General features: G+C 37.7%; 54 protein-coding genes and 1 other RNA gene (2 of these 55 cut by a window edge). 22 read left to right on the top strand and 33 right to left on the bottom strand.

Annotated elements, in window-relative coordinates; all coding sequences use genetic code 11:
• The 5 genes from ACPDHL_RS03200 to ACPDHL_RS03180 form a co-directional block, all read left to right on the top strand.
• Positions 1–4,541: the final stretch of a beta strand repeat-containing protein gene (locus tag ACPDHL_RS03200; RefSeq protein WP_430531365.1), read on the top strand. It extends 5,785 nt beyond the left edge of the window; the window shows 4,541 of its 10,326 coding nt (coding positions 5,786–10,326); its start codon lies beyond the left edge, outside the window; it ends in the stop codon at positions 4,539–4,541.
• Between the two features lie 96 nt (positions 4,542–4,637).
• Complete coding sequence (locus tag ACPDHL_RS03195; RefSeq protein WP_430531364.1) at positions 4,638–6,203, top strand: hypothetical protein; 1,566 nt, start codon at positions 4,638–4,640, stop codon at positions 6,201–6,203.
• Positions 6,204–6,323: 120 nt separating this feature from the next.
• On the top strand, positions 6,324–6,533 hold the full coding sequence (locus ACPDHL_RS03190; protein WP_430531363.1) for a hypothetical protein: 210 nt from the start codon (positions 6,324–6,326) through the stop codon (positions 6,531–6,533).
• A gap of 33 nt (positions 6,534–6,566) precedes the next feature.
• Positions 6,567–6,716 carry a hypothetical protein gene (locus tag ACPDHL_RS03185; RefSeq protein ID WP_430531362.1) on the top strand — a complete coding sequence of 50 codons (150 nt, stop codon included), beginning with the start codon at positions 6,567–6,569 and terminating at the stop codon, positions 6,714–6,716.
• A 6-nt stretch (positions 6,717–6,722) separates the two neighbouring features.
• Complete coding sequence (locus tag ACPDHL_RS03180) at positions 6,723–7,130, top strand: hypothetical protein (RefSeq protein WP_430531361.1); 408 nt, start codon at positions 6,723–6,725, stop codon at positions 7,128–7,130.
• Between the two features lie 133 nt (positions 7,131–7,263).
• On the opposite strand, the gene ACPDHL_RS03175 is transcribed toward ACPDHL_RS03180, so the two are convergent.
• From ACPDHL_RS03175 to ACPDHL_RS03165, 3 genes are read right to left on the bottom strand one after another with little or no spacing between them, the layout of a single operon-like run.
• Positions 7,264–7,479, bottom strand: coding sequence for a hypothetical protein (locus tag ACPDHL_RS03175; protein WP_430531360.1), 216 nt, complete (start codon positions 7,477–7,479; stop codon positions 7,264–7,266).
• 4 nt (positions 7,480–7,483) lie between these two features.
• On the bottom strand, positions 7,484–8,053 hold the full coding sequence (locus tag ACPDHL_RS03170) for an RNA polymerase sigma factor (RefSeq protein WP_430531359.1): 570 nt from the start codon (positions 8,051–8,053) through the stop codon (positions 7,484–7,486).
• Positions 8,046–8,459, bottom strand: a complete 414-nt coding sequence (locus ACPDHL_RS03165; RefSeq protein ID WP_430531358.1) for a hypothetical protein — start codon at positions 8,457–8,459, stop codon at positions 8,046–8,048. The genes ACPDHL_RS03170 and ACPDHL_RS03165 overlap by 8 nt, the downstream gene beginning before the upstream one ends.
• 367 nt (positions 8,460–8,826) lie before the next feature.
• On the opposite strand from ACPDHL_RS03165, the gene ACPDHL_RS03160 reads away from it, so the two are divergent.
• The 4 genes from ACPDHL_RS03160 to ACPDHL_RS03145 all read left to right on the top strand — a co-directional run bounded on the left by ACPDHL_RS03160 (position 8,827) and on the right by ACPDHL_RS03145 (position 11,329).
• Positions 8,827–9,693, top strand: coding sequence for a DUF6892 domain-containing protein (locus tag ACPDHL_RS03160; RefSeq protein ID WP_430531357.1), 867 nt, complete (start codon positions 8,827–8,829; stop codon positions 9,691–9,693).
• A gap of 5 nt (positions 9,694–9,698) precedes the next feature.
• Positions 9,699–10,118, top strand: a complete 420-nt coding sequence (locus ACPDHL_RS03155; protein WP_430531356.1) for an SMI1/KNR4 family protein — start codon at positions 9,699–9,701, stop codon at positions 10,116–10,118.
• Complete coding sequence (locus ACPDHL_RS03150; RefSeq protein ID WP_430531355.1) at positions 10,115–10,804, top strand: hypothetical protein; 690 nt, start codon at positions 10,115–10,117, stop codon at positions 10,802–10,804. Before ACPDHL_RS03155 ends, ACPDHL_RS03150 begins: the two co-directional genes overlap by 4 nt.
• Before the next feature lie 273 nt (positions 10,805–11,077).
• Positions 11,078–11,329 carry a hypothetical protein gene (locus ACPDHL_RS03145; RefSeq protein ID WP_430531354.1) on the top strand — a complete coding sequence of 84 codons (252 nt, stop codon included), beginning with the start codon at positions 11,078–11,080 and terminating at the stop codon, positions 11,327–11,329.
• A gap of 160 nt (positions 11,330–11,489) precedes the next feature.
• Here ACPDHL_RS03145 and chrA read toward each other — a convergent pair whose 3' ends face one another.
• Positions 11,490–12,614, bottom strand: a complete 1,125-nt coding sequence (gene chrA / locus ACPDHL_RS03140; protein ID WP_430531353.1) for a chromate efflux transporter — start codon at positions 12,612–12,614, stop codon at positions 11,490–11,492.
• 368 nt (positions 12,615–12,982) lie between these two features.
• A complete protein-coding gene (locus ACPDHL_RS03135; RefSeq protein ID WP_430531352.1) occupies positions 12,983–14,398 on the bottom strand; it encodes a DUF1254 domain-containing protein in 1,416 nt (471 codons plus the stop codon).
• A gap of 446 nt (positions 14,399–14,844) precedes the next feature.
• Between ACPDHL_RS03135 and ACPDHL_RS03130 the strand changes: the two genes are divergently transcribed.
• Both ACPDHL_RS03130 and ACPDHL_RS03125 read left to right on the top strand, forming a co-directional pair.
• A complete protein-coding gene (locus ACPDHL_RS03130; protein ID WP_430531351.1) occupies positions 14,845–16,185 on the top strand; it encodes a LuxR C-terminal-related transcriptional regulator in 1,341 nt (446 codons plus the stop codon).
• A gap of 109 nt (positions 16,186–16,294) precedes the next feature.
• Positions 16,295–16,456: a hypothetical protein gene (locus tag ACPDHL_RS03125; RefSeq protein ID WP_430531350.1), complete on the top strand. Its 162-nt coding sequence runs from the start codon at positions 16,295–16,297 to the stop codon at positions 16,454–16,456.
• Between the two features lie 226 nt (positions 16,457–16,682).
• Here the strand turns inward: ACPDHL_RS03125 and ssrA are convergent.
• Positions 16,683–17,079: a transfer-messenger RNA gene (gene ssrA / locus ACPDHL_RS03120) on the bottom strand.
• A gap of 161 nt (positions 17,080–17,240) precedes the next feature.
• On the opposite strand from ssrA, the gene ACPDHL_RS03115 reads away from it, so the two are divergent.
• From ACPDHL_RS03115 to ACPDHL_RS03100, 4 genes are all read left to right on the top strand, one after another.
• On the top strand, positions 17,241–18,446 hold the full coding sequence (locus ACPDHL_RS03115) for an NAD(P)-dependent oxidoreductase (RefSeq protein WP_430531349.1): 1,206 nt from the start codon (positions 17,241–17,243) through the stop codon (positions 18,444–18,446).
• A 329-nt stretch (positions 18,447–18,775) separates the two neighbouring features.
• Entirely contained in the window at positions 18,776–19,204 is a 429-nt protein-coding gene (locus tag ACPDHL_RS03110; RefSeq protein WP_430531348.1) for an acyl-CoA thioesterase, read from the top strand.
• A gap of 253 nt (positions 19,205–19,457) precedes the next feature.
• Positions 19,458–21,428: an oleate hydratase gene (locus tag ACPDHL_RS03105; protein ID WP_430531347.1), complete on the top strand. Its 1,971-nt coding sequence runs from the start codon at positions 19,458–19,460 to the stop codon at positions 21,426–21,428.
• A 52-nt stretch (positions 21,429–21,480) separates the two neighbouring features.
• Entirely contained in the window at positions 21,481–22,377 is an 897-nt protein-coding gene (locus ACPDHL_RS03100; RefSeq protein WP_430531346.1) for a 3-hydroxyacyl-CoA dehydrogenase, read from the top strand.
• A 116-nt stretch (positions 22,378–22,493) separates the two neighbouring features.
• Here the strand turns inward: ACPDHL_RS03100 and prmC are convergent, their stop codons facing one another.
• Entirely contained in the window at positions 22,494–23,333 is an 840-nt protein-coding gene (prmC, locus tag ACPDHL_RS03095) for a peptide chain release factor N(5)-glutamine methyltransferase (protein WP_430531345.1), read from the bottom strand.
• Positions 23,334–23,380: 47 nt separating this feature from the next.
• Here prmC and ribD point away from each other — a divergent pair, with 47 nt between their 5' ends.
• Both ribD and ACPDHL_RS03085 read left to right on the top strand, forming a co-directional pair.
• Complete coding sequence (gene ribD, locus ACPDHL_RS03090; protein WP_430531344.1) at positions 23,381–24,451, top strand: bifunctional diaminohydroxyphosphoribosylaminopyrimidine deaminase/5-amino-6-(5-phosphoribosylamino)uracil reductase RibD; 1,071 nt, start codon at positions 23,381–23,383, stop codon at positions 24,449–24,451.
• A complete protein-coding gene (locus ACPDHL_RS03085) occupies positions 24,451–25,077 on the top strand; it encodes an IMPACT family protein (protein WP_430531343.1) in 627 nt (208 codons plus the stop codon). Before ribD ends, ACPDHL_RS03085 begins: the two co-directional genes overlap by 1 nt.
• 185 nt (positions 25,078–25,262) lie before the next feature.
• Here the strand turns inward: ACPDHL_RS03085 and ACPDHL_RS03080 are convergent, their stop codons facing one another.
• The 19 genes from ACPDHL_RS03080 to ACPDHL_RS02990 all read right to left on the bottom strand — a co-directional run bounded on the left by ACPDHL_RS03080 (position 25,263) and on the right by ACPDHL_RS02990 (position 47,329).
• Positions 25,263–26,126 (bottom strand): EamA/RhaT family transporter, encoded by an 864-nt coding sequence (locus ACPDHL_RS03080; protein ID WP_430531342.1) that lies wholly within the window; start codon positions 26,124–26,126, stop codon positions 25,263–25,265.
• A 178-nt stretch (positions 26,127–26,304) separates the two neighbouring features.
• Entirely contained in the window at positions 26,305–26,868 is a 564-nt protein-coding gene (locus ACPDHL_RS03075) for a hypothetical protein (protein ID WP_430531341.1), read from the bottom strand.
• A 52-nt stretch (positions 26,869–26,920) separates the two neighbouring features.
• A complete protein-coding gene (locus ACPDHL_RS03070) occupies positions 26,921–27,487 on the bottom strand; it encodes a hypothetical protein (protein WP_430531340.1) in 567 nt (188 codons plus the stop codon).
• Between the two features lie 57 nt (positions 27,488–27,544).
• Positions 27,545–28,558, bottom strand: a complete 1,014-nt coding sequence (locus tag ACPDHL_RS03065; RefSeq protein ID WP_430531339.1) for a cytochrome-c peroxidase — start codon at positions 28,556–28,558, stop codon at positions 27,545–27,547.
• Positions 28,559–28,623: 65 nt separating this feature from the next.
• Positions 28,624–29,493, bottom strand: a complete 870-nt coding sequence (locus ACPDHL_RS03060; protein ID WP_430531338.1) for an MbnP family protein — start codon at positions 29,491–29,493, stop codon at positions 28,624–28,626.
• Between the two features lie 13 nt (positions 29,494–29,506).
• Positions 29,507–31,492: a TonB-dependent receptor domain-containing protein gene (locus tag ACPDHL_RS03055; protein WP_430531337.1), complete on the bottom strand. Its 1,986-nt coding sequence runs from the start codon at positions 31,490–31,492 to the stop codon at positions 29,507–29,509.
• A 4-nt stretch (positions 31,493–31,496) separates the two neighbouring features.
• The gene (locus ACPDHL_RS03050) at positions 31,497–32,399 is read right to left on the bottom strand and encodes a hypothetical protein (RefSeq protein ID WP_430531336.1); all 903 of its coding nucleotides are present in this window, start codon (positions 32,397–32,399) and stop codon (positions 31,497–31,499) included.
• Positions 32,400–32,677: 278 nt separating this feature from the next.
• On the bottom strand, positions 32,678–33,007 hold the full coding sequence (locus ACPDHL_RS03045; protein WP_430531335.1) for a hypothetical protein: 330 nt from the start codon (positions 33,005–33,007) through the stop codon (positions 32,678–32,680).
• A 233-nt stretch (positions 33,008–33,240) separates the two neighbouring features.
• Positions 33,241–34,500 carry a tetratricopeptide repeat protein gene (locus tag ACPDHL_RS03040; RefSeq protein ID WP_430531334.1) on the bottom strand — a complete coding sequence of 420 codons (1,260 nt, stop codon included), beginning with the start codon at positions 34,498–34,500 and terminating at the stop codon, positions 33,241–33,243.
• 21 nt (positions 34,501–34,521) lie between these two features.
• Positions 34,522–37,068: a DNA gyrase subunit A gene (gene gyrA / locus ACPDHL_RS03035; protein ID WP_430531333.1), complete on the bottom strand. Its 2,547-nt coding sequence runs from the start codon at positions 37,066–37,068 to the stop codon at positions 34,522–34,524.
• Between the two features lie 278 nt (positions 37,069–37,346).
• Positions 37,347–38,144 carry an ABC transporter substrate-binding protein gene (locus ACPDHL_RS03030; RefSeq protein ID WP_430531332.1) on the bottom strand — a complete coding sequence of 266 codons (798 nt, stop codon included), beginning with the start codon at positions 38,142–38,144 and terminating at the stop codon, positions 37,347–37,349.
• 3 nt (positions 38,145–38,147) lie between these two features.
• Positions 38,148–38,969 (bottom strand): orotidine-5'-phosphate decarboxylase, encoded by an 822-nt coding sequence (gene pyrF, locus ACPDHL_RS03025; RefSeq protein WP_430531331.1) that lies wholly within the window; start codon positions 38,967–38,969, stop codon positions 38,148–38,150.
• A gap of 60 nt (positions 38,970–39,029) precedes the next feature.
• Positions 39,030–40,103 carry a peptide chain release factor 1 gene (gene prfA, locus ACPDHL_RS03020; protein ID WP_430531330.1) on the bottom strand — a complete coding sequence of 358 codons (1,074 nt, stop codon included), beginning with the start codon at positions 40,101–40,103 and terminating at the stop codon, positions 39,030–39,032.
• A 93-nt stretch (positions 40,104–40,196) separates the two neighbouring features.
• The gene (locus ACPDHL_RS03015; RefSeq protein ID WP_430531329.1) at positions 40,197–40,802 is read right to left on the bottom strand and encodes a YceI family protein; all 606 of its coding nucleotides are present in this window, start codon (positions 40,800–40,802) and stop codon (positions 40,197–40,199) included.
• A 687-nt stretch (positions 40,803–41,489) separates the two neighbouring features.
• Complete coding sequence (locus tag ACPDHL_RS03010) at positions 41,490–42,962, bottom strand: aminoacyl-histidine dipeptidase (RefSeq protein ID WP_430531328.1); 1,473 nt, start codon at positions 42,960–42,962, stop codon at positions 41,490–41,492.
• Positions 42,963–43,104: 142 nt separating this feature from the next.
• A complete protein-coding gene (locus ACPDHL_RS03005; RefSeq protein ID WP_430531327.1) occupies positions 43,105–43,947 on the bottom strand; it encodes an EamA family transporter in 843 nt (280 codons plus the stop codon).
• Between the two features lie 132 nt (positions 43,948–44,079).
• Positions 44,080–45,096 carry a hypothetical protein gene (locus tag ACPDHL_RS03000; RefSeq protein ID WP_430531326.1) on the bottom strand — a complete coding sequence of 339 codons (1,017 nt, stop codon included), beginning with the start codon at positions 45,094–45,096 and terminating at the stop codon, positions 44,080–44,082.
• Positions 45,083–45,679, bottom strand: coding sequence for a nicotinamide riboside transporter PnuC (pnuC, locus tag ACPDHL_RS02995; RefSeq protein WP_430531325.1), 597 nt, complete (start codon positions 45,677–45,679; stop codon positions 45,083–45,085). Before pnuC ends, ACPDHL_RS03000 begins: the two co-directional genes overlap by 14 nt.
• A gap of 234 nt (positions 45,680–45,913) precedes the next feature.
• Complete coding sequence (locus tag ACPDHL_RS02990; protein ID WP_430531324.1) at positions 45,914–47,329, bottom strand: PLP-dependent aminotransferase family protein; 1,416 nt, start codon at positions 47,327–47,329, stop codon at positions 45,914–45,916.
• A gap of 86 nt (positions 47,330–47,415) precedes the next feature.
• On the opposite strand from ACPDHL_RS02990, the gene ACPDHL_RS02985 reads away from it, so the two are divergent.
• On the top strand, positions 47,416–48,291 hold the full coding sequence (locus ACPDHL_RS02985) for a DMT family transporter (protein WP_430531323.1): 876 nt from the start codon (positions 47,416–47,418) through the stop codon (positions 48,289–48,291).
• Between the two features lie 34 nt (positions 48,292–48,325).
• Here ACPDHL_RS02985 and ACPDHL_RS02980 read toward each other — a convergent pair whose 3' ends face one another.
• Positions 48,326–48,904: a lipocalin family protein gene (locus tag ACPDHL_RS02980; RefSeq protein ID WP_430531322.1), complete on the bottom strand. Its 579-nt coding sequence runs from the start codon at positions 48,902–48,904 to the stop codon at positions 48,326–48,328.
• Positions 48,905–49,170: 266 nt separating this feature from the next.
• On the bottom strand, positions 49,171–49,770 hold the full coding sequence (locus ACPDHL_RS02975) for a rhomboid family intramembrane serine protease (RefSeq protein WP_430531321.1): 600 nt from the start codon (positions 49,768–49,770) through the stop codon (positions 49,171–49,173).
• Positions 49,771–50,049: 279 nt separating this feature from the next.
• On the opposite strand from ACPDHL_RS02975, the gene ACPDHL_RS02970 reads away from it, so the two are divergent.
• From ACPDHL_RS02970 to ACPDHL_RS02955, 4 genes are read left to right on the top strand one after another with little or no spacing between them, the layout of a single operon-like run.
• Positions 50,050–50,682 (top strand): TetR/AcrR family transcriptional regulator, encoded by a 633-nt coding sequence (locus ACPDHL_RS02970; protein WP_430531320.1) that lies wholly within the window; start codon positions 50,050–50,052, stop codon positions 50,680–50,682.
• Positions 50,669–52,006: a TolC family protein gene (locus tag ACPDHL_RS02965; protein ID WP_430531319.1), complete on the top strand. Its 1,338-nt coding sequence runs from the start codon at positions 50,669–50,671 to the stop codon at positions 52,004–52,006. The genes ACPDHL_RS02970 and ACPDHL_RS02965 overlap by 14 nt, the downstream gene beginning before the upstream one ends.
• Positions 51,993–53,138 carry an HlyD family secretion protein gene (locus ACPDHL_RS02960; protein WP_430531318.1) on the top strand — a complete coding sequence of 382 codons (1,146 nt, stop codon included), beginning with the start codon at positions 51,993–51,995 and terminating at the stop codon, positions 53,136–53,138. Before ACPDHL_RS02965 ends, ACPDHL_RS02960 begins: the two co-directional genes overlap by 14 nt.
• Positions 53,139–53,150: 12 nt before the next feature.
• Positions 53,151–54,725, top strand: coding sequence for a DHA2 family efflux MFS transporter permease subunit (locus ACPDHL_RS02955; protein WP_430531317.1), 1,575 nt, complete (start codon positions 53,151–53,153; stop codon positions 54,723–54,725).
• A 93-nt stretch (positions 54,726–54,818) separates the two neighbouring features.
• Here ACPDHL_RS02955 and ACPDHL_RS02950 read toward each other — a convergent pair whose 3' ends face one another.
• From ACPDHL_RS02950 to ACPDHL_RS02930, 5 genes are all read right to left on the bottom strand, one after another.
• Positions 54,819–55,244: a VOC family protein gene (locus tag ACPDHL_RS02950; RefSeq protein ID WP_430531316.1), complete on the bottom strand. Its 426-nt coding sequence runs from the start codon at positions 55,242–55,244 to the stop codon at positions 54,819–54,821.
• A 27-nt stretch (positions 55,245–55,271) separates the two neighbouring features.
• Positions 55,272–55,727, bottom strand: a complete 456-nt coding sequence (locus ACPDHL_RS02945; RefSeq protein WP_430531315.1) for a DUF1801 domain-containing protein — start codon at positions 55,725–55,727, stop codon at positions 55,272–55,274.
• Between the two features lie 260 nt (positions 55,728–55,987).
• Complete coding sequence (locus ACPDHL_RS02940) at positions 55,988–56,470, bottom strand: hypothetical protein (protein WP_430531314.1); 483 nt, start codon at positions 56,468–56,470, stop codon at positions 55,988–55,990.
• Between the two features lie 115 nt (positions 56,471–56,585).
• Positions 56,586–57,173 carry a hypothetical protein gene (locus ACPDHL_RS02935; protein WP_430531313.1) on the bottom strand — a complete coding sequence of 196 codons (588 nt, stop codon included), beginning with the start codon at positions 57,171–57,173 and terminating at the stop codon, positions 56,586–56,588.
• 174 nt (positions 57,174–57,347) lie between these two features.
• Positions 57,348–57,671 carry the end of a hypothetical protein gene (locus ACPDHL_RS02930; RefSeq protein WP_430531312.1) on the bottom strand. The gene runs 483 nt beyond the window's last position, so the window shows 324 of its 807 coding nt (coding positions 484–807); its start codon lies beyond the right edge, outside the window — the gene reads right to left on this strand; its stop codon occupies positions 57,348–57,350.

The following is a 57,671-nucleotide window of genomic DNA, read 5'->3' as shown; positions in this document are numbered from 1 at the left end:
AATTAGCCGCTAATGCTGTTACTTCAGACAAATTAAAGAATGGAGCTGTCACGGCGGCCAAAATAAGTGGGGATGCTCCAAGTCAAATCTTGGGAACAGATGGTACAGGCGCTGTAAAATGGATGAGTTCAAATGATCCTATTTTACAAATGATCGTTAGTGCAAATGAAAAATCAACACAACTCGTTGATCACCAGGACGGAACATTTACCTACTATAACGAAGATCAAATAGAAGCCAATGGCGCATTAAAACCCAATGCAACAGGAGTAACGTTCAATGCCAATACGCTAAGTATTGACACCTCCGAAGCAGGGATTTTCATTTTCAAGGACAAAGCAAGTGATATAGCTTTAGCTACAGTAAATACCCGTGCAAAAGCTATTATTTTTGAGGATAATTCGGTCGTGGGGTATACTAATGTGGAAGAAGCGATTACGCAAATTAACCAAAAAATAGAAGCTTTAGAACAGTTGGAGATTGCTAAAGCGCCATTATCTGGAAATGGAATCCTAGTCAATGGCAATGCAAATGTGGCAGATGCCGTTTTCACTGCCGTAGAATTGAGCATTGCAGAGGAAGCGGTGTCTCCTGTTCAAATGAAAGGAGGAAACCCAAAACAACTCTTGATTACCAATGGTTTAGGCAAGGCGGAATGGGTGGATGCCACGCATGAAATTATTGAAGAGATTGTTCAAACACAGGAAAAAGTAACCCTTGTACAAAATAACCATAACGGTACATTTACCTATTTTAATGAAAATGACGTCAACAACACTGGAGAAATCATAGGGACTGGCGTAACCTTTGATGCCAATACCTTGCGCATTGATACAACGGATGCAGGTACGTTTGTCTTTTATGATCAAGCTACGGATACTCCCCTTGCCACTATTGATGTAGCAGGCAGTGTGATTGAAAATATCACCGAAATTCTGAATGAATCAACCGTTCAAAATGATATTTATACCACTGTAGCAGCACAGGGGAAAAAAGTAGAAGGAGATAGTGCTATCGCAGTCACTGGTGGTGAAACTGCCGCCTTAACTGAAATGGGAATTGCATTAAGAGATCAAGGTGTAACAACTACTAAGATTAAAAACTTAGCAGTTACCGCTGATAAATTATATGCTGGAGAAAATAAAGCGAATCATGTTCCTGTAGCTCAGGCTGATGGAAGCATTGTCTACCAACCGATGGCTGCCGTTGTAAATGGAAAAGCACTAACGGTGGATACTTCGTTGGCTATTATTGGTGATGCATCAAAAGCAGTATTACAGCCTTTTAGTTTACAGGTGAATGAAAATGGGATTGAAACCACTCACATTCAGAACCAAGCCGTTACTGTAGAAAAAATAAACGCAGTTGGTATTGATAAAGGAGCAGTGTTAACGGCTGATGGATCTGGTAATGCTGTATTTTCGACTGCTGAAGAAGCAGTTACATCAGCCATGCAAGGTGATTTAGTTGGCGCTGAGGGATTAATTGTCGAAGGCGGTGAAAATGTGCTATTCGGCAATGAAGAGACCAAAGCCATCGTTAAAATCAACAATGGAGGGATACAAGGTAAACATATTGGCGCAGCCACAATTGCAAATAATCACTTGGTTGATCATACAATTGAAGCAGCTAAATTAAATGCAGGTACAGGCGCAGACAATAGAATTGCGGTGGCTAATGCCACAGGACAAGTGGCTTATCAAGTACTATCAACAGAGCTATTCACTGAAAAAGGAGATATTACAACAGATGGTACGATTACGGTTTCTGAAAATGGGGTAGGTAAAGTATTAGCTGATGTTGAATTGGGTATCAAAGACAGTTCCATTCAAGCAACTAAGTTAAACGCCAACAATGCACCTGCTGGAGCGGTAGCAACGGTAGGAGCTAATGGGGTGTCTGTTTCTTTTGAACCTTTATCTGCGGGACAACTAGCCAATAAAGGAAATATTACAACGGATGAAGCCCTTACTGTCACAGAAGATGGAATTGGAAAAGTGCTATCCCATGTGACCTTAGGTGTAAAGAATAAAGGAATTACCACAGCAAAATTAGCAGATGGAGCCGTAACAAATACCCAACTAGGTGAACAAGTGATTACCGCAAATAAACTTTCTTCTGAAGGAATTAGTGCACAAAGTGTGCTGTTAAGTGGTGAAAATGGAACAGTTGTTTGGGGAGAATTGGGTGAAATTGTCGATTTAACAGCAGGTAATTTAACCACAGATAACATCATTCAAATGTCCGGTGATGGGGAGCGAACCCTGTTAAAAGACGTGAACTTGAGTATTGCCAATAACAGTATTACCAAAGACAAGTTAAACAGTGCGACAATAGCACGTGATTATATTCTTGTTACAGATGGTACTGGAGGGTTTGATTATGTCCTAAAAAGTGCGGTACAAGCAGGAGGAGAAGATTTAACCTTAGGTAGCGGCCTTGCGTTTACGGGTGATACGGATGGATTAAATGCCGTTTTAGCGCCTACAACAATTGATATTAAAGAAGGAGGAGTAGGAACGGATAAGCTTGAAAATGCAGCAGTAACTGTTGAAAAAATGAATGCTGGTCAAGCAGTAGCCAATGCGGTATTGACGGCCCAAGGGGATGGAACGGTGTCGTATAAACTATTGAGTAATACAGTATTTGATGGGCAAGGAGTTGATTTAGTAGCGGATGAATCTATAGTCGTGACAGCTGACAATAAAGCGTTACTTCAAGAGGCAACAATTGCAGTAGCTTCATCGGGAATTGATAACAAACACCTTAAAGCACTGGCTGTAACAGCAGATAAGATAAGTTCTGTTGTAGCAGAAACGAATACACCCAATGGAAGTATTTTAGCATCCGATGGACAAGGGAACACACAATTTCAATCGTTAGGCGTTTTGGCAACTACGGCAGGAAAATCCTTAACTTCTACAGATGGTTCACTACATATTCCAACAAATAAAGCAACCCTGCAAGATGTGACGATCAACATTGCCGAAAATGGTGTTAAGACCAAACACCTAATGGATCGAAATATCACGGAAGCCAAAATAGGCACTTCAAACAAAGAAAGCGGGTTAGTATTAACTACTGATGGACAAGGAGGGGCTTCCTTCCAAAATGTAAATGATGCAGTTGTAGCCAATGGTAAAGCCTTACAAGGTGGAACGGGCATTACGGTATCCGGTACTGGAGCCAATCAAGCGTTATTACAAGATGCAACCGTAGCCATTAGCAATGGAGGCGTAGGATCAACTCAATTGGCAACAAATTCCGTAATCACAGCTAAGATTGCAGACAAGAATGTGACAACTAGTAAAATTAGTTCGAAAGTAGGAAGTACAAATGCGGCACCAGGTTTAGCTTTAACAGCCGACGGCAGTGGAGGAGTGGTCTTTAGTCCAGTAACGAGTTCTTTAGGCGACTTAAGTGGATCTGCTTCGATTGCTGTGACTAATGGAATTGGAGCTGTTTTGCAAGATGTAACAGTCACAGTGAAAGACAACGGAATTAAAACCGCTCAACTAGATGATAACGCAGTGACTACAGACAAGATCATAGCAGGTGCCGTTACAAGAGAAAAAATTGAAAATGACGCCATTAACAATGATAAAGTTCAAAACGCATCCCTTTCGGGTTCTAAATTAAGAGAGAATACGATTACCGCAAGTAAACTACAAGCGGAGTCTGTCACGGACGTGAAGATCAAAGATGGAGCAGTGACCACAACTAAGATCAATAATTTAGCTGTAACCAATATTAAGATTGCCAATAATACCATTACAGGTGGTAAGCTTGAAAATGGAACGATTCAAACAGGTAAATTAGCAGATGGTGCGGTTACCACGGAGAAAATCTCTGCTGGTAATGCACAAAGAGGCCATGTGTTAACGGTTGAGTCAAATGGAAATGTTGCCTTTAAAGCCCCAACAGGACAAAGTATCACCAAAAAAGAATTAAAAGGGAGTGACGTAATCAAAGTAACGAATGGACGTGATGCTGTTTTAGAAGAGGTAACCTTGGATATTAACTCCGGGTCTATTAAGGGCAACCATTTAGATTACGGTGCTGTAGATTCAGCCGAATTAGCAGATAATGCAGTTGGAAACGAACACATACAAAATGAGTCAGTGACGTCAGATAAGATTAGTTCTGTAGATGAGGAGGAAGTGAATACACCCGAAGGCTATGTACTGACGTCTGATGGAAGTGGTGGTGCTGCATTCAGGCCTGCCAAAGGGGGCGGTGGAGCGTCTTTCTTTTATTCCCCTTCTTTTGTTGTAGATATCATACCAGGAAGTAGAGGAGAAGAAAATGTGTATATGATTTACAAAAATCAATTCACGAATGCCATTAGCTCCAGATCTTCTGCTTCTTTAGATATTTATGACGCTGATGAATTGGATTATTTCATTGTGTATTACGATGATGATGTATTTGAAGACGTGAGTATTAATGAATCGGGAGTCTTAACCTATAAAGTGCAGCGCTATGCTCAAGTGACCGCCCGTAGTTATTTTAATGTAGTGATGAAACTTAGAGAAGACTAATACAGTGAACCTGCCTTATCCAATAAGGTAGGTTATTTTACCTAGTTTAAATTGTTGCAGGCAACAGTAGATGAGTCTAAACGAATCGTGTTAATTATGATAAAAAATAGAATACAATATACGCTTAGTATGGTTCTTTTGTGCGCCACAATAGCTATGGCGCAAACCCAAGATAGACCTTTTCCTTACTATTTACCCTTGACTGGTACGACTGCTCCCAGTGAAATCGGCGAGTATATCTCAGATGTTGCCCCTACGGGTAGTGATCGTTATACCTCTCAAGGTCTTGTATTAACGCAGGATGAAGATGAATTTTCCTTCAGTGGATTTTACCTCAAGGATGTTGAATTTCCAGCCAATTATGGATTAATTGTGGAGTTTGAATACGCCATGGCAGACGGAAAAGAATATGACAATAAATATGGAGATGGAATCAGCATGTTTTTGTTTGATGGAACTAAAAATTTTGAGATTGGTGCCCCAGGTGCGAGTTTGGGTTACGCCAATAAAAATTCATATGCAGGAAATCAACCGGGATTAAATGGAGCGTATTTAGGATTTGGATTGGATGTTTTTGGAAGTTATAAATTAAGAGGAATCAATTCGGGTGAGCGCCGTGAAGGAATCTCAGGCATTGATTTTATCAGGGTTAAAGATCATATTACGGTAAGAGGAGGGCAATACAAAAATGATCGTTATAAAGGATATCCTGTGGTATTTACTGAACAAGTGGCCTATTCTAGTATGGGATCGAATGGAGTTGCTAGTGCTCAACTCGATTATGATACAGGAGATTATGCTACAGATTCTTACAGCCAATCAGTTGGAATAAACGAATTGAGGACGGGAGTCTATTATGATGATATATATTATTTTAATCGCGTAGTAACAACGCTGATTCCCATTGATAATGGAAATGGGGGCATGAAGATATCTCTAATCATGTATGATAGACTAAATTTCTACAAATCACCCCTTCGCGAATTTATATACCCTAATTCCTTTAAAACCCGTGATGAAAATGGAAATTTATATACGTTTGAAACTAAGATTCCCGATGTCTTTCACCTGGGGTTTGCTGCTGGAACAGGAGGAGCCACTCAAATTCAAATTATTAAAAACGTAAAGGTAGATTTACCTTTTGCACCGGAAACAACAGATAAAGAAATGCTTTTGTGTTTGACGGATAGTGATGATAAAGAAAGCTATATTTCAATAGATAGTCCTATGCGTGGAGATCGATTTTATAGGGGAACCGTAGAAGACCCTATTGGACGCGATGACGATTCTACTGTAGATCGCGATTCGTTTCGTTTTGAGGATGAAAATGGGTTTGATATAACAACGAGGATATATACTTCCGGTGATAGTAAAATTACAGAATATTATGATCCTGGAGTAGGAACTTGGCAGTATAACACGCGAATTTCAGGACATAGTAATTATTTGTTTTTTGAACCCGATACAGATGATTTGCCAGAAGGGGATTATGTGGTTTACTTTTCAGCTAAGAGTATAGATGATGGTCTTAATGGCCCTTTCTCTCACCATGTCTACCGCAGTCGACCTACAAAATTGACCGTCAAAGCAAGATGGTGTAAGTCGGTAGTCAATCCCAATTTACCTATTCGCGTAATCGAAGAAGAAGAGGAGGAAGAATAGCAAAAATATACATTGAAAAAAAGGCTGTTTAAAAAGCCTAAAGAATAAAAAATCTAACTTAGCATCTAATAAGGAACGCTAAAGGAAGATTTCTTCTTACTTGCAGTTAAAAAGGGTAGTATGGCTTTATTTATAACACTGGATAATGTTTATGGTCTTTATGACCTTGATGCAACAAGGAAAACAGCGGGTATTGTTGTTTTTCATCAACACAGTATGGCCAATCAAAACTACAAGAAGCACAGCCGTTTATTTGAAGGTCTGTTGGTCGGTGTAGTTGAAAAAGGGAGCATGAAAACGAGAATTCACTTTGCTGAATATGAAGTATAAGTGGGTGATATCGCTCTTGTACCTCCACAAGTGATGATAGAAACACAAGCCCTAAGTAAAGATGCTGAAATAGTGAACATTGGTCTTTCGTTGGATTTTATTTCAACCTTTCCAATTTTAAGAGAATTTGTAATGAACGATCAGCTTCGCTGGCAACCGATTATTCGATTGGAACAGGAATAACTGCTTTTGCAAAAAGAACTCCTCCACCTTATTGAACAAAGCTACAACAACAAACAAAGCTCGAATAAAGTTGAAGTGCTCAAACACTTGGTCATGGCGTTGATTCATTTGATTGCTGAAAAACATCAGGAGATGCCCGTTGCTAAAAGCCAAACAAAAAATCGAACACATGAACTTATCGATTCCTTTTACTCGTTGGTTTCCAGCCATGCCCACAAGCAGCGAAATGTACAGTTTTATGCCGATCAACTCCATGTAAGTACGCAGTATCTTTCGTCTTTTTTGAAACAAAATACGGGAAAATCTACCGTTGTAGAAGGATTTAAAGTTGTTTTTTACAGTTTAGCTGGACTTGAAGTTGTTTTGCCTTTTTTTATTTTTGGTGGGTATTGGTGTAAGAAAAAGATCAAGTAACATCAAAAAATAAAAGCTGTATCCCATAAGAAAACAGTCTAGACAATTAGATTAAATACCCGCGTCTGTAAGCGAAATTCGCTTACAGACGCTCTTGTTTTGACGATTTAATAGGTGTTGATTGTTCCCCTATTTAATCCCTTAATTCCTCGCAAAAGAAGTTTTTTTCTTTCATGAAAGCAAGGATCAGGTCTTTTGTATCTGCTCTTGACGTTTCTACACGGAAGATGTTGTCACAGTCGTCCAAGTCAAAATTCCATTTGGCTTGCGGCAATAGTAGATTTAGTTCAGCTGTGAGTTGCTTGACTGTTTTCTCTGTTGTTATAGCTGTTTTAAATACATAGATCATGGTTTTATTTGTTTAAGATGACTTCATCATATAGGTCTCTCAGCCTATTGCGGAGGTGTTTTACGGCATAGTGTTTCCTTGAGAGTAAGGTGTTGGCGGGAATGCCTGTTTTTTGTGCAATTTCTTTGATGGAAATACCTTCAAATTCCGTCCATTCAAAAACGTTTCGTTGTTCGATAGGCAATTCCAACAGCACTTCGCTCAATTCTTCCCAAACCATCGCCCAAATATAACTTTGTTCAGGATTGTCCAACTCGCTGTCTTTCGGAAGCAATGCGTATGCCTCTATTAAAAAGCCATCTTCATCATACCAATAGGAGGGTAGATAGTCCTCTTTTTTCTTTTTAGCCTTGTTGATAATGGTGTTTTTAGCCACGCGATACAACCAACTCGAAACCATCTCTATGGGGTTTTGTGTATTTTCCATCGCCTTGAGAAATTGATAAAAAACATCTTGCAGAATGTCTTCCGCATCTTCATTATTCGATACGCGTCCTTTGATGAAATTGCGAATTCGAGGAAGGTGTTCTTCTACTTGCCTTTCTAGGTGTTTAGGAGGTTTATCTTTACTCATTTCCAGGCCTGTCGTTTTCTGCTTCTGTAGCATCTGAGGTAAAATCGTGTTGAGAAGGAAAACTTGAGCCACGGTGAAAGCCTCTTTGCTTAAACCAAGCTCGTCTTTCATTGCATGACATCCTCATCCATTTTTCCCGATCTTTCTGTGTGTGTTTTCCAAAATTACGACCTCCGAAAGAACCGCGTCCTCCTCTAAAACCCTTGCCTGAAAAAAGCAATCGCGCCAGTATAAAAAGTCCAATCGCCTGCCAAAAGCTAAGCGTTGTCAAACCAAAAATAGTCGGCATCAACCAATTCCAAAGAAACATAATCGTTCCGCCCAACAGGGTTAAGGCAAGGGCAAAACATAGAGGAAACAAGATGAATTTGTATTTCCCTCTAGATGCAAAAGATGTTTGTCTCATTTTTATCTTTTTTAAATTAAACATTAGGTATGGTATATAGGAAGACAACGAAGAAGCAAAAATATTGTATGGAATTTAAATATTTTTTTAAATAAGAGGGATGTAATGTAAAAAATATTCGGATAAAGTGCAGTAAATCAGTGACTATTTCAGCTTTATATCACATTTATCAGATTAAAATTGGCACTATCTCTTAAAGTGCGTAAGTTTATCAAATCAAACTTTGGATGGCTTTTGAATTATAATCTACCTATTTTACAATAAGATAAAACCAAAGTTGTACTAGAAAAAAAAGAGCGACATCGCCTATAGTACTAGATTGGTTGCTAGAGGTGTAGAGAAAAAGAATAAAAAAGAATAAAAAAGCATGAAAATTGAATTAAATGATCAAGGAATTTGGCTGGATGGACATTCGCTGACGTTTCCAACAACTGTACCTTATTTAAAGTCTATTTTAGGGGAACCCTCTCGGGAATATTGGGAAGATAATCAATGGCGTATCGCTTGGGATGATTTGGGTATTTATACGGATTATGGCGTCATAGACAATGTTATTAACCTTTATTTTTTACACCATCCCCAAGAAGAAGTAAAATATCGATCGCATGGACGTTATGAAGGCGATATCTACTTAAATGGCGTATCTATTAAAGGAACTGAAGACTTTGATGGGAAAATAGGACCTTGGGAGTTAAGGGCTTTACGCTATCTAGGAGAAGGCGAAACACCGATCTATAGCTATCTATTGGGTAAAAATTATAGCTATGTTGCACCAAAGAAAAACAAGAACAAATACGCGATTAAAAATCAAGTAAAAAACAGTCTTGTTTTTTCTGATTTCAATTTTAAACTAGCTGTTATTGAGGAATTAATGTATGTGCAAGAGGTATTAAAACCCAAAGTAGATGTCTATGAATTTGCTGATTTATATAAGAAAAGACGTATTGACATAGATGAAGAAGGATATGAGCCAATTCCAGAACTTGTCGCTTATTTTAAAGCGTTACCACTGGATAAAAAATGGGCGAGTTTAGTTACCGAAATCGACCAAGACGGTGGAAATGAAATTTATATGACTATTTGTCCTTTTTGGGATGGTGAAGATGATGCGTTTACAATTGAATCATTTTCTGACGTCGATCAGTTTCCCAATTTAAAGAAAATGACGTTGTTCTCAACTGATGAAGCTATAGTACAAGCCTTACAAGACAAGGGAATAGCTATCATAAGCTAATTGTTATGGAAATACTGGATTCAGAAAAAAAGATAACAAGGGATGAGATTAAGGCAATCGAACAGACCTATGGGATTACATTGCCTGCTGACTTGATCGATTTTTATGTGCAATACAACGGAGCGATGACGCTAGAAAATTGGAATGAAGGATTGGATTTAAACATACCCTTTGATGGTTTTTTACCCTTTAAATATGGAGCACATACGATTGAAGAAAACATGGCGTTAGGACTTCAAAAAGGGGGAGTCATCTTTGCTATAAACGCAATTGGAACCTTGTTTTTTATATCGATTCAACCAGAAACTTTTGGTGTGATCTATACCAAAAGAAGCAATAGTGAGGAAATTAGAAAACACGTTGAAAGTTTTTCTCAGTTCTTAGAAGGGTTAAATTATATAAAGGTGCGATATAAATTGTTATGAATTGGATTGAACGATATAACAATAAAGAAGAAGTCAACGTTTGGAATGAACTAAGAGCGTTAGATTACAATCAGTTAAGCGAGGGTGAAACGGAAGAAGTGATGGCCGTTGTCAAAGAAACTATTGCTCGAATTTCACATAATATTAGCGTGATTTATGAGGTTTTTGGGCTAGATTATAAGCACACTCAAACAGCTGATGCACTTCTTTTAGCGCTGCATAACAAGACTAGACCTTATGGATTTCTGTCTGTTTTCTTGGATTGTTTTTTAAAGAATATCGATCAAGTTGACTTTATTCAGCTAAAAGACAAGCATTTTCCACATGAAAGTGAGTTAGATCCCCTGTATATAGCATCTGTTCAAGACATGATTACCCTATTATCTGATGGCAGTTGGGAAGAAGAAATGGAAGATTTGATGGAGGAAGGAGAAAAACCGTATCTCTATATCAGTCCAGATATCTACCATAAAGATCATTGTAGTGGTGGGATGCCCTACGGCATCGTGCTAGAGCATAAGCCTGTACTAGATTCATTCCTTTGTAATACAAAATATGGAGCGCTATACTTTTTAGATTACCTGCGCCTTACTTTTGATCACTGTGGTTTTACTAATTTGAAAGAAGAGCATGATATTCCAGTCTCGTACAAAACAGCAATTAAAAGTAAATTACGGGCTTTCTAGTGAAACGAAGGCTATTGGCAAGATTGAAATTAGAAGTACATAGAATAAGTAAATATGAAAATAGAGGAAGAAACGTTAAATAAAGCTGTAATAACCTCACAAGATATTGTAAGTGATAAATCTTTTATTCGTCATGTGTATTAATGATGAAGATGGAGATTGAGCGATGGGCAAGAAAAACGAAGCAGTGCTTTAGCTATAAAACCCAAGGGGTAAAACAGGATGATTAACCAATAATAGCTAATTACCAAATTTTATATCAGTTAGAATACGATGAGATTAACAGAGGGGGAAGCCATTCAAATAGCAAAACAATATCAACAGCGATATCCATCGCTAAAGAATACGATTGTACGGGCACAATTTAACCCAAAGTTTAATGTTGTAGGAGAAAAAGCGTGGATTGCAATTGGGGTGTTTGAACTTTTTGGGGAAATACAGGAGTTTTTTTATGTGATTTCAGATGAAACGGGGGAGGTTGAATATACTTTTAATGAACATGGTAGTATAAATCCACAGCACTAGATTTTTTAATTTGTGTGTACAAGGCACGTATCGTTTTTTTCATCAGTATGTAGTTACTTTTATCAAGTGGAGCTGATTTTGTTAACTTGGGAATTTTACTCTGAAATGCATATGATCAGGAAGATACTTCGGTAGTAAAGGTCAAATAAACACCTGAAAATTAAAAGAGAAGATAGCCCAACAAAGCTCCTACTAAAACAATAAAAGCACTATTTACTTTTTTAAATGTAAAAACGAGTATACCACTAAGTAGGGTAATAACAAGGGTTTGCCAGTTGAGCAAAACATCTCGTGTCATCGTTACACAAACAGCGACAATCAAAGCAACAGCGGCAACATTTACCGCGTCTAAAAAGACAGATAATCCTTTTGAGTTGCGCAGTTTTTTCATCAACGGATTGATTAAGGCTACTAGAACAAAGGAAGGTAAAAAAATCGCAAGGGTCGATAGGAGAGCCCCTGATAATCCATTAATTTGAAAACCAATAAAAGTGACGGAAGAGAAAACGGGTCCAGGAGTGAATTGCCCTACAGCAATCGCATCCATCAGTTCTTCTCTTGTTAGCAATCCTGTTTGTACTAGTTCTGTATCTAAAAAGGCAAATAGAACATAACCACTACCATAAAGTATAGCCCCTATTTTTAAAAAAATCCAAAATAACTGTCGATTGGTTGTCGTGAAAAACGGACTTTGTATGCTTAGTATAATAGGTAATGCAATCAAGCTTTGTAAGGTATTTTGCTTTCTCGTCTTGATATAAAACAGGGCATAGGCTAAAAATCCAGCCCCAAACAATAAAAAGATTTCACTAACCCCTAGCAAAGAAGCTACCAAGACGATTAGTCCCAAAAAGGCTAAAAAGGTGGAGGTAATCGATTTTTTAGCTAGTGGAAAAACAGCTCCAAGCATAATAGCTATAATTGCTGGTTTAATTCCGTATATAAAAGGTTGTACTTGTGGTAATTGTCCATATAGTTTATAAAAGTAGGCGAGAGCACCCGTTAGCAAAATAGCAGGAAAAATAAAACATAGGCCTGCAATTATAAGGCCCCTCCAACCCCCTTTGTCATAACCAATATGAATAGCCATTTCTGTACTGTTAGGACCAGGGATTAAATTGGTAGCTCCCAGTAGATCTAAGAAATGTTGTTCATCCATCCATTTTCTTTGTACAACTACTTCCTCTCTCATCATCGCAATATGCGCTGCAGGTCCCCCAAAACCAATTATTCCCAGTTTTGTAAAGACTTTGGCTATTTCTTTTAGGCTTACTTTTTCTGACATATTATTCCCTACATTTAGTTTTTTACTACAATCAACCTATTCAATGGTATTGCGTGATAGGAACATTGCGTAAAACTAAAGATAATTTAATACCCAGCGGTTACCTAAATGTAAACAAAAAGAGGGAATACCCACTCAAATAGATAAATACTATTAGTTAACACCAGTACTTGTTTGCTGTCTTAGTTATGTTTTTTAAAAGATGTAATAGGATAAAAAGAATACGAAAACAATACAATTTTATTTCCAATGGCTTTGGAATTTTATTGCCTTTGGCGGAATACCAAAAAGGTAACGATCTCTTTTTAGGAGACAGTTACCTGATTGATTAATACTATAAAGCTTTTATTTAGGACGAAATATGCAAACTAAGGAACGCGAGTAAAAGGGGGTGTTTTCCATGTTCCATCCAGCATGTCTTTTTTAGGATAGTAAACGCGGAGGGTTAAACTAAAATTAGTAAGAGGGGCGGGTAGCCAGTTCTTCTCCTTCTCGGGGCCGGGATTTTCATTTTGAATGTAAATCTCTAAAGAGCCATCAGCATTAAAAACAAGATCACTTCGATCTCCAAGAGTGAATCGATCTAAATCATTGGGAAAAAAGAATCCACTGCTATTATACAAAGTTAAGGACCAAAAAGCATGAGCTGGAGGTAATTTATCTTTTTCAAATCGAAGGACGTATGAATTGGTTCCGAGTAAGACTTTGTTTTCTGAATCTAAGAAGCCTGTTGGATAGATGGCATCTTCTGGTAGGTTAGCCCCTAATCCAAAACGTGTAACATAAGCTCTGTGAAAGTAATCCGTTCCGTAATCACCTGTGTCTTCCAAGATAGCCCAACCATTGACAATCGGTAGTTCATTTTGTCTAGTATCTAATTTTAGAGTCATGGCCGTAGGAATGTTTTTTATCACCTCTTGTTCAGCAGCAGTGAAGTTTTCAAGCGTAAATGTTAAACCTTCTCCAATTCCAATTGTATTGATGCGCTTTATAAACGCAGCATCTTGAGCAAGTGGGGGATTTTCTTTTAGGATGCGGTTCATATAGTTAAAGAATTCTTCAATTGGCATATGTTCTACAATTGTGTTGGGATCTTCTTTGGATAAATTGGGTTCCAAAGGAGGCACTTGATATCCTTCAGGAGGCGTTAAGGTATATTGTTTAATCAATGGATAAACAAAGTCTCGACCATCTTCTTCACTTTTTACTTCCGTACGCCCTATAATCCATACGGTATTTGTAGGTGATTTAATTTGGGTCGTGCCACTCGGTATAGTCCCAGTCCAAGAGGGTCCCGTAATTAGGAATTCTCCTCCTTTATTGCCGATGGTTCGCGTACCAGGAGAGGCAATGACATTGGTATAGGCATCCAGCATGGGGAGGAGATGATAACGATCATTATTGGTTGGTAAGCTTAATTTGACGGGACCTTGAGATAGATCCAACCATGCATTAGAATAAAAGGTATCCGCATTGGGACGGACGACCGAAGTAAAATCTGATCCTGGAAAGATGGGAAGATGAGAGAATTGATTTAAAGGCGCTTCCATTTGCCCAACAATAGGCGCAAGTGTATTTGTTGCTTGACGCTTGGTTATATCCATAGTTACCAAGGGGATTCCATAAATATAAGCCTCTTCTGCTAATAGAATTGCAGAGTCAATAGCTACATCAGGAGCAGAAGGAGCGCCATCATCATGATTACATGACCACAAGCTATGTAGTAAAAATAGGGCGAGTAAGAGGCTAAAGCCTCTTCTGCAAAAAAAAGGGGTTGCATTCATAGTTCTTTGAATTTAAGGTTAGTTTTTAATACAGAAAAAAATCTGTATTCGTTGTGATGTAAAACTATAAGATGACGCCCGTTTAGAGGCTAACCATTTGTGCTAGTTTTTTCTATTAAACCTCATTTTTCTATCCAAAGCAATAAATAAGACAAGGGAAGCCACGATCCACCCCATACTTTTTGGCTAGTTTATAGCTGTTTTCTTTGCTAATCACTTAAAAATGACAATTTGCGATTGTTTTGACGTTAGGTTTTTTATTATGTTTGAAGAATTAAGCAACAGAGTAAATGATATCTATGGTATTTTATGGTACGATTATAGCAAGATTCACAACATTTGTAGGCAAGAAAAATGGGTATAAGAGGCTATTTTTTTTATTGTTTACTTTGTTTACAGCTGGGACTTTCGCTCAAGATGTAAAGCCTCCTTTAAATTATCAAAATTTGACTTTCTCAGAGGAGCTTGCCTACGCAAAAGATGGTGATGGAAATACGTGGATTAAAGGAATCATACCAGATTCATTGTTGCATAAACCCATACTTTTCCAAAATCGATCCATACATCTAACGGACTATGATTTTTATTTACATCAAGAGGGGAGATGGTTGAAACTCGAACCAAATAAAGATGCCTATGGACAACAGATTAAAAGTCGTTATCCGATTTATTACTTGGTTCCGCTTGAAAAAGAGTATTACCTAAATATTAAAAAGCACAGCCCCCATGAGCTTACTTTATCTCTACTAGAGTTTGGTCAGTTTGGCCAGTATGCGTCGCTTACTGTGCTTTATCTGAGTATGTATTACGGCTTAACCTGGATGTCGATTATCTTCAACTTTATCTTTTATTTGATTTTTAGGGATGCGCGCTTTATTACCTATGCTGCCCTTCAACTCTCTATCTTTTTGATTTTTTTATATGAAGATGGTATATTTTATTATTTTTCTAATCAAACATATATACTGCCGCATTTCTCTTTGATTACTATTTCTATAACATCTTTAGTAGCCTCTTTGTTTACCTATTACTTTTTGGATTTAAAGAAACATATGCCCTCTTTTTTTAAAGTTTTTGGACTTACAGCGCTTCTATTGACTTTGTTACTATGTTTATCGTTGGTTTCTAAGCGCGCTGTATATACTAATGTCATGCAACTAATCTGGTTCGCCTTACCTGTATTGTGTTTATATCAGGCTGTTAAACTGTTTAGCGTTAGCGTTTATGCTCGCTTTTTACTCTTTAATTTTGGTTTAATCGTTGTTGTTGGTGCAGGATACAGCCTCGCTCGACTATATGGTTGGGGACTTTCCTCTATTTTCACCATTCATACTTTGCGTTTTATTAGTGCTATTGAGATTATGGCGATTAGTTTTGTGCTTATTTTTAAAATTAGAACCTTAAGAGAAGAAAATGAATCCTATAAGGTGGAGCTTAGACATTATTTATCACTTTTGAGTTTGAACAAGGAACTAGAATATGAAAAAACAAAAGAATCTCATTCATTTTCAGCCGCTAAAGAAGATGTGGGGCAAGATAAAGACGCGCATTTGATTGCAGAAATTCAAGTTCAGTACCAACTAACAGAGCGAGAAGTAGAGGTATTAAAGCTGATTTGGAGCGGAGATTCCAATCAAGAGATGGCGGATAAATTATTCTTATCCGTGCATACAATCAAATATCACGTTTCGAATTTATATACAAAATTAGATGTCAATAGCCGAAATCAAGTTCGTTCATTAAAATCGTATGAAACCTATAACCCAACAAATAGAAGCATTGATTAGCCTTAATGTACTATTCGCAGAAACTGATTCCAAATACAACCACTTAGAGCCATTAGAAGTTTAGTAGTACAGGTAATGCTTATTTTGACAAGAATCAAGATAAGACACCATGCAAACGACCGCTAAAAACAAAGGAGGAAGGAAACTAAAATCCAATCCTAAAAAATATAGACATGTTTTCAGGCTCACTGAGTCTGAAAATGAGAAACTGCTTGCTTTGTTTGCATCATCAGGAAGGACAAAACAAGCTTTCTTGTTTCAATGCTTTTAGATATCTACCCAAATACTATAGTTATGATAGTTTAGGGAATTATAATGCATTATTGTCTTTATTTAATATCAGAGCTGAAAAGGAGCAAGTTATGAAGAGCTAGGGAAACACTTTATAAAAACGAAAGAAATTTTGTAAAAGTCAATAACAAAAGCGTACAAAAAACGTACAAATCCGAGCATAAAAAAGCCTAACTATTTAATTATCAATAGTTAGGCTTTTATTTCTGTGGAGTCGCCGAGAATCGAACTCGGGTCCAAACAAGCAATCAGAGAGCTTTCTACACGCTTAGTTTCAACTTGAATTTTCGATCAGCAGCTTGGTTTGAAACAACCACTACTGACTTAGCCTCTAAGATTTCGAAAGATGTCCGAGACACTAACCTTTCTAGGTTTACTTTACGGTTCCCCTCAACAAAGCGCCATAAACCAAGGCTCTTAAGGAGAATCTAGCTCTTCCACCTGGTGGAAACTAAGGCAATCTTACTATAATTCAGATTAAGCAGCTAAAGCGTAATTATTTTCGCCGTTTAAAAAGTTCGTTGTCTGATATTTACGAGCTAAACAACCACGCTCGACGTGCTTACTGACTAATTCCACTCGCTGTCAAAACCGATCGACCCCTTGTAAAATATGCTTTCAGAGGTTGCAAAATTACAACTTAATATTAAACATTACAACTTTTAAGTGTTTAAAAAGTTTGCTTTTTTGGAATACCAGAGAAATACAACTATATTTGCAAGAACCAGCCTCAAATTAAAGAAACAACTAATTTATTATATATTATGAAAATTGGAATTATTAAGGAAAGAAAAAGTCCTCCTGATAGACGTGTTGTGTTTACTCCTGAAATTCTAGCCAAGGCCTTACAAACATTTGATACCCTAGAAGCAGTAGTAGAACCCTCTGATATCAGAATCTTTCCTGACCAAGCGTATTCTGATAAAAACATCACACTCAGTGACGATTTGACTACTTGTGATGTGTTAGTAGGAGTGAAGGAGGTTCCTGTAGAGGCTTTGATCCCAAACAAAACCTATTTTTTCTTCTCCCATACCATTAAAGAACAAGAGTATAACCGAAATATTCTCCAAGCGTGTTTGGCTAAAAACATCCGTTTGATTGACCATGAAACCTTGGTGGATGAAAACAATAAAAGACTCATTGGCTTTGGTCGCTATGCCGGAATTGTAGGTGCTTATAATACCTTGAGAGCTTTTGGATTGAAATACGAGCTATTTAATCTGAAAAAAGCAGAGCAGATGCTACATACAGAGGACCTAATTGCCCAATTAAAAAAGCAATTCTTTCCGCCAATTAAAATGGTAGTGACTGGAAATGGAAAAGTAAGTCACGGTATCATGGAGATTCTCAATGGAATGAAAGCCAAAAAAGTTTCTATTGATCACTTCTTAACACAAAAGTATGACATACCCGTTTATACCCAATTAGAAGTAATGGATTACTATAAACGCAAGGATGGGCAAGAAGCAACAAAAGCAGATTTCTATGCTAATCCAGAGCAATATGAAAGTGATTTTGAGCGCTTTACTAAAGTAGCTGATGTAGTAATTACAGGTCATTTTTTTAAACATGGATCCCCAAAAATCCTAACAAGAGACATGCTTAATGCAATTGACAACAAGATTCAAGTCATTGGCGATGTTTCTTGTGATGTAGATCACGGTCCGATTGATTCTACGTTACGCGCGTCAACCATTGCAGATCCTTTGTATGGCTATCACCCAGGGAAACACGAAGAGGTAGCCTTTGATCATCCTGCTGCGATTACCGTTATGGCGATTGACAATTTACCTTGTGAATTACCCAAAGATGCAAGTGAAGGGTTTGGAGACGTTTTCTTAAACAGCATCTTACCAGCCTTCTTTAATGAAGATAAAGACCAAATCCTAGCTCGTGCAACAGTCACACAAAATGGACGTCTTACTGAACGCTTTGCGTATCTTCAAGCTTATGTTGACGGCAAATAAGGCATACAATTTAGATCATACGCTTACGCTATAAATTGTTAAGAGTATGCCAAAATCAAATATTGTATGAAAAATTCATAATAAAATAGTTTTACTGCGTATATTTGTTGCGAAATTTACAATCTGAATGGAGCGTCCTAAAAGGAATAGGAAAATAGTAATATCCATATTTTACGAATTTTTTTTTCATCTTTCATTTTGAATAAAAAATAAGTAAGGTTTAGCTATTTTTGTTAAAAATATTCCCTTGTTTTCGCACAAAACAGTAGGCTGCCAATGATTGAGAATTTCAATGACAAGCCTATAATTTAATTGTTCAAAATAAAACTATGGAAGGTGAATTAACAAGCAAGGAGCTGCGTATTCAAAAAAAAATTAAAGATTCTGAGACTCACGTGTTCAGAACTGTGTTTCCAGGGCAAACAAACCACCACGGTACAATGTTTGGTGGAGCTGTTTTAGCCATCATGGATGAAATTGCTTTTATGACCGCTACTCGCTTTTGCCGTAAACCAATTGTAACTGTTTCCAGTGATAAAATCGACTTCAATCAACCGATTCCCGTAGGAACGTTAGTTGAATTAATTGGAACAGTAGTACGTGTGGGACGTACAAGTTTAGATGTACGAGTAGATGTATTCGTTGAAAGTATGTACAGAGAAGGTCGCGAAAAAGCGATTTCTGGTAATTTTACACTAGTAGCGATTAACGAAAGTAAACGCCCTGTACCTGTAATGGATGAGATAGAATCATACTAGATTCTGCTGCATAAAAAAAGCGACTGTCGATAGGCAGTCGCTTTTTTATTGTATCCCTTGCGTCTAACCCTTAGCCTGCTTTTAAGGCAGCACAAAGTAAGATCGCTTCTTTGGGTATTTATAAAATAATTCAAAGAAGATTAAATAATCTCTATAAGAATTCAAATGTAGTGGAGGTGGAGTAAAAAATTGAAAGCGTTATTTGACTAATTTAAAGCTATATTAATTTTTTCTGTATCCAAAAACCACTACTATGGAAACAAAGCAAGAACAAGGGAAATCGCTATTTCCTCCTCTCCCCACAGATCCTGTCAATCAAGCGCCAAACAGTTATTTGGAGCGTCCCATCCACCAAGCAGGCAAACCCTTACCGTTTGCGGATCAGTTGGGCAACTATCAGCAGCATAGAGGTATTCCTACCCAAGACTTTTCTCAACATAAGGTCTATATCATCGGAAGTGGTATCGCAGGGTTGTCTGCGGCCTTTTACTTCATACGCGATGGACAAATTCCCGCCTCTCAAATTGTCTTCTTTGAAGAGCGTGCTGTAGATGGTGGATCCTTAGATGGAGCAGGAAATGCTCAAAGTGGCTATATCATTCGCGGTGGACGGGAAATGGACACCACCTATGAAAATGTATGGGATATTTTCCAACATATTCCCGCACTTGAACTTCCAGAACCCTATAGCGTACTCGATGAATATCGCCTATTAAATGACCGCGATCCCAATTATTCTATCGCGCGCTTACTCCAGAAACAAGGACGAATTAAAGATGCAACTGCTTTGGGACTAACTAAAAAAGATCAAAGAGCCTTATTCAAACTCTTACTAGAGAAAAAAGAAGGATTAGATGATCAATCCATTCAAACGTACTTTAAGGCCTCCTTTTTTAAAAGTAATTTCTGGATGCTATGGCGTACCATGTTTGCCTTTCAACCCTGGCACAGTCTATTGGAATTCAAATTATACCTCCACCGTTTTATCCATGCGATCGATGGCATGCACGATTTCTCTTCCCTGATATTTCCCAAGTACAACCAGTACGATACTTTTGTCTGTCCACTTAAAAAATACTTAGCTGAACAAGGGGTGACCTTCCAACATAATACCGTTGTAACTACAGTAGAAATAGCAATAAAAAACGACTGTAAGACAGCCCATAAAATAGTCATGCAACAGCAAGGTGTTGAAAGCGAACTATTCCTAGAATCAACTGATTTTGTTATTGTTACTACAGGATCGATGACAGATCGTACAGCTTATGGTACGAATACTAAGACAGCAGTAAATCCAGTTAACGCAACAAGTAATCTTGGAAATGAAGTCCCAATTAGGGAAGAACATCGCGTTGAATCCTTGTGGGAAAAGTTAGCTGCACAATCTCCTATTTTTGGTAATCCTGCCAAGTTTTTCTCCTCCGTAAAGGAGTCCGCTTGGGAATCCGCAACATTAACCTGCAAACCATCTCCATTAGTCGATCAACTTAAAACCTATGCCGTTAACGATCCTTATTCGGGACAAACGGTAACGGGTGGAATTATTACCATTACAGATTCCAATTGGTTATTGAGCTTTACCTGCAACCGACAGCCGCATTTTCCAACCCAACCCAACGATGTACTTGTGCTATGGGTCTATGCCTTAAACATGGAGGCTCCTGGCAATTTTATTTTAAAATCAATGCCGAATTGTACGGGTAATGAAATTTTAGCTGAATTGTGCTATCATCTTAAGTTGAGCGATAGGATAGAGGAGATTCAAGCCAATACGATTATACGTACCGCCTATATGCCTTATATCACAGCTATGTTTATGCCCAGAGCCCAAGGTGATCGACCGGATGTAGTACCTAAAGGATCAGTAAACCTCGGCTTAGTTGGTCAATTTGTTGAAACACCTAATGATGTTGTGTTTACGATGGAGAGTTCGGTGCGATCGGGTAGGCAAGCGGTCTATCAATTGTTGCAACTCAATAAACAGGTGCCCGATATCACTCCGATGCAGTATGATATCCGTCACTTAATCAAAGCGGCCTATACGCTCAATGACAACAAACCTTTCATTGGTGAGCCACTCTTAAGGCGATTCTTAAAAGGAACCTACTATGAGCACATACTACCAACAATGGATAAGAAAGACAAGAAAAGAAAAATATCCAATGGACTCCTTCGTAAAGAATTAAAAAGAACAAAGGAATGGTTCAAAAAGTTAGTTAATTAAAGGGAGGATTTGTACATTTAGACAAACCTTTTGTATCAAAAAACAAAAAATTATGAAGATTAAATATGTTACCGTTGCAGGAAGTGGTGTATTGGGCTATCAAATTGCCTTTCAGACTGCTTTTTATGGATTTAAAGTTACTGTGTATGATATTAATCAAGATGCCATCGAGAAGGCAAAAGCTAAATTTAATCCCCTGAGTGAGCGTTATAAGCAAGATATAGGGGCAACAGATGCACAAATTGCACAAGCAAAAGCAAATCTTTCGTATTCCTTTGATTTAAAAGAAGCAACAGCACAAGCGGATTTAATGATTGAAGCAGTACCTGAAAACCCAAAAATTAAAATTGGCTTTTACCATCAATTGGCTGAAGTAGCTCCCAAACATACAATTTTTGTTACCAATTCGTCTACGATGCTACCTAGTCAATTTGCAGAGGTCACCCAACGACCGAAACAATTTTTGGCTTTGCATTTTGCCAACGAAATATGGATGCATAATACAGCTGAAATTATGGGACATGCAGCTACTGATCCCGCTATCTTTCAAGAGGTTGTTGCTTTTGCACAAGCCATTGGTATGATTGCCCTTCCGCTGCATAAAGAACAACCAGGCTATATACTGAATTCCCTTTTAGTTCCCTTACTTGATGCAGCAACAAATTTGCTAGTTAATGAGGTAGCAGATGCCCAAACTATTGATAAAACATGGATGGCCGCAACAGGAGCTCCAACAGGGCCTTTCGGGATTTTAGATATCGTGGGTATTACAACAGCGTATAACATCAATAAAATGGCTGCAGATGCTACCCATGATCCACTTAAAATCAAAACAGTAGACTACCTGAAAAAAGAATTTATCGATCAAAATAAACTAGGCGTTAGCACCGGAGAAGGCTTTTATACCTATCCTAATCCTGCTTATTTAGCGGAAGATTTTTTGAAATAAGAAATAGAACTTAGTCTCAAAAAAGGCTTAAATACCTCGGTATTCAAGCCTTTTTTATTTAAACCTTTACTTTAATTAATATTATGTAAAACACATAATTTAAGCGAATTAGGAGTTCATATTTTTGACTTTGTCATGCGAAAATTATTCAGTAAGTCACGACGTAACTCCGTCTGCGTAAAACCGATAGCCTCAAGCAGTTCAACCATTTCTTTTCCTAAATATTGATTGATCTCATAGAAAAGAAAACCACCTGGCTTTAGATGCGCCTTGGCTAAGAGTCCAATTTTTCGATAGAAGATAAGTGGATCACCATCATCAACAAATAGTGCGGTATGCGGTTCGTAATCCATCACGTTCTTTTTGATTTCTACCTTTTCTAATTCGCGTATATAGGGGGGATTAGACACAATAATATCATACGTATCTGCCAATTGTTCCAGCGCGAGTATATCTCCCTGTAGAAAGTTAACCTTTGCATTTAGAGCTGCTGCATTTCGCTTTGCCACAGCTAAAGCTTCTGTAGATATATCGAGTAAGGTAACCGCACTATGGGGGAGTTCTTTGGCTAAAGTTAACCCTATACAACCACTTCCTGTACCAATATCCAAAATGCGAATTGGCTGATCCACAGCAACGGTAGCCATAATCCATTCTACTAATTCTTCGGTTTCTGGACGGGGAATAAGGGTATGTTCATTTACTTCAAACGTATAGCCATAAAAATAGGCTTTACCCAAAATTTGTTGAATCGGCTTTTGCTGTACTAGCTCTGTTAATACAGCCAACCATTGTTCGGGTTGTTTTGTTTCTAATGTAGGATTCATCACGAAATCAATACGCGTTTTTCCCTCCAATTCTTCCAAACAAATTAGAAATAACTGTTGCGCTTCTAACGCATCATAAATGGGAGTTAACTCCGCTATAAACTGGTCTTGTAGTAATTTTATCAGCATAGTTTAAAAGCTAAAAACTCTAGTAGTTTAGCTAAAAAGAATTAAATTTGTTCAAAGATACAGTTTTATCAATGTTGGAAAAAGACGAATACTATATTTCTCGCTGCCTGCAACTGGCAAAACAAGGAACTTTTGCGGCATTGCCGAATCCAGCAGTAGGAGCCGTTGTCGTTCACAACGATCGAATACTAGGTGAAGGTTTTACTTCTGCCTATGGAGGTCCACATGCGGAAGTCAATGCTATAGCGGCTGTAAAGAATCCTGAGTTACTTAAAGAAAGTACGTTGTATGTGAGTTTGGAACCGTGTAGTCACTTTGGAAAAACACCGCCTTGTTGTGATTTAGTCATTGCCAAACAAATTCCGCGCGTAGTAGTAGGAACAATTGATCCTTTTGCTAAGGTTTGTGGAATGGGGATCCAAAAAATGAAAGAGGCGGGAATTGAAGTTGTTGTCGGTGTTTTAGAAGAAGCATGTCGAGCTAGTAATCAGCGATTTTTTACCTATCACCAAAAGAAGCGTCCTTATATTATTTTGAAATGGGCCCAAAGTCAAGATGGGTTTATTGCACCTTTGCATCGGGATAAACAAGCCCCCGTTTGGCTATCTAATGGGTATGCACAACAACTTGTACATCAATGGAGAAGTGAAGAAATGGCTTTTCTTGTAGGGACAAATACAGTTTTAGCAGACAATCCTTCCTTAACGACAAGATCCTGGTATGGCAAAAACCCTACTCGCATTTACTTAGATCGAAAGGGAGATATTACCGATGCGTATGCAATCAACCAACAAAGTGATCCAACAGTTTGTATTACAGCAAATAAAGAAGTAAAATCTAGAGCGAATATTACCTACTACTATGCTGATTTTGATCATAATTTAGTGGATCAGATCTGTGCAATACTGTATGATCTTCAACTATTGTCTGTTGTGATTGAAGGAGGAACACAAACTTTGCAACATTTTATTGATGCTGGCTTATGGGATGAAGCGCGTATCTTTCACAGTACAGTAAACCTAAAAGAGGGGATACAAGCGCCCGTAGTAAAGCATTGGCATTCGAAAGAAAGCTATGCCATTGCAACCAACCAATTAGATATTTTACACGCCAACTAATGACGGAAGAAAAAGATTTTTACAAAACAATAAGTGAACCTACGACAGAGGTTTTATACAAAGAGAAAAACAGTAAATTCTTTGGTTATGCTTTTCCCATTAAGAAAGAGGAAGAAGTTAAAGAAATACTGGAACAAATAAAAAAACAACACTACAATGCCCGCCATTGGTGCTATGCGTTCCAGTTGGGAACAGATCCCGTTTACTATCGTGCCAATGATGATGGGGAGCCTAGTAATACTGCAGGAGCACCAATCTACGGACAAATTCAATCCTTTGATGTGACGGATATTTTGATTGTAGTCGTTCGTTACTTTGGAGGCGTAAAATTAGGAGTAGGAGGGTTAATTACAGCCTATCGCGCTGCTGCTCAGATGGCGATGGAAGAGGCAGATATCATTGAATGCACCATTGACAAAAAATTTAAAGTGCGCTTTGATTATAAAGACATGAACAATGTAATGCGAGTGATCAAAGAGCGCAATTTGAATTTAGTTCAACAAAAAATGGAAATGACCTGTGAAATTGAATTGTCTATTCGAAAAAGCGAATACCAACAGGCAATGGATGCTTTCATTCCGTTCTATGAAGTAAAAGTCATTGAAGCTACTGCTGATGATTATTAATTCCAGCAGTATTGCTGTTTTTACTTAAATTAGAAAAGGTACTAAAAAAGGGATGCTTCTTTCAAAGCACCCCTCAAGTAAATAATACAATAAAAAACAATATTAATCTTTTAGTTAAAAACGGAGAAAGTAAAACTTTCGTATGGCTATTTCCCTTTGTTTTTAAACTATTTTGATAGGCCGTCTTACCTCAGAGACAATACCAATAAAGTTATTGCACAAGCCGCTAATACTAAGCCAATTATATTTTTTATTGAAAGCTTTTCTTTAAAAAGCGTATAGCCAAAAAGCGTTCCCAAAAAGATAACACCAAAATTCATTCCTGCAAAGACAATCGTCGGGTTAGAGGAGAAGTGGTGGTGGGCTTTCATATAAAATATAATATTGATGAAGTTTAATCCTCCAATAAACAGACCTGAGGCTAAATTGAGTTTTGAAAGCTTGAGTATATTTTTCTTAGCCAGGATTGAATAAGCGGATAAGCTCAAAATCAAAGCAGTGAAAAAAACATAAAACAAACTTTGTGTATAGGGTATAATGGAATACAAAGCCAATTTTTTAAAGCAAATATCAATTATACCAAATCCAAAAAACGTGCTTAATAAATACCAGCTGCTTTTATTGGAACTGCTTGTTTGAGCCGTATCAACCTTGTTTAAAATAAAGTAAACGGATAGCAAACCAATGCCCAAAGCCCAATAGCGCATCGTATTTAATTCTTCATGAAAAATGAATATAGCAGCTAATATGGGAATTAAAAGAGATAAGCGCTGGGCAATATCTGTTTTAATTAAACCTGCGTATTGTATAGAGCGAAATTGAGCAACAAAAATTGTGGGCAATAAGATTCCTAAGCTCAAAATAATAGCTAAAGGCATATCGCTAGAAATTTGCGTAAAATCAACTTCAAAAATAAAAAAAGACAATAACGAAGTTACCACGTAGTTGACAATGATTATTTCAAAGATATTGATCGGAAATCTTTTGATGTACTTAAAAAATACACCAACAGAAACACTGCCGAGAATGCTACAGATTAAATAGATCATAGGAATAGTTTATCGGAGTACAAAAATAGAAATTATCACAAGTTTGTCAAGATTAGGAGGGGTTTTAATTTTCTATTTTACATAATATTAATTATAGTGTATTCTTTGTTTTAAGCTTTAGAACAGTGATTACCTATATTTACAAAAAAACCACCAGTTCAACAACTGATGGTTTTTTTTAATCTTTAATAAAATCTTTCTTTTCAATTACCTGTAAATCTTTACTTACAATAATGCCCAACGTATCTATTTTAGTTGCCTGAGTTGCTGTTGATCTTTCTAACAATGCTTTTACACTATAAGCAATGAACTTAGTATGGTCTGCTTTTTTTTCTTGCGCAATGACATTTTCTAATTCTTTCATTAACGGTTCCGCTTTTTGTTGTACTTCGTTGTATTCGCGTACAGCATGATCAATTTCTTTGCGTACATTGGCCACCGGATGAATTTTATACAACTGCATATACTGATTTACTGCATAACGTTGTAATTCAATAAAAGGCTGATGATCCACTTCTAATTCTTCAACTAAAGCCAATCCTTTGAGTTGCAAACGCTTTTTTTCGGTAAGCGTATCGATCTGAATAATAGTTAGTTTATTTTCTTTTTTAGTAAAATCAACCTTCAATTCGGATGCTACGTACGGACTTACAGCAGCTAACATACGATCCTTTAAATTATCTTGTACAGCAAAAGCAGATAACATAATAAAACCGAGTACGAGTAAAACAATTCTTTTCATTTTTTAAGGATTACGTAAGTATTCTAGATGATTTAATTTAAAGCGCTTATAGTTAGTAGCTTACAATGTCTTCGACTGGAATTACTTTATACTGATCGTCCATGATTACATTGAATTTGACGTCTTGGTTTCCTTCTTTTTTCGATGTGTAGGTAAAAAAACCATGGACGCGATAGGCTCTAAATTGAATCGAATCTGCTGTTAAACGCTGTTGCATCGTTTCTTCAATGATGCCTTTCAATTCTTGAATATCTTCTTCCATATCAGTACAAGTATCTTTAACTAAAGCTAGTTGATCTTGATTTGTTTGGGTTGGATCTTGAGCATATTGTTGGGTAAAAAAAGCTAAATCGTCCTTTAATCTTTCGTACCTCGGGATTCCTTCTTCTTCCAATTGGCGTTTTAATTCGATCGCTTTAAAGTTTAATCGCCCTTTCTCAGTAAGGGTATCAATTTTGGTTATTGTAATCTTATCTTTTTCACGATTAAAATCTGCTCCCAATTGCACTTCAAAAAAATCAATTAAATTGGGTGTCAATCGATCTTCTAAGTGATTCTTTTTACTACAGGAGGTCAGCATTAAACCGAAGCATAAAAGTAAGCCTATTCTCGTTTTCATTTGTGATTCTTTTCAGACAAAGCTAATTAAAAAAAGAAAGTCTTACTAGTACTAAATTCAGTGCTGGATGAAATTCGTATCACTCAAGGTGTTCATAAATGCAAGTAGTGCTTCTTTTTCTTCTTTGGTCAAGGGAATTCTATTGCTGTTGTCTTTGAAAATAGGATCTAAATTAGCACTGACTAGGACGCCTTGGTCCATATAATCTAAGACATCCTGAAGTGTTTCAAATTGCCCAAAGCTACCGTAAGGCGCTGTATATTCGATATTGCGTAAAGAGGGAACTCTAAAACTCATATAGTCTTTTAAATCTCCTGTTACGCGTGCACGTCCAGCCTCATTTGAATCAGTATTTACTGGAAATCCGATATTTCTAAACGATTGATCTGTAAATAATGCGCCACTATGACAACTCGCACAATGTTGGGTAAAAAGAGCATTTCCCTTATTTTCTAGGGGTGTAAATACAGCTTCCTTGCGTTTTACTCGATCATATTTACTATCAGCCGAAATCAAGGTATATTCGTATTGTGCAATACTTTGATAGATTCGTTCCGGTGTAATGGATGGATTGCCAAATGTTTTTTGAAATAAATCAACATACGCTGGGTCTTCCTGAATTTTATCCATCACTTCAACTAAAGAAGAATGCATTTCTTCGGGCGTAATAATGGGCACAATAACCTGATTTTCCAATTGCAATTTGCTCCCATCCCAATTATAGTGTCGCATAAACGCGAGATTTTGGATTGGAGGTACATTGCGAAGCCCTACCTTCCCTTCTATCCCAACGCCTTGTTTCTGATGGTCTGCATAGGCAGAAGCTTGGATGTGACAGGTGGCACAAGCAATAGTATTGTCGCGACTTAAACGCGGATCAAAAAAGAGTTTTTTGCCTAGTTCAACACCATATTGCGTGGGTTTATTCTTTTCGAACGCGGGGTTCAACGCTGGAAAATCAGCGGGAATAGTAAGCGCTAGCACTGGATTGTCAATAATGGGATCATAGCTGTCATCCTGTTGACAAGACATTAGCCCTAATAACATAAATAATAAGCTGATTTTCTTCATGTTACACTAGTGTTATTTTTTCATAGTAAGTAAAGAGCCGTTGCATGCAACGGCTCTTTACTTCTTTAATTTTTTACTTCAAGAATCGAAAACATACCACTGGTATCATTCGTTCCATTTCCACCTAGGTTATCTACAAATTTGACCATTTGAACAGCCGTATGTACATTAGGGGTAGCATTATCATCCGATCCATTACCCGAACTCAAGGTAATCGTATTGATTTTACCACTCAATAAATGATTAAAGTCGGCTTGAACTACAATTGTTGGTGCTCCTTTACCTACCAGGGCTAATACTGGTAAATCCAAGATCACGTCGCGATACGCATCTACGCCTTGTATCAATTGCCCGTTATCGTCATCTTCTAATGTGCTTCCGGTGTGAATCGATAGTTCTTTGTGATCTGTATCATAGAAACCTTCAATTTTAGTAAAGCGGTAGCCTGTTCCCCATTCCCACATCATTTCCGTATCATTAGCCCCCGCTGCTGCATAAAATTTAGGAAATTTCACTTGATCTAACGTATTGAGATCACTTCGAATCCCCAATCCAAACTTAATTTGCTTGTATTCTCCTTTTGGTATATCGTTTAATACATAACTTAAACTGCTTGTTTTAGCCTGATCAATTACCGCAGCACCTTCATCTAGATTATTGATGCGATACGGAATCTCTTTTCCATCGTTTTTTACTAAGCGGATGTTGCTGATCACGTATTTTAATTCACTAAAATGATGTACTTGTCCTGCAGCAGAAGTATGTACCGTAGCTGTTGTAGCATTCGCATCACCTAAAACAATGGTCTTATCACCAAAGGTATTAGAGAAGGATAAGGTTACTTGGTTTGCTGTTGCTTGGTTGTCGTCACTAGAACATCCAATCAGTGCTAAAGAAAAAAGAGATAAAGCGGCGTATTTTTTTATTGTTTTCATGTTTTATTTTTGTTTAAAAATTAAGTTTAAGGGAGGTAAAAATATTGCGTCCCATTCTTGGTATATTGCCCCAATCGGCATAGGTGGTATAATATTCATTGAGTAAGTTTTCTGCACCTACTTGAAAAACAGATTTAACACCTTTCATATAAAAGGTATACGTTAGAGCGGCATCCCAAACTGCATAAGCGGCGGTTTGACTTTCTCCGTATTCTGGACTGTAATCGCGTTGTTTGCCATCTCCATGTACTGTCGTTTGAATACCAAAATCGCGGTAAGCATAATGCAGAGACGTTTGGTAGCTAAACGGACGGATAAAAGGTAAATTTCCCTTTTCATTGTCTTGTCCTCTCGCATAGGTTACACTTCCTTTCCAGTGTAGATCATCTACAATAGTGTAATGTCCACTGAGTGAAAAATTAAACAAAGTGGCATAATCCAAGGAGGTATACCCCTTTACTCCTACAGATTGATAATTCATAGGGCTTCCCAAACTCAAGATACGGCCGATGATATAATCTTTAATGTGGAAGTAGTTCGCCTTAGCTTCTACTCCAAAACCATCGCCTTTGTAGCTGATACTTGCATTGATCTCACGGGAAACTTCATTGGCTAAATCGGGATTTCCAATATAGTCATAGCGATCATAGCTGTTGTAGATATAGTATCCATAAGCTTCTGAAACTGAAGGTGCACGATGTCCATATCCAGCGCCTACAACGAGGTTGAACTTGTGGATGTCTACTTCATAACTAGCGTGTATACTAGGTAAAACACGTGTTTTTTCTTGTGCTGCTCCTGGGTGGAAAATCCAATTGAACTCAATGTATTTGGCCTTATTGTAATTGACACCTAAACCACCCCCCACGTGAAGTTGGCTCGCATCGCTTAGCGCTATCGTATTGTTGAGTGAAAGTCCCGTATACGTTGTTGTTACCCAAGGCCAAGTATAGGCAAACATCGTTTGTTTTTCTCGGTCTTGGGGATACATGCGCATTTCCGCTATGGATCGATTGGAGTAAGCATTCAATTGTAATTCAGAGGAATACCTCCCTTTTTTAAAATTGGCTTTGGATAATAATCCATAAGTAGTACTCCAACCAGGCATATCCATATGCACCAAATTCTCCGGACGAGTCGTATCATCCATATAGTGTTCAATGGCATTAAAATACACCTTGGTATCCCAAACTTTAATGATTTGATTTTCAAAAAGTTGTTTATACGAAAGCGAAGTAATTAAGGCTCGAGATAACCATAAATCCATGGGTAAAGCAGGATATCCTACATCTTTGGCTACATCGAAAATAGCATCTACACGCAAGGAAGATAACTCACTGGTTTTATGCGCAATTCCCAAAGAAGTATTGAACTTTTTGTACTGGGAATGCAGTACTTCTTCGCGATTACCATCGCTGTAGTTTTGTGCGGTTCGATATGCAATACTCGCATCAGTCACCCATTTTTTGCTTGAAAAAGAAAGGTTTCCGAGGTTGTAAAATTGATTATTATTAAATTCAAAACCACTTTGATAGCTGCCCATCCATTGCGTATAGGGACTAAAAGCAGTGTTTTTTCGCTTCAAATCTATACTTCCTGCAATGGTAGAGCCATGCATACCTCCTTCTTGGCCCGATTGAATATCTACTGCGGCTAAATTATTACTTTCTACATAAGACGTAATCGGATCCATTTTATCCGTACACGCACCAAAAATATGCATACCATCGATTGTCAAAGTAGAGCGTTCTGTACTCATATTATTGAGTAAAGGTTCCCAGGCATAAGCCCCTCGCTTAATGAAACTGATTTGTTCAGAAGAAGCTAAAAATTCATCTACAGATACAGCCATTTTTAAATCCGTACGGATTTTTTCTTTTGCCTGTGCTCGAACGGAAATCTCATCCAAAATCGTATATAAACTATCGGAGGCTACCGTTGGATGCTGAGCAACACTACTTAGTGTAACAAAGCAAGCTAAAATTGATAGAGTGCGCATAGGATTAAAAAAGAATATCAATAAACAATTCGCTCTTTACGCCTGCTACGCCAGGTGTAAAATCTGTGGGAACTTTCGTTCCTTTTAGAATTCTCCCTTGGTGGTTCTGAAGAATAAAGTTCAACGTCCAATTTCCTGTCATTGTATAATTTACGATACCTTCATAAAAACCATCAGGCCGCTGTACTAAATCGCGGTTGTTGGGAGAGGAATGATTGCCCATGGATGGCTCTGGCATTCTGGGATCCAATAGTAAGGTATAATTTTCAACAGCTAAATAAGTTTGATCTAGAGACTGAGCCTCCACTGTCTTATTGCGTTTAAAAATACCAGCTACAAGTTTATTTTCAGCTACTTTGGGTTGAACAGGTGCAACTAAAGCAATAAGGTATTCTTCTTGATCCTGTCCGATAAAAGTGGTCATGTTGAGATTCATATTACTTTGATGTTTGACCTCAATCGGTTCCCTCTTTTGAAATGCTATTGTTTTTCCCTCTACTGTAAGAACCAATACCCAAGCTCCTTTTACTCCTTCTTGTGTAAATACACAATAGCCTGAATAGTATTTATCCTGCGGTTGATATACCCATGCAGGACTATGGGGGCAAGAATCTTCTTTTTCACCTTCAACTAAATGTAGCGGTAATACGCTAACTTTTGCGTCTTCAATCACCTGTTTAGTATGGGAATCAAGCACATGGACACGCACTTCATTGTAGCCTTGGTATAACTGTCCTTCTAAAGCCTCGACACGAAGGATATAAGCATCATTTTCAACTGAAAAAACCTCCTTAAAAGCCTGATTATCTGGCACTACAGTATTGGTTTCAGCTTCATAGTTTGTTTTATCCAAAGTACAAGCGGTAAGAATAAAACAAGCGATTACTAAATATATAAACGTTTTCATTGTTTTCAGTGGTGGATCAAGTAACGACATGGGTTTATACAACTTGTACTCCTGCATTCAGTCGCACAAATGATAAACCAGTAAGCTAAAGGAATTTACCCTCTGCGCTAACTACTACAAAATCCTTTAGAGATAGTGATATTACATGACTATCTAGGTTGAGAACTCAATTAAAAATGGGAGTTGAATGAAAGATATGGCATAGCTGTACCCCTTAGTAAGCACGTAATATAGCTTCATGGAGTACAAACAAAATGCATCATCATTCTACGTTTAATTTAGCTAATAGGAGGTCGAAATAAAAAATTAGTAAACGAAAAGGTATAGTAGTTTTCAGTACTGACAACTGTTTTTTCGTTATAGGAATTAACTAACACATAGCTTACTTCTTCAATCGCTTGATAGAAGATCAATTGAATTTCTGCAGAAGCAAATTGTGTTCTATTTTTGTCTGAGTCTGTATCAGAAGCATGCGTTAATTCTTTTGCAAGGTGACACTTTCCATTACAAGCAAGCTCAGGTTTGTCTTTGTTGACACAAAGCTCATTTTTAATATAATCGTATAGCACTACATATTCCACAACAGGTAATACCGGTTTGAAAAACATAAATAGGGATAATATGATAGTGGCTATTTTCACCTTACAAAGGTCTGTTATATTTTATCAAAGACAAAATTATGAATTGTTTGTATCAATTAATGGATTGAAATAATAAATTAAGCGTCTTGAGCAAAAAACTTAAGTAGCCTATCTTCTGAATAGCACTTCAATAAAAAAGAGGCAGAAATTGAATTCCTGCCTCTTTTTACTTTTTATCCTTAAAAAGGTTAGTTTGACAATTATTTTGCCTCTAACGCTTTTAATTTATCATTCATTTCTAACGCTCTATAAATGTTTTTCAATGTATTGATCGCTTCGTCATTTGAAGGATTAATTGATAAAACTTTTTCTAAATCGTTCATAGCATCGCGGTAAAGCTCTTTTTTCTGCTTTTGCAATTGGTCGTATTTTTTGTTATCTGCAGCAGACATACCAAGGCTATTCATTTTATTTGTAATCTCCTCATCTGGTTGCAATTTAATGAAAGCCATATTTAAGTATGCACTTTCATTTTTAGGGTTGATGCGGATCGCTTGCTCATAGTATTTTCTAGCTTCCTCAACTTTACCAGCTTGGTAACTTGTCACCCCTAAGTTGTACAAGAGTACATCGTCATTTGGATTTTTAGCTAACGCTTCTTTGGCGATCTCTTCGTACTTACCAATATTGTTTGATTTTAAGTATAAATCCATCTGAGTCAACATCAAGTTAGTATCATTAGGATTCGATTTTCTAGCCTCAATAACTGCTTTCTCAGCTTCTTCGTATTGCCCTTCTTGGTAATAGATTAAAGCTAAGTTTTTGATGATTTCAGGACGTTTAGAGTCCTCTTTTACAAATTTAGGGTCTGTATGAGAGCCTTGTTTTACCAGCACATCTCTCATTTTAGAATCTTTACCGAAGTTTTGAACTTCTCCAGTTTCTTTATCTATGGCTGTGTAGTATGACTCATTTCCGTTATATCCTAAGTCAATCAATTCTTTGTAATAGGCTGTTGCCGTAGCATAGTCTTTTGAACTAATAGCTGTTGATGCAGCATAGTATAGATACAACGTATCTTGTGGATTGATATCAAAAGCTTGTTTAAACTTTTTTGTTGCTCCTATATAGTTCGAAGAGTTATTATCTTCAATAGCTTTGTTAATTACTTTAGAAGCTACAATACCTAATTCTTCATTTGCTTGTTTAGCAAATTTATTATTCTTGTCAATAGCTTCAATTTGTTTGTAAGCACTTACCATTTTATCAACGTTTCCATCAAAATCTTTGTCTTGCTCAATTTGTTGGAAAGCTAAGTTTGATTTTAAATAGTAAAATTGAATTTTTTGTTCGTTTGTCGCCTGTCCTAAAACTGCTTCAACTGCGTTTAATGCTGCAGTAGCTTCTGTAACATTTCCTTTTTTAACTGCTTTCTCAGCATCTTTAAGCTCTTTCTTTTGAGCCATAGAAAGCCCAGAAATCATTAGGGCTGCCGCTAAATAAACATATTTTTTATTCATAACTCTGTTGTTTTTATTGTTTTATTCTTGATCTTGGTCTTCTTCTTCAATTTGGTCCATTCCATCTTCGGAAACTTCCAAAATTGATCCGTCAATTTCTACAAATTCTTGGTCTTGATCTTCCTCATCATCTTCCTTCATTACCTTACAAACTGCAGCAATTGAATCGTTTCCTTTGATGTTGATTAGACGAACACCTTGAGTTGCACGTCCCATTACACGTAAATCAGATACACGCATACGGATCGTTAATCCTGATTTGTTGATGATCATCAAATCATCCGCATCCGTTACCGTATTAATGGAAACCAATAATCCAGTTTTATCACTGATATTCATGGTCTTCACTCCTTTTCCACCGCGATTCGTTTCTCTGTACTCCTCTAAAGCAGAACGCTTACCATATCCGTTTTCAGAAACAACTAAGATTTCGCTATTCAAATCACTCACAGATACCATTCCGATTACCTCGTCTTTATCATCTGCTAGGGTAATTCCGCGAACTCCCGAAGCCGTTCTTCCCATCGGACGTGTTTTCTCCTCGTCAAAGCGAACTAACTTACCTGATTTTACTGCAATAAGTACTTTGCTCTTACCATCCGTTAATTTTGCTTCTAGTAATTCGTCATCCTCCTTAATTGTAATGGCGTTAATACCATTTTGTCTTGGACGTGAATATTGCTCTAATGGTGTTTTCTTCACTTGACCTTGCTTGGTTGCCATGATCACATAGTGGTTGTTGATGTACTCCTCATCTTTCAAATCTTGGGTACAAATAAACGCTTTCACTTTGTCGTCATTCTCAATATTGATCAAGTTTTGAATCGCACGGCCTTTACTTACTTTAGTTCCTTCAGGAATTTCGTATACTCTCATCCAGAAACATTTTCCTTTTTGGGTAAAGAATAACATATACTGGTGGTTGGTAGCAACGTACATATGCTCTAAGAAATCTTGATCTCTTGTTCCCGCCGATTTTTGTCCTACTCCACCTCTATTTTGCGTTTTGTATTCCGATAGGGGTGTACGTTTGATGTAACCAGCATGAGAAATAGTAATAACTACCTGTTCATCTGCAATAAGGTCTGTAATACTCACATCACCACCTGCGTATTCAATTACAGAACGACGCTCATCACCGAATTTATCTTTTACTTCAGTTAATTCTTCCTTAATCAAATTCATTCGCATTTCTTTGCTTGCCAATAACTCGCGTAAGTGATTAATTAACTTCATGATTTCCTCGTACTCTGCACGTAGTTTATCTTGCTCTAGTCCTGTTAATTGACGTAGACGCATTTCAACAATTGCACGGGCTTGAATTTCAGATAAAGAAAAGCGTTCAATTAATTTAGCTCTTGCTTCGTCTGCATTGCTTGAGGAACGAATTAAAGCGATAACTTCGTCAATATTATCTGAAGCGATGATTAATCCTTCTAAAATATGCGCGCGTTCTTCTGCTTTTCTCAATTCATATTGCGTACGTCTCACTACAACATCGTGTCTGTGCTCTACGAAGTGGTAGATCAGCTCTTTTAAGTTTAATGTTTGTGGACGTCCATCTACCAATGCGATATTATTCACACTGAAAGAAGACTGCAATTGGGTGTATTTATAAAGGGTATTCAATACGATGTTTGGAATAGCATCGCGTTTTAATACATAAACGATACGCATCCCTTTTCGATCGGATTCATCGCGAATAGTAGCAATACCCTCAATTTTCTTATCGTTAACTGCTTCCGCAGTTTTTTTGATCATTTCAGCTTTGTTCACTTGGAACGGAATTTCCGTTACCACGATACATTCTCTTCCGTCTACTTCTTCAAAGTTTGCTTTTGCACGCATAACTACGCGACCACGTCCAGTTTTGAACGCTTCTCTAACTCCTTCATAGCCGTAAATCACCCCTCCCGTTGGGAAGTCTGGTGCTTTGATGTAATTCATCAACTCATCGATTTCAATGTCATTGTTATCGATATAAGCCAATGTACCATCAATAACCTCAGAAAGGTTGTGTGGTGCCATATTGGTAGCCATACCAACGGCAATACCTGAAGCTCCATTAACCAATAACGTAGGAATACGCGTAGGCATTACTTTTGGCTCTTCTAACGTATCGTCAAAGTTTAATTGAAAATCAACGGTTTCTTTATCGATATCAGCTAGAATTTCTTCGGATATCTTCTTCATTCTAGCCTCTGTATAACGCATCGCTGCTGGGCTATCTCCATCTACAGATCCAAAGTTACCTTGTCCATCTACAAGTAAATAACGCATGCTCCAGTCTTGAGCCATACGCACCATGGCGTCATATACAGAACTATCACCGTGTGGGTGGTATTTACCTAAAACTTCCCCTACAATTCTGGCAGACTTTTTATGTGCTCTATTAGACATTACGCCTAATTCATACATACCAAATAACACTCTACGATGCACAGGTTTTAAGCCATCTCTAACATCAGGAAGCGCTCGAGATACAATCACGGACATTGAATAGTCAATGTAAGCGGATTTCATCTGTTCCTCAATGTTAATAGGAATCAACTTTTCTCCTTCAGACATAAGTATATTAAATTTAAATTGTCATTATTAAACGTGCTAATATACAGATTTTATCGCGTTTTTCCATATCTCAAACCCATGAAAAAACCGTTTTTTTAGGATTTTTCTATTTTTTTTATTTCTTACATCCAAATAGAGTCATTTTGAGGCCGATATTAGCCACTTTTGGTGTGAGCATGTACCCTAAAGGGGTAACTTAATCAGGCAAGAGTTAGCGCTTTCTTCTTCTAACAAACGAGAGGAAATAAAAAAATCTCACCTGCTGTGAGATTTTTAGTTTATAATCGATTGTGAATTTGCTTAAAATAATCAAAAGCTTTGCACACATGGGTACCATACCAAGAAAACATCTCTCCTTCTACGAAGATGGTCTTTCCATGGTGTGTAAATCGCCCAATTTCAAAGGCATCTTCTTCTTGAAATGCGTAAGGTAAGGAAGGGAGAAAAACCACTTCGGGGTCGCCCTGTATTCTTATTTTTTTAATTTCAACCTCCGGATAGCGTTCTACGCGATTGGCATAGACATTTTCAAACTGGTTGAGCGTTAGCAATTCGTGAATCCATGTTCCTTCTCCTGCTACGACAAAAGGGTCTTTCCCTACAAAATAAGCCGCCTTATATCCTTCCTTATTGCGAACAAAGTCCATCAAATCTCGTTGTCCAAACTGAATTTTATCAATCCATTTACGAGCTTCTGTACGCTTGTTGAACAATTGCCCTAAAGCTTCAAGGAGCTGAATATTTTGATCCATATTGCGAACATCGGTCAACCAAATGGGACAAATACCCTTTACTTTCTCAATCTGTTCTACCGTATTTTCTTCAATATTCGCTATGATAATAGCAGGATTCAACGCTTTAATTTGGTCAATCGCGACTTGTTTTGGAGTACCTATACTTTCCTTTGTTACTTTTAATTGATACGGATGAATACAAGCAGTTGTTATACCGACTAACTCATCTTCTAATCCTAAGTCAAAAAGTGTTTCCGTTACAGCAGGTACAAGCGAAACAATGCGGGTTGGCATTTGCTCAAAAGTGTGTTCACGACCTAGTTGATCCTTTGTTACTATCATAATCTAAAATCTTTCATTTAAAATGGCTTGCATTTCACTTTGTATCTTCAGTGCTTCTTCTCTTGCTTTTTCAGCAAAATCAGCCTGATTCGATGCATATATAATGCCTCTTGAGGAGTTAATCAACAAGCCCACATTTTCAGCTAATCCGTATTGACAAACCTCTTGTAAGCTTCCTCCTTGTGCTCCAACACCTGGAACGAGTAAAAAACTAGTAGGGGCTACTTCGCGAATAGCTTTAAAATAGGTTGCTTTTGTAGCACCAACAACATACATCAGATTTTCTGCCTGTTTATATTGTTGGGAGGTTTCTATCACTTTTTGATACAAAGGTTTGCCTTCGATCAGCTGTGTTTGAAAATCAAAAGCTCCTTCATTGGATGTTAAGGCCAATAAAATCGTGTGTTTGTTTTCAAATGCCAAGAAAGGCTCCACCGAATCTTTCCCCATATAAGGCGCAACAGTTACGCTATCAAAAGCCATATCTTCAAAGAAAGCTTTGGCATACATCGAAGCGGTATTGCCAATATCACCTCGCTTTGCATCCGCTATCGTATACAGTTCTGGGTACTTTTCTTTGATATACGCAATGGTCTTTTTTAAAGATTCCCAGCCTTTGATTCCATAGGCTTCAAAAAAAGCAATATTGGGTTTATACGCTACAGTCAAATCATGCGTAGCATCAATAATGGCTTTATTGAAACTAAAAATAGGATCTTCCTCTTCTAGCAAAAAAGCGGGAATTTTCGTTAAATCAACGTCTAATCCTACACATAGAAATGATTTTTTACGCTGAATTTGCTCAAGGAGTTGTTGTGTTGTCATGTTCTAAATAGTTTTAAAAAAAACCACACTGCCTAGTGTGGTTTCTCCTTATCTTGCAGTTTAATAAACTTCGCTTTCTTTTAATTTCTCTGTATTACTTACTAATTGTAATTCATCAATAATTTTCTGAATACCGCCGCTCATTACACCATCTAAATCGTAAAGTGTTAATCCGATACGGTGATCTGTAACACGTCCTTGTGGGTAGTTGTAGGTTCTAATTTTAGCCGAACGGTCACCACTACTTACTTGAGAGTTACGTTTCTTCGCATCTTCCTCTTGTTTCTTTGCCAATTCCATTTCATACAAACGAGAACGCAAAACAGATAGGGCTTTATCCTTGTTCTTGTGTTGTGATTTTTCATCTTGACATTGGGCAACCAATCCAGTAGGGATATGCGTCATACGCACGGCAGACTTTGTTGTATTCACCGACTGTCCACCAGGTCCGGACGAACAGAACAAGTCAATACGAACGTCATTCATATCAATGTGAACATCAAACTCTTCTGCTTCTGGTAATACCATTACAGTGGCAGCGGATGTGTGTACACGTCCCTGAGTTTCTGTTTGAGGAACACGTTGTACGCGGTGTACTCCAGCCTCAAATTTCAACGTTCCGTATACATCTTCTCCAGTTACTTCGAAAATAACCTCTTTGTATCCTCCTGAAGTTCCTTCATTTACGTCTACAACAGAAGTTCTCCATCCTCTTGATTCACAGTATTTCGTGTACATTCTAAACAAATCACCCGCAAAAATACTAGCTTCATCACCTCCTGTACCAGCGCGCACTTCAACCATTACGTTTTTCGCATCTTCTGGATCTTTTGGGATTAAAAGGAATTTAATTTCATCTTCTAATTCAGGCAAACGGCCTTTAGCTTCATCTAGCTGCATTTTAGCCATATCGACCATCTCTGCATCACTTCCATCCGCTAATATTTCATTTGCTTCAGCAATATTTCCGGTTAGATTTAAATACTCCGCACGTTTCTCAACTAGCTGCTTTAAATCTTTATATTCTTTGTTTAATTGAACATAGCGCTTTTGATCAGCAATAACATCTGGTTGAATGATCAAATCAGATATTTCATCAAAACGTTGTTTTATAATTTGTAATCTATCTATCATATCTTAAAAAGAGATAATTTAATTGGATGCAAAGTTAAAAAAAAAGAGGAATATATTCGCATATTCCTCTTCAATTCGTTTATTTATCTCTTTTTATTCTTTAATCTCTACGGCGATTTCCACATCAGACCATGTTTTCCCTTCGTGTAAGGCATTACAAGCGGTATGTAAAGCAGAGAAAGCGTCTTTTGCAGCGAAGTCTTCCAAGATATCAATCGATCCTTTTAGCTTCACCCCTGCTTCTGTTGCTTCATACGCAAACTCTTTTTCTTTTGTAATTCCATTTAACGTCAAGTGAACCAAAACTTTCCCCTCTTTAAACTCGCCGAAAAATCCGTTGATATTTCCCACTAATTTTGTAAAAAAGTTTAAACGCAAGGTTTCATCTCTTGCAGGATCTCCTGTACTAGCAGAACTCGTTACAATAGCAAATTGCGCTCCTTTTAATCCTTCTTCTAACGTAGCCGCTTCACGATTGACTTCTGACAATTTGATCTCGTCAAAAGTTCCTTTCACTCCAACTTTAGCAGGTGTTTTAAAAGCAGTCCATTCAACGGTATACGTCAACTCTTTTTGTGCTGGCGCTTCCGCTGTTTGTTCTACTCCTTGATCAGGCGTAGTTGTATCTGTTGATTTTTTATCTCCACATGAAATAGCAACTAAGCTTACAAGAGCTAGTGCTAAGATAGATTTTTTCATACTGTTTTTGAGTTTTATTTTCTTAAAGCAACTAATGTACAAAAAGCAATTTACAATTCAACTTGCTTAAAAATTAAAATTTCCTTAAAATAGTTGGGAACTAGCTACATTTTGGTAGATGGCAGCTTGATTCGCCGTTTTTCTTCCAACTGACTAAAGCAGCCTCCCTTAAAAACCCTTACTGTAGAGGAAAAAAAAAGTGTTTAGCGCGTTCCCATTAAAATAATAGCTAGGGGATTTCTTGGGGTCTTGTTCGGGTCTCCTTCGAGTGTCCTTCGGTAAAATGGCTCTTAGCCCAATGAAATACGACGATGTGTCGAAGAAGACCCGAATAAAACTAAAAGATAAGCACATAGCAAGCTGACTAACAGTAGTTTATCTTGCTGTATTACGGAAGATGATAGCCTTTTATACCTTTGTTTGCTAAAAAAAGAAAAATAAGTGAAGGGGGTGCTTTAGCCTTGTCTCCCTTTGTTTACGTTTGCAGGGCATTCCTGTAGGGGGCTAAATGGGAAGGAAGGATTTTACAAGACATCCTAACCCGTAAATCAGCTAGATTATGACAGCAACTAAAGACGGAGTTTTGGACAGGGTAAACGGAATGAACCTCGCTTTTGGATATAAAAAAAACAGCAAGAGCGAAAAGCTACCTGCTGTTTTTATAGGGTTAACGTTCTTGGGATACGTTTATTTTTTTAGTGGAATTTGCTTTAAGATTTCTAAAACAAAGTTCCAAAATTTTTGAAGTGATTCAATGTTTGCACGCTCTGCTGGAGAGTGAGCTCCTTTGATTGTAGGACCAAATGAAATCATATCCATCGTTGGATAATGCGTACCTAAGATTCCACATTCTAAACCTGCGTGACAAGCCACTACATTTGGTTTTTCGCTGTGTTGTTTTTCGTAAATATCAACTAAAACATCCAGAATTTCAGAATCTGGGTTTGGACTCCATCCTGGGTAAGAACCAGAAAATTCCACCTCACATCCCATTAATTCAAATGCGGCACGTAAACCATTCGCTACGTCCATTTTAGAAGACTCTACAGATGAACGAGTTAAACATTTAACTGTTAGTTGTCCATTTCCTACTTCTACTTTTGCGATATTGTTAGAAGCTTCTACTAAATCATCGAAGTCTGGACTCATGCGGAATACACCATTATGAGCCGCATACATCGAACGAACAAAGAAGTATTGCGCCATAGATGGCATTACTTTTTTCGGCGTCTCTGCTTCGTCTAATTTATCGAATATAACTTCTAATCCTGGATCAACTGTGTGTAATTCGGCTTTGATTTCCGCTACAATTTGCGTCATATCATACACAAAAGCTTCGTCATACATTTGAGCGATTATCACAGTTGCAACGCTTTCACGTGGAATAGCATTGCGCAAGCTTCCTCCTTTGATCGTTGCAATTTGCAAACCAAAATTATCAAAAGAATCAAACAACAAGCGGTTCATGATTTTATTGGCATTCCCCAATCCTTTGTGAATGTCCATTCCCGAGTGTCCTCCGTTTAATCCTTTGATTGTAATGCGGTATCCTACTGCATTTTCGGGTGTATCCTCTTCATCGTATTCTGCTGAAGCAGTTACATCAATTCCCCCAGCACATCCGATATCGATTTCATCGTCTTCTTCTGTATCTAAGTTTAAAAGAATTTCACCTTCAAGCAAACCTCCTTTTAACCCCTTAGCTCCTGTCATTCCCGTCTCTTCATCAATAGTGAATAAGGCTTCAATAGCAGGATGTGGAATGTCATTACTCTCTAAAATAGCCATGATGGTAGCTACACCTAATCCGTTGTCAGCCCCTAATGTTGTTCCCTTAGCACGTACCCATCCATCTTCTACATACATTTCGATTCCCTGTGTATCGAAATCAAAATCCGTATCATTGTTTTTTTGGTGAACCATATCCAAATGCGATTGCATCACAATTGTTTTTCTGTTCTCCATTCCAGCTGTTGCCGGTTTTTTAATGATGACGTTTCCTACTTCATCTTGGATTGTTTCTAACCCTAACGATTTTCCGAAGTCTACCATAAAAGCAATTACGCGTTCTTCTTTTTTAGAAGGACGTGGCACTGCATTCAAATCGGCAAACTTATTCCAAACTTGTTTTGGTTCTAAGTTTCTTATTTCTTGATTCATAATTTCACTATAAATTCTAATTATTCCTTGTTCCTCAAAGGTAAACTATTCTCTTTAAAAATGGGGCAATTCCCCTATTTTGTTGCTAGTAATGCAAAGTAAAAACTAAAACAGCCTAAAGAAGTACTTTATATAAAACGGGTTAATTTACTCTAGGTGAGGTTATTGTAGTTCCAATGCTTGCAAAAACCACACAAGCTACAGACAACCATTGCACCAAGCTAAGGGCTTCTCCTAAAAAAAGTAAACCACTTAAGGCTGCAAATGCGGGGTGCAAACTGGTCAAAATACTAAAGCTCTTTGCGGGGATTCGCTTCATGGCAACTAAGTCTAACGTAAAGGGTAAAGAGCTTGATAGTATGGCAACAGCTAGTCCCAAAAAGAACAAAGGCCAAGTTAGGTGAACTAAGCCCCCTGAAGCAATTCCAACAGGTACAATAATCATTGCTGCGAATACCGTTCCGATAGACACTGCTGTTCTGCCATCGATGAGTTTGGTTACTTTACTTCCCATAACAATATACCCCACCCAAAACATTCCGGCCATAAAAGCCATACCCAATCCCAATAAATCAACATTGTTGCTCTTCCAAGGCACAATGAGTAAAATACCAATACACGCTAGCATGGCCCAAAGTACATCCAATACCCGACGCGATAAAAACAACGCCAACAGCAAAGGACCTATAAATTCAACAGTAACTCCTAAGCCTAAAGGTACGCGCTCAATAGCAAAGTAAAACAGTAAATTCATTCCACCAATACTGAGTCCATACCCCAAACAGCACAGCCATTGTTTTTTCGTTAAAGCTTTTAGATTGGGTCTATTAATTACCAGTAGTAAAATAGCAGATAGACCAATACGCAAGGAACTTGCACCAGCTGGTCCTAAAACAGGAAACAGCTTTTTTGCTAGTGACGCACCGCCTTGCACACACATAATAGAGGTTAAGGCTGCCGAAATAGCGGTTCTTTTTTCACTCATTTCAACCAATTAAAAAAAACAAACTTTACCCCATAGTGGAATAAAGTTCATGTTTGAGGCAAAAATACGGCTTCACAAGAAGTATCGCAATGGAAATGTTCTTTTTATTTTAGAAGTAGAGCGAATGAACTCTTATGTTGTTGTATCTGATCTAAAATTAGCATGTTGTGTAGCGGTAAAAAAGTCACAAAATAGTTGATAAATGGGTTGATCAACTTGGGTTCCTTTGATGCCTAACTGCACAAATACTTGGGTGATTTTAGCAATGAGTTGTTCCAATGCGCGCGTTCCATACTGGTGGATTTCCTCTTCTAGCCCTATCGATATGGGGCTGTTACGCTCCAATAATCCTTCGATTTGAATAGCGTAGGTTAACACCCCCTCTAGCATGGTTTCGATTCTTTTTTGATTCCTGTGTAAAATTGGGTTTGACCATACCTTAGCTGCGGCTTCCATAAAATGAGAAGCCATGCCCAAATAGTTGACCAATAGCGTTAAATCAGCAAAAAGACCAAAGGGAATCTTGGTGATTTGGTCGTCCGTATAGAATACATCATAAACGAAGTGATAGTCTGCCGGAATAGTTGCCTCCTTCACTTCGAAAGAAAAGGTTCCCGTTGCTTTCATACCCATAGATTTCCAATTGGAAATAATCGTTACTTGGTTCTTGGGAATTATAAACGAACAAATCTTCGGATTTCCTTCCTCATCAAGTACAGGATTTCCTTGTTTGAGTACACGAGCATTTAACGTAAAGTGGCTGAGATAAGGAGCTCCTGTAGCATAATGCCACAGTCCATTTAGCACATAGCAACCATCTTCTTGTTCATCAGCTGTTCCGCCTACCATACCACTACCGCCAAAACAAGTGTATGCACTTGAGAATAGCGCTTTTGCCGTTTCTGGTTGTAAATTACGAGCAAAATAATTGGCTCCTGAACAAAGGGTTAACATCCATCCTAAACTTCCATCGATCTTGGCCCAATCGTATAAATGGAGTAAGCCTGATCTAAAGTCACAACCTAAACCTCCATAGTTTTTTGGTACCCAAATTTGTAGCCATCTTTCCTTGTAAATATGTTCAATCACCTCTTGTGAAATAGCGGTTGCTCCTCGCATCGCCTCTCTTAACTCCTTAACATTTAGCATATTGCTCCTCTTTTAAAATTCGATTCCATTTAATATACCCTAAAACGGCAACGACAAACAAAAATACTGTCAGCCCAGCATATAGATATAAATTCTTGTGTACCATCAAGGGGATGGAAATTAGATTACTGATATTTAACAGTATCCAATTTTCTACTTTGCGCTTTGCCATCAACCACATACCTGCCCATGCAAAAGCACTGACCAAAGAATCCCAAATAGGGACATCCGAATCAGTATACTGGGTCAGAAAGAACCAAAACAATCCAAAGGTAGCACTCACAATGCCCAACACAATCCATTTATCTGTCGTATTCGCTCTTGATATTTTAGCTTCTTCTTGCTGTTTGCCGTATTTCCAATACAACCAACCGTAGATACTCATGGCCAAATAGTAGAGGTTTAAGGTGAATTCTGCATAGAGTTTGGCTGTAATCATCACATAAAGTGTTAGCGATATACCTGCAATTCCAAAAAGATAGTTGTTGGAGTTATTTCTCGATGCAAGTACGACTTGAATCATAGAAAAAAAGACACCGAGCCATTCGGTCCACGTGGTTTGTTGTAAGATTTCCTGCATCATATTAACTTAACTAAAGTAAATGATGAGATGATAAATGGTTGATCCCTACGCTAGCATTACCTAGGTCAGGTGTGGAAACGAGTTCCAGGGTATCATCTCAGCCGCAACCTTGTGCAGCACCCCTTTCAAGTGGCAAAGGTGACATTTTTTTTTGATACAAAAAAATTTAGGTTGGATCGAATCGGCTACCCCAAAAAAACAAAAGCCAACTAACAACCAATCAGGTGTTTATAATTAAACAGCTCGCAAACTAAGTCGACCAACTCGTTTGAGCTGTTGTTCTATTTCCTTAGACCACGGTAAACCAATGCTAATTCGAATACAGTTTTGAAACTGACGTTGCACAGTAAACATGCGTCCTGGAGCAATACTGATTCCCTCCTGTATGCACAAATCATATAATTTAAGTGTATTAACTTTTTCATCGAATTCAATCCACAGGGATAATCCTCCCTCTGGGCGGGTTACTTTTGTACCTGTAGGAAATTCATTTACAATAACCGTGAGCATTTTTTGATAGTTGGCAAATAGGCTTTGTCTTAATTTGCGCAAGTGTTTTTCATATTTACCCGACTTCATAAAATTAGCTACTGCTTCCTGTACAATAGCAGGAGAGGAAATAGAATGTATTAATTTCTGCTCAATGACTTTATCTTGATATTTTCCCGCACTAACCCAACCGACGCGGTAGCCTGGAGCTAAGGTTTTGGAAACCGCACTACACCACAACACATTGCCTGTTGTATCAAAAGCTTTACAACACACAGGACGCTTGCCATTGAAGTTTAAATCTCCATAAACATCATCCTCTATTAAAGGTATAGAATAGGAGGCCAATAGTTCAACTACTTTCTTTTTATTTTCTACGGGCATACAACTCCCTAAAGGCGTGTTGTAATTGGTAATTAACAAGCAGATATCAATGACAGGACAAACCCGTGCTAAGGCATCTAACTTTACCCCTGTTACCGGATCTGTAGGTAATTCCAATACTTTAAACCCTAAGTCAATCGCCAATTGAAAGATTCCGGGATAACACGGACTTTCTATGGCAACTGTATCCCCTGCCTTTCCCAAGGCTAACAAGCAGAGGGATATGGCGTGTATACTTCCATTGGTTGTTACAATTTCATCTTCTGTAAGGGCTCCTCCCCATGTCATCGAACGGGCGGCAATCATGCGTCTGAGGTTAATATTTCCTTGAACTCCTTCATAATCCACTCCCCCATACTTCATTTCTTTTGCCGCCTGAATAATTTCCTTTTTCATTTGTGCAGCAGGTAAAAACTCCCCATAAAGCGAATTGAATGAAAATAGGGTCAACTCTTCCTTACCAATACTAGAATATACTTTATTAATAATATCCTTCGGTATATCACTATCAGCCAAAGGAGTTGGATTACTCGCTTTAGGCAAAGGAAAATGGGTGTAATTGACATGGCTTACAAAATAGCCCGATTGAGGAACAGCAAGTACCAAAGATTCCGATTCTAATTCTAAATAAACGCGTTTTGCTGTATTCATACTGATATTGTACGTCTTACACAAGACGCGTATTGATGGAAGGCGATCTCCTTTTTTGAATACGCCGTTTCGAATTTGATTGGCTAGCTTTTCCGCTAAACGCAAATAGAGGTATTTATCTTCCATAACTTAACTGTGTCCATCCAAATATACAAAACTGCGACTGTGTTTGTTGCTAATTTCCGTTTACTTTTGAAAAAAATTAGAAATACATGAAAGCAACAACAGTAACCCATACGTCAAGCGGATGGATGAACGGATTAATTGGAGTACTACTCTTTAGTGGATCTATGCCTGCTACGAAAGTGGCGGTATTGAGTTTAGATCCTATTTTTGTCACGTTGGTACGCGCCTTAATTGCGGCTGTTTTAGCTGGGCTATTCTTGTTTTATAGCAAGGCAACAATACCCAATAAAATCGAATCAAAATCAATTATACTCGTAGCTATAGGTGCAGTGATTGGATTTCCCTTACTGTCTTCTTTAGCTTTACAACATATGACTGCTGCACGGTCTTTAGTCTTTGTTGGGACACTACCTTTGAGTACAGCCATTTTTGCCGTACTACGTGGAAAGGAAAAACCTAAACCCCTTTTTTGGCTTTTTGCATTAATCGGTAGTGGATTAGTAGTCGGATTTGCTTATGCACAACATGCAACAAGCTCACTTACAGGCGACTTGTTGATGCTTGCTGCTATAGTTCTCTGTGGATTAGCCTATGCTGAAGGTGCTGTATTGACTAAAACAATGGGCGGAAGTCAAGTTATATCTTGGGCCATTATCTATGCCCTACCGATTTTACTTCCTTCGCTTTTCTTTTTTATGCCCACCTCTTTTCACTTCATTCAAACGGATACTTGGGTGAGTTTACTGTATCTCGGTACCATGAGTATGTTTACTGGTTTTATCTTCTGGTACAAAGGATTAGCACAGGGTGGAATAGCTTCTGTAGGACAGTTGCAACTGCTACAACCTTTCTTTGGTTTGGCTCTAGCTGCAATTTTCCTCAATGAATACGTCTCTATTGGGATGATAGGCGTGACTCTGGGTGTGGTTTTATCAGTCGCTGCGAGTAAGAAATTTGCTTAACTGGTGAGTGGTGAGTGGTGAGTGGTGTCAACCATTACTTCAAGCTGCCAAATTCGTTGAGAAAAGGATTGTTGTCATTATCGTGATTGACCCAAATTAAACGCGAGGTATCATAACCTATTTCTTTCGCTAGGTTTAGGTATTCTTCTTTAACAGATGTGGGAATGCTTTTTTCTCTGGATAGAATCCACAGGTAATCTAAATCTTTTCCAGCGATTAAAGCATAGCGATAGTCAGCATCTAGGGCAATAACCGTATAGCCTGAATAAAAAGGACCAAAGAAGCTAACTTTCAATGCGGCCTGTGTTTTTTCTCCTCTAAATTTCGCTTTACCCACTGCTTTCTTCCACTCTTTTTCTTTGGTATTGTAGCCGCTATTTAACACGATGACGTTTCCTTGTTTATCTAAGTGATATTGAGCGGATGTATTGTCCAGGTCTTTTTCAAAGCGAAAATCAAAACGCGCAATTTCATACCATGTCCCTAAGTAGCGATTAACGTCAAAAGGCGTTACTGCTTTCGCTTTCTCAGGCATGGATTGCGTGTTGCAGGACATACAAGCGAAAAGAAGTAGGAGGACCATACTGAAACGATAGAAAGATTTATTTTTCATGGGATTGAGTTTACTTCAAATGTACAGAATTGAAATTAAAAGTAGTCAGTTATTTAGAGCTATTTTAAATAATTAGCCTAAAAAATAAAGCTTTCCTTTCTTAGCCCCATATAGCGTTAGCTATATCCCTTGTTCTATTAAAGCTAAAACAACCCCATTTACCCCAGCACCAGAGGTACTGCTCACGGAATGGAAATTATTTACCCCTTATATAAGCCTCGACTTTGTTTGATGCGATAAAATATCTTTTCCATACAGGGGGAAAATCAAGCTTTTTTTCTTCTCTTTTTGTTTAATTGATAGGCATAAAAAAAGCCTACCCCAGCGCCAAGTAAATGCCCTTGCCAAGAAACATCATCCTCAACTAAGTAAGGAAAGATAGCGTAAATCAATCCTCCATAGAGCAGAACAACAAGAAGGGACACAAGGATTAAGAGCACTTGACGTGAAAAGATACCACTAAAACAAAGAAAAGTAGCAAGCATATAAATTAAACCACTTGCACCTATGTGACAGCTATGGATCTGATGCTTTAAAAAATTAAAATCAGGTAAAAGCCACAACAGCATACCAGAAAGAATCCAGCCTCCAATAAGAACAGTATAGGCTTGCTTTTTGTAAAATAAGAACAAGAGTACGCTTAAAAAGAATAAAGGGAGGGTATTGCTGCTGAGATGATCAAGGCTACCATGAAATAAGGGGCTTAAAAATATGTCCTTAATTCCTGCAATACGCCAAGGTATTACACCATAACAAGCTTGAAAAAAACCGATTTGCTGTAAAAAAAATAAAAGCCAAAGCAAAGCAACTAGGCCTATAGCGGGATAAAAATCTTCCTTTTTTAATTGTAGCACTCCTTTTTTCAAGATAAAGACTATTTGAGACTTGTAAATATACAACTATCTTCTTTTAAAGGGGGAATTTTGATGTACTATGCTTTTCATCCCTACGATACTAATGCCTTAGCTCACCACCTATACCTAAAACTTCTAATTTACAGTAAATCAAAAACTTATATTTTGCATTAAAACCATGTAAACACACAAATACTTGAATTAAAACTATTTTAACGCAAAAAAAGTAAGAAAAATATAAAAACTAATTAAACGTTTGTTTAATTTTGTGCCTGAAAAATAAAAAGAATCATGGCATTAAGTGAGAAACAAAGAGAGATCCTATTGGTAGCAGAAGAGTTATTTTCTCAAAAAGGGATTGATGGTACGAGCATACGCGACATCTCAAAAGCCGCGGGAATTAATGTAGCCATGGTCAACTATTATTTTGGGTCTAAAAGTGCGATGGTTACGGCTCTCTTTGAAATACGCTTAACCCGTACAAGAGAAAAATTGATCGACTTAACCGACAACACCCGTTTAAATCCCTTCGATAAACTGATGGCCTTTGTAGAACATCTCATGGCTGTACAGCTAAGTAATGCTGATTTCCACCTGATTTTAATGAATCAATTAGCGCGAAAAGAGAATGCACCTGAAATATCAGAAGGCATTGTTTTACTAAAACGCGAAATCATGCAACACATTACCTACTTCATTGAAGAAGGCTATGAAAAGGGCTTGTTCCAAGCCAAACCAGACGCCATGACTTTTGTAATCTTCTCCATGGGCGTAACCACCTATCTTATTCACCACGAGCATATGCTTTATGAATATTGGAATCTCGCTAATCACCAGGAATTTAGTTCACATATCAAACAACAAATATATCCTTATTTAATTCAATCCTTTAAATCAATATTAATCTACAATGAACAGAAGTAACTACCTCGTACTTGCTTCCTTATTTGTTTGTCAAGCATTCGCTCAGACCCCTACTCCAACCTCACTGACTTTAGAGCAGGCCCTAGCATTAAGTTTAAAAAATGGCAAGGAAATAAAAAAAGTAAAAGCTAGTACAGAAGCCTCAAGACTTCAAATTCACAGCGCTCAAAATATGCGCTACCCCGAATTAGAAGTTTCTGGCACTTACAACCGCCTTTTTGATGGTACAGATGTCAACCTAAAAGTACCACTCCCCCCTTCGAAAGAAGAAAATCAGATGCCCGAAGTTACTCCACAGCATTTGATTATTGCCCAAGCAAAAGCCAATATTCCCCTGTTTAGTGGTTTTAAGATTAGCAATACGGTAACACAGCGCAAGCAATACTACGCTTTAGCGCAATTAACCGAAACATCAACCACAGAAAATGTAGTATATCAAACAATCAACCTCTACTTTGCGCTGTACAAAACGCAACAGTCTTTGGTTTTATTGAATGAAAACTTAAAACGCGCCCATCAACGTACACTTGACTTTGAACAGTTTTTAGCCAATGGTTTAATTGCAAAAAATGACTACCTGAGAACGCAGTTGCAAGAAGCCAATATTGAATTATCCTTAGCGGAAACAAAAAATACGCTAAAGAATATTAGCACGCGTTTAAGCACTTTAATTGACTATACAGCAGAAACTCCTCTTGTGGCAGAAAAAGTAAAGCCTGTAGCTATTTTACCAACAAAAACAGATGATTTTTCTGCTCGAAAAGATATTCAAGGTGCTCAAAAAATGAATGAAATTGCTCAAACGGCTATTAAAATAGCCCGAGGGAATTACTTTCCTTCTATTGGCTTAACTGCGGGCTACTCTGCCCTTCAGTTGGATAAGGTAGTCGATATCACCAATGCAACTAGTGTGGGTATTGGACTTAAATATGACCTAACACAACTCTTTAAAAACAGAACCGAAGTTAACAAAGCCAAAGCCAAGCAATTGGAAGTCGATTACCAAGTACAACTCGTTGAAGATTTGGCTAAGGTCGAAACGGAAGAGGCTTATAATGCGTATGAATTAGCCTTGAAAAAGAATGCGGTATTAGCGAAAGCTTTAGTTCAGGCCAATGAAAACTACCGCATTGTAAAGGATAAGTATGACAATGGTTTAACGGATACGGACCACCTATTGGAAGCCGATGTACAACAGCTACAAGCCCAACTTGATCACATGCTAGGTGAAGCCGATGAAACCTTAACCCTTTACCAATACGCCTATAAAACAGGTAAATTATTAGACAACTTACAACTCAAAGACCAAGATGGAAACAAATAATACAGCATATAAAAAACCACTGAATAAAAAATTCATAGCTGCCTTAGCAGTGATGCTCGTTATTGGAGGTGGATATGGAATCTACAAGTACGTACATGCTTTGGCACATGAAAACACTGATGATGCCCAGATCGAAACAAAAATTACGCCTGTTGTATCTAAAATACCAGGCTATATCAAAAACATCTATGTACAGGATAATCAGGTGATCAAAAAAGGCGATACGTTAATTCGCTTGGATGATAGAGAATATGCTATCAATGTAGAACAGGCAAAAGCCAATTATCAGGCGGCTTTGAGTCAATTGAAAATAGCAGAAGCAGGTGAAAATACGAGTCAATCGACAGTGCTTTCCTCTCAAGCTGGTGCATCTACGGCACAAGCCAATGTAGCGACGGCCAAAGCGAATATCGATGCAGCAAACACACAGCTATGGAGAGCGACAAATGATTATGAACGCTACAATCGCTTGTACCAAACCCAATCCATTACCAAACAACAGTATGAACAAGCATTAGCAGCAAAAGAAACGGCTGAAAAACAAGTGGTAGTACTACAAGAGCAGCTCAAAGCGAGCGAAAAACAAGCCCATGCAGTAGCACAACAAGTGAATATTAGCCGTTCACAAGCGGTTGCTTCTACCTCGCAAATTGATGCTGCGAAAGCCCTAGTGGATCAAGCAAAAGCCAACTTAGATCATGCGGAATTGTACTTGTCTTATACAGTTATTACAGCGAAAGAAGAGGGTCAAGTATCCAAAATAAACCTTCAAGCGGGGCAATTAATTCAACCGGGACAAGGCTTGTTTAATACGGTACAAAAAGGCAATATCTGGGTAGTTGCTAACTTCAAAGAAACGCAAATGCAATACATGCGCGAAGGTCAAGCTGTGAGCATTAAAGTAGATGCTTTTCCCAAGCATAAATTCGAAGGAACTATCAATTCAATGTCCCCTGCAACGGGTGCTAAATTTGCCCTACTCCCTCCAGATAATGCTTCGGGAAACTTTGTAAAAACCGTACAGCGTATTCCTGTTAAAATCACATTTTCCAATCCGGATGACGAGATGTTAGCCTATGTAAAACCAGGAATGAATGTCGATATTGAAGTAAATATTAAAAGCGGACGATAAACAAACACAACAATGAGTGAAGAAAGCTTAGTAGAACATGGTTATCGACGCATAATTATTACCATTACAGCTATTCTTTGTGCGCTACTTGAAATTGTAGATACAACAATTGTCAACGTAGCCATGAATGATATGAAAGGAAGTATCGGGGTTTCCTTAACCGATATCGCTTGGGTGGTTACAGCCTATGCCATTGCCAATGTAATTGTAGTGCCGATGACTAGCTGGCTCTCACAACAATTTGGAAGACGCAATTATTTTGCCGCTTCTATTATCATCTTTACCGTGGCTTCTTTTTTATGTGGGTATTCTACTACATTATGGGAGATTATACTTTTTCGTTTTATTCAAGGGTTAGGTGGAGGAGCCTTATTGGTTACTTCCCAAACGATTATAACAGAGAGTTATCCCGTTGAAAAAAGAGGTGTTGCTCAGGCAATCTACGGTATGGGGGTAATTGTGGGACCAACACTTGGACCGCCTTTAGGTGGTTATATTATTGATCATTATTCGTGGCCCTTTATTTTTTATATCAATGTACCTATTGGAATTTTAGCTACTGTACTGACCTTACTCTATGTAAAAAGTCCTAGATATGCTGAGAAAAGCAAGTTAAACGAAGTTGATTTTTTGGGTATTATACTGTTAGCCGTCGCAGTAGGTTCTTTACAATATGTATTGGAACACGGACAACAAGACGATTGGTTTGAAAATTCAACCATTCTGACCTTGTCTATTACTTCTGTACTGGGATTCTTTTTCTTTGTATGGAGGGAATTGACCTGTGAAAAACCCATTGTAAACCTACGGGTGCTAAAAGATTCCAATCTGGCGATTGGTACCGTATTATCCTTTATCTTGGGATTTGGACTCTATGGATCCACTTTTATTATTCCGATCTATACGCAATCCATCTTAGGGTGGACCGCTACAGATGCTGGAATGCTGTTGGTGCCTAGTTCGTTAATGACAGCGCTTATGATGCCTTTTATTGCGCGAATGTTACAACGAGGGGTTCCTCCGAAATACTTGGTCGCCACGGGATTCTTAGTCTTTTTTGCCTATAGTTTCTGGGCCCATACTATTTTGACTCCCGATACAGGTCGAGAGCATTTCTTCTGGCCTTTAGTTATACGCGGAGTTGGTTTAGGTTTGCTATTTGTACCGATTACCACCCTATCGCTATCGAATTTGCGCAACAAACAAATTGGTGAAGGTGCTGCTTTTACGGGAATGATGCGCCAATTAGGAGGTTCTTTTGGTATCGCTTTAATTACTACGTTTATCTCCCGTTGGACCGTTAACCACCGTTTGGCTTTAGTCAGCCATTTGGATACAGCCTCCTTAGAGGTTCAAAACCGAGTGATAGCCTTACAACAAAGTTTTATTGCCAAAGGATTTACCGCAGATGAAGCGCTACAAAAAGCCTATACGCTACTGGATTTAGGGGTAACTAAACAAGCCACCGTGCTCACCTATATGGATGTATTTATGTTCTTAGGGGTTTTATTCCTAATCTGTATTCCTTTTATCTTACTTCTAATTAAGAAAGGCGCAGGAAAAATTATCGCTGGTGCAGGACATTAATGGTTGACAGTTGACACCGAATTAAAATAATAAAAAAGGGTTGATTCTATCAAGATCAACCCTTTTTTATATTTATTAGTTTAATGATTTCTTTTACGCCTCGTCGTAATTCACCATCCAATTGATGCCAAACTTATCAAGGGCCATCCCAAAATAAGCACCCCAAAACGTATGTTCTAAAGGCATCGTTATCGTTCCTCCTGCAGCAATGGCCGCAAACAATTGATCCGCTTCGCTTTTGCTCTCTGCATTAATTGAAATAGAAAAATTATTCCCTTGAACAAAAGGTGGTGCATAGTCACTAAGACTATCACTGCCCATCAAAACCGTATTTCCAATGGGATAACTGACGTGCATGACTTTGTTTTTATCTTTCTCTGATACAGTAAATCCCTCTTGTGGAGGCATGTCACCAAATTTGCCGATGTAGGTAAAATCTCCGCCAAAAACAGATTTATAAAAGTTAAATGCTTCTTCGCAATTGCCTTCAAAATTTAGGTAGGTGTGTATTGTTGCCATAATTTAATTGGATTTAGTTCGTTCGAATTACTTTTTTAATTTACTTTCATAGAGATCAACCCATTGTTGCAGGCTCATTTTTTGCATTAATTCTCCAATAAGTTGAAAGGGAATTTCTTCCATGTTTTTAAATCGAATACAGCTTTTTCCCATATCTAATTTACGCTTGCAATGCTTAGGATACTCTGCTACAAACCAAGCTAATAAATCAGGATCGGAATAAATCCCCATATGGTAAAAATTCACGGAATTCTTTTGAGAAGCAAGTCCTGCAAAAGGCAACGCCTCTGTGGGTTTGCAGTGATAACCTGCTGGATAAAGACGATGGGGAACAACATAGCCCAAACCGCCATAACTAATCGCAGCCTCAAAGCCCTCTGGCAAATGATCTACAATAGTTTGGTGTAATTTTCTAAATGCCGCTGCGCGTTCGGCAGGAATGCGCAATAAGATTTCTTCTACAGTAGTTCCTTCTGCTTTCATAAATAGTAGTTAAGAAATGGTTGTGATTTTAACAAGACTAATGTATTAAAAATACACATTAGTTTTAGTATGTGAGATTCATTATGTAAAATCAAAACTTAATTAACATAAAATAACCTCTTAAATAGATGAGAATATTTTATTTCAATCTATTTTTCTTAGCTACTAAACCTTTATTAGGCTGTCTTTGCTTAGGCTATGAACTAAAAAAAGGCTTTTTAAAACTAAAAAAGCCCTTCGAATGGTACTAGTAAAATAATTTAGATTTTTCTCTTTTTACTGTATGCAATCTTCATAAAACGAGTTTTTTCTGGTGCTCCATCATACCAAGTAGACTCGCGTTCAAGAACCATTTTTGACTCGTCAACATGGTTCACTTTGTATTCAACCCTATCGATATAGTCATCGCCATGAAATTCTGTTATCAGTAGGTTTTTATCAAAAGTTAAACGATGTTTGACTGTACCTTCTTGACAATTAGCCTGGGGATCATATTTACGGCTGTAATACTCAATAAAGATGTCCTCTTTGATTTCAATACGAGTCAACGCACAATTATCAATATTAAAAGCAGCTATCTCCTTGATTACTTTTTTGTGCTCATCTAAAAAAGTAATTGTAGACTCCTCCCAAATACCCTTAACCTCAGTTGAATAGTCAATAGCAGGACTAGCATCATCACTGGAACAACTAGCGGTAGATAGCCCCAATCCAAGGAACAAAAACAAGACTAACTTCTTCATAATTTAGTGTTTAAATGAAATACAATAGTAAGCTAATTTTAAGAAAAAAGAAAAAAAACAGCTATTGAAAATGAGTTTATTCGTACTAATTCTAGAAATGCTTCGAAAAATAAAACTAGGTAAGTGCCTCTGCGATATGAAATTTATCACAGAGTGCATCTACAATACACTCCAATAAAGCTTTTAACGCTAATAATTCGGATTCACTTAAACGAGTAGCTTCCACATATACTGCAACTTCATATTGATTAGCAGCTAATTGTTCGCCCCAAATCCCGTCTTGGGTGTCAATAAATAGACCTTCAATATTGAGTTCAACTAGGCTTTGTCTAATGGCAGGCAACAAAAAAACACAAGTATTGGGATTTAACGTATGTATGTGATAATGACGATCGAACTCCCGATCCAACGTGCGGTATAAATTACCCTGAAAAATATTAACTAAGCGATTAAAAAAACTCGCTTTCTCTATTCGAATCTTTAACGATTGAGGATACTTAAATTTACAATAAACACGGGTTATAAAAGATTCATAACTTTTGGTTCCTACTGTACTTGTAAAATAGTAGTTGTCAAAAACAATCTTAAATCCCTTATAAACGTGAATTGCTTTAGGAGAATGCCAATACTGACGCGCTATAAATTCTGCATTAATTGTTTCGCTAAATGCCTTCCAATAGAGATTGTATTTTTCTGTAAACATAAACATTATTTTAAGCTAATAATTATAAATTTAATAAAAAAAAATAATTTTTGGACTAAAAAATGTATTTGCCTTACTTTATTTACTATCCCAATAGTACAGTCTCATTTGCTTGGTTCCTATCGATCACGCTTAAAACAAAAACACCCAATGAGTATTCATCGGGTGTTTTTGTTATAAATAAAAAGCTGGTGTTTGTTTTCTCACCGTTTGACCATTTTCTTTTTTAATTTCAATCGTAAAGGTATACACTCCACTTTCTGCTGGTAACTGATGTGGCTTTACATACCATTTTGTACCTGTAAATTGTCTTTTTGAAAAATCAATATCCGCTAATTTAACCGCACTAATGGTGTGGGGAAATAGATTTCGATCTCCATTGATAATAAAGTTTTTATCCTGATATGTGCCTTCCTCCGTCACAGATCGATAATCATTTTGAACGGTACGAAGCATATCCTCAAAATAGACTGTAAACAAGCTACTGACATCACTGCC

Origin of the sequence: Myroides sp. C15-4 (assembly GCF_050522745.1) — a bacterium.
In the GTDB taxonomy this organism is placed as follows: domain Bacteria; phylum Bacteroidota; class Bacteroidia; order Flavobacteriales; family Flavobacteriaceae; genus Flavobacterium.
Note: the sequence above shows the minus strand (reverse complement) of the source record. Positions and strands in the feature narration are given on the sequence as shown.

What these genes read in the sequence shown, in the direction of transcription:
- ACPDHL_RS03195 (WP_430531364.1), top strand. Translation starts at nt 4,638, where the DNA reads ATGATAAAAAATAGAATACAATATACGCTTAGTATGGTTCTTTTGTGC.
- ACPDHL_RS03190 (WP_430531363.1), top strand. Translation starts at nt 6,324, where the DNA reads ATGGCTTTATTTATAACACTGGATAATGTTTATGGTCTTTATGACCTT.
- ACPDHL_RS03185 (WP_430531362.1), top strand. Translation starts at nt 6,567, where the DNA reads ATGATAGAAACACAAGCCCTAAGTAAAGATGCTGAAATAGTGAACATT.
- ACPDHL_RS03175 (WP_430531360.1), bottom strand. Translation starts at nt 7,479, where the DNA reads ATGATCTATGTATTTAAAACAGCTATAACAACAGAGAAAACAGTCAAG.
- ACPDHL_RS03170 (WP_430531359.1), bottom strand. Translation starts at nt 8,053, where the DNA reads ATGAGTAAAGATAAACCTCCTAAACACCTAGAAAGGCAAGTAGAAGAA.
- ACPDHL_RS03165 (WP_430531358.1), bottom strand. Translation starts at nt 8,459, where the DNA reads ATGAGACAAACATCTTTTGCATCTAGAGGGAAATACAAATTCATCTTG.
- ACPDHL_RS03160 (WP_430531357.1), top strand. Translation starts at nt 8,827, where the DNA reads ATGAAAATTGAATTAAATGATCAAGGAATTTGGCTGGATGGACATTCG.
- ACPDHL_RS03155 (WP_430531356.1), top strand. Translation starts at nt 9,699, where the DNA reads ATGGAAATACTGGATTCAGAAAAAAAGATAACAAGGGATGAGATTAAG.
- ACPDHL_RS03150 (WP_430531355.1), top strand. Translation starts at nt 10,115, where the DNA reads ATGAATTGGATTGAACGATATAACAATAAAGAAGAAGTCAACGTTTGG.
- ACPDHL_RS03145 (WP_430531354.1), top strand. Translation starts at nt 11,078, where the DNA reads ATGAGATTAACAGAGGGGGAAGCCATTCAAATAGCAAAACAATATCAA.
- chrA (WP_430531353.1), bottom strand. Translation starts at nt 12,614, where the DNA reads ATGTCAGAAAAAGTAAGCCTAAAAGAAATAGCCAAAGTCTTTACAAAA.
- ACPDHL_RS03135 (WP_430531352.1), bottom strand. Translation starts at nt 14,398, where the DNA reads ATGAATGCAACCCCTTTTTTTTGCAGAAGAGGCTTTAGCCTCTTACTC.
- ACPDHL_RS03125 (WP_430531350.1), top strand. Translation starts at nt 16,295, where the DNA reads ATGCAAACGACCGCTAAAAACAAAGGAGGAAGGAAACTAAAATCCAAT.
- ACPDHL_RS03115 (WP_430531349.1), top strand. Translation starts at nt 17,241, where the DNA reads ATGAAAATTGGAATTATTAAGGAAAGAAAAAGTCCTCCTGATAGACGT.
- ACPDHL_RS03110 (WP_430531348.1), top strand. Translation starts at nt 18,776, where the DNA reads ATGGAAGGTGAATTAACAAGCAAGGAGCTGCGTATTCAAAAAAAAATT.
- ACPDHL_RS03105 (WP_430531347.1), top strand. Translation starts at nt 19,458, where the DNA reads ATGGAAACAAAGCAAGAACAAGGGAAATCGCTATTTCCTCCTCTCCCC.
- ACPDHL_RS03100 (WP_430531346.1), top strand. Translation starts at nt 21,481, where the DNA reads ATGAAGATTAAATATGTTACCGTTGCAGGAAGTGGTGTATTGGGCTAT.
- prmC (WP_430531345.1), bottom strand. Translation starts at nt 23,333, where the DNA reads ATGCTGATAAAATTACTACAAGACCAGTTTATAGCGGAGTTAACTCCC.
- ACPDHL_RS03085 (WP_430531343.1), top strand. Translation starts at nt 24,451, where the DNA reads ATGACGGAAGAAAAAGATTTTTACAAAACAATAAGTGAACCTACGACA.
- ACPDHL_RS03080 (WP_430531342.1), bottom strand. Translation starts at nt 26,126, where the DNA reads ATGATCTATTTAATCTGTAGCATTCTCGGCAGTGTTTCTGTTGGTGTA.
- ACPDHL_RS03075 (WP_430531341.1), bottom strand. Translation starts at nt 26,868, where the DNA reads ATGAAAAGAATTGTTTTACTCGTACTCGGTTTTATTATGTTATCTGCT.
- ACPDHL_RS03070 (WP_430531340.1), bottom strand. Translation starts at nt 27,487, where the DNA reads ATGAAAACGAGAATAGGCTTACTTTTATGCTTCGGTTTAATGCTGACC.
- ACPDHL_RS03065 (WP_430531339.1), bottom strand. Translation starts at nt 28,558, where the DNA reads ATGAAGAAAATCAGCTTATTATTTATGTTATTAGGGCTAATGTCTTGT.
- ACPDHL_RS03060 (WP_430531338.1), bottom strand. Translation starts at nt 29,493, where the DNA reads ATGAAAACAATAAAAAAATACGCCGCTTTATCTCTTTTTTCTTTAGCA.
- ACPDHL_RS03055 (WP_430531337.1), bottom strand. Translation starts at nt 31,492, where the DNA reads ATGCGCACTCTATCAATTTTAGCTTGCTTTGTTACACTAAGTAGTGTT.
- ACPDHL_RS03050 (WP_430531336.1), bottom strand. Translation starts at nt 32,399, where the DNA reads ATGAAAACGTTTATATATTTAGTAATCGCTTGTTTTATTCTTACCGCT.
- ACPDHL_RS03045 (WP_430531335.1), bottom strand. Translation starts at nt 33,007, where the DNA reads ATGTTTTTCAAACCGGTATTACCTGTTGTGGAATATGTAGTGCTATAC.
- ACPDHL_RS03040 (WP_430531334.1), bottom strand. Translation starts at nt 34,500, where the DNA reads ATGAATAAAAAATATGTTTATTTAGCGGCAGCCCTAATGATTTCTGGG.
- gyrA (WP_430531333.1), bottom strand. Translation starts at nt 37,068, where the DNA reads ATGTCTGAAGGAGAAAAGTTGATTCCTATTAACATTGAGGAACAGATG.
- ACPDHL_RS03030 (WP_430531332.1), bottom strand. Translation starts at nt 38,144, where the DNA reads ATGATAGTAACAAAGGATCAACTAGGTCGTGAACACACTTTTGAGCAA.
- pyrF (WP_430531331.1), bottom strand. Translation starts at nt 38,969, where the DNA reads ATGACAACACAACAACTCCTTGAGCAAATTCAGCGTAAAAAATCATTT.
- prfA (WP_430531330.1), bottom strand. Translation starts at nt 40,103, where the DNA reads ATGATAGATAGATTACAAATTATAAAACAACGTTTTGATGAAATATCT.
- ACPDHL_RS03015 (WP_430531329.1), bottom strand. Translation starts at nt 40,802, where the DNA reads ATGAAAAAATCTATCTTAGCACTAGCTCTTGTAAGCTTAGTTGCTATT.
- ACPDHL_RS03010 (WP_430531328.1), bottom strand. Translation starts at nt 42,962, where the DNA reads ATGAATCAAGAAATAAGAAACTTAGAACCAAAACAAGTTTGGAATAAG.
- ACPDHL_RS03005 (WP_430531327.1), bottom strand. Translation starts at nt 43,947, where the DNA reads ATGAGTGAAAAAAGAACCGCTATTTCGGCAGCCTTAACCTCTATTATG.
- ACPDHL_RS03000 (WP_430531326.1), bottom strand. Translation starts at nt 45,096, where the DNA reads ATGCTAAATGTTAAGGAGTTAAGAGAGGCGATGCGAGGAGCAACCGCT.
- pnuC (WP_430531325.1), bottom strand. Translation starts at nt 45,679, where the DNA reads ATGATGCAGGAAATCTTACAACAAACCACGTGGACCGAATGGCTCGGT.
- ACPDHL_RS02990 (WP_430531324.1), bottom strand. Translation starts at nt 47,329, where the DNA reads ATGGAAGATAAATACCTCTATTTGCGTTTAGCGGAAAAGCTAGCCAAT.
- ACPDHL_RS02985 (WP_430531323.1), top strand. Translation starts at nt 47,416, where the DNA reads ATGAAAGCAACAACAGTAACCCATACGTCAAGCGGATGGATGAACGGA.
- ACPDHL_RS02980 (WP_430531322.1), bottom strand. Translation starts at nt 48,904, where the DNA reads ATGAAAAATAAATCTTTCTATCGTTTCAGTATGGTCCTCCTACTTCTT.
- ACPDHL_RS02970 (WP_430531320.1), top strand. Translation starts at nt 50,050, where the DNA reads ATGGCATTAAGTGAGAAACAAAGAGAGATCCTATTGGTAGCAGAAGAG.
- ACPDHL_RS02965 (WP_430531319.1), top strand. Translation starts at nt 50,669, where the DNA reads ATGAACAGAAGTAACTACCTCGTACTTGCTTCCTTATTTGTTTGTCAA.
- ACPDHL_RS02960 (WP_430531318.1), top strand. Translation starts at nt 51,993, where the DNA reads ATGGAAACAAATAATACAGCATATAAAAAACCACTGAATAAAAAATTC.
- ACPDHL_RS02955 (WP_430531317.1), top strand. Translation starts at nt 53,151, where the DNA reads ATGAGTGAAGAAAGCTTAGTAGAACATGGTTATCGACGCATAATTATT.
- ACPDHL_RS02950 (WP_430531316.1), bottom strand. Translation starts at nt 55,244, where the DNA reads ATGGCAACAATACACACCTACCTAAATTTTGAAGGCAATTGCGAAGAA.
- ACPDHL_RS02945 (WP_430531315.1), bottom strand. Translation starts at nt 55,727, where the DNA reads ATGAAAGCAGAAGGAACTACTGTAGAAGAAATCTTATTGCGCATTCCT.
- ACPDHL_RS02940 (WP_430531314.1), bottom strand. Translation starts at nt 56,470, where the DNA reads ATGAAGAAGTTAGTCTTGTTTTTGTTCCTTGGATTGGGGCTATCTACC.
- ACPDHL_RS02935 (WP_430531313.1), bottom strand. Translation starts at nt 57,173, where the DNA reads ATGTTTACAGAAAAATACAATCTCTATTGGAAGGCATTTAGCGAAACA.